The organism is Streptomyces graminofaciens (assembly GCF_030294945.1).
Lineage (GTDB): Bacteria > Actinomycetota > Actinomycetes > Streptomycetales > Streptomycetaceae > Streptomyces > Streptomyces graminofaciens.
This window is the reverse complement of the sequence record NZ_AP018448.1, coordinates 681570-738572: the sequence shown is the minus strand read 5'-3', so window position 1 is coordinate 738572 and position 57003 is coordinate 681570. Positions and strand designations below refer to the sequence as shown.

Annotated in this window: 47 protein-coding genes and 4 pseudogenes (2 of these 51 running past the window's edge); 34 read left to right on the top strand and 17 right to left on the bottom strand. The window is 71.5% G+C overall.

All coding sequences use genetic code 11. From position 1 onward, the window contains the following. The 3 genes and pseudogenes from SGFS_RS03095 to paaI all read right to left on the bottom strand — a co-directional run. Positions 1 to 181 (bottom strand): annotated as a pseudogene (locus SGFS_RS03095) (TetR/AcrR family transcriptional regulator); its annotated part reaches 433 nt to the left of the window's first position; the annotation flags it as partial. A 25-nt stretch (positions 182 to 206) separates the two neighbouring features. Next, on the bottom strand, positions 207 to 1553 hold the full coding sequence (gene paaK, locus SGFS_RS03090) for a phenylacetate--CoA ligase PaaK (RefSeq protein WP_286247403.1): 1347 nt from the start codon (positions 1551 to 1553) through the stop codon (positions 207 to 209). Then, positions 1550 to 1987 carry a hydroxyphenylacetyl-CoA thioesterase PaaI gene (gene paaI / locus SGFS_RS03085; protein WP_434028177.1) on the bottom strand — a complete coding sequence of 146 codons (438 nt, stop codon included), beginning with the start codon at positions 1985 to 1987 and terminating at the stop codon, positions 1550 to 1552. The genes paaK and paaI overlap by 4 nt, the downstream gene beginning before the upstream one ends. 131 nt (positions 1988 to 2118) lie before the next feature. On the opposite strand from paaI, the gene SGFS_RS03080 reads away from it, so the two are divergent. From SGFS_RS03080 to SGFS_RS03040, 9 genes and pseudogenes are all read left to right on the top strand, one after another. Beyond that, entirely contained in the window at positions 2119 to 2943 is an 825-nt protein-coding gene (locus SGFS_RS03080; protein WP_434026086.1) for an aldehyde dehydrogenase family protein, read from the top strand. Positions 2944 to 3163: 220 nt separating this feature from the next. Beyond that, positions 3164 to 3337 (top strand): annotated as a pseudogene (locus SGFS_RS51235) (enoyl-CoA hydratase-related protein); the annotation flags it as partial. 56 nt (positions 3338 to 3393) lie between these two features. Continuing rightward, on the top strand, positions 3394 to 3537 hold the full coding sequence (locus SGFS_RS03070) for a hypothetical protein (RefSeq protein ID WP_286247399.1): 144 nt from the start codon (positions 3394 to 3396) through the stop codon (positions 3535 to 3537). A 191-nt stretch (positions 3538 to 3728) separates the two neighbouring features. Beyond that, a complete protein-coding gene (gene paaA / locus SGFS_RS03065) occupies positions 3729 to 4715 on the top strand; it encodes a 1,2-phenylacetyl-CoA epoxidase subunit PaaA (RefSeq protein WP_286247397.1) in 987 nt (328 codons plus the stop codon). After that, positions 4712 to 5005 carry a 1,2-phenylacetyl-CoA epoxidase subunit PaaB gene (paaB, locus tag SGFS_RS03060; protein WP_062698261.1) on the top strand — a complete coding sequence of 98 codons (294 nt, stop codon included), beginning with the start codon at positions 4712 to 4714 and terminating at the stop codon, positions 5003 to 5005. The genes paaA and paaB overlap by 4 nt, the downstream gene beginning before the upstream one ends. A 10-nt stretch (positions 5006 to 5015) precedes the next feature. Further along, on the top strand, positions 5016 to 5843 hold the full coding sequence (paaC, locus tag SGFS_RS03055; protein ID WP_286247390.1) for a 1,2-phenylacetyl-CoA epoxidase subunit PaaC: 828 nt from the start codon (positions 5016 to 5018) through the stop codon (positions 5841 to 5843). Then, positions 5837 to 6358 (top strand): 1,2-phenylacetyl-CoA epoxidase subunit PaaD, encoded by a 522-nt coding sequence (gene paaD, locus SGFS_RS03050; protein ID WP_286247389.1) that lies wholly within the window; start codon positions 5837 to 5839, stop codon positions 6356 to 6358. The genes paaC and paaD overlap by 7 nt, the downstream gene beginning before the upstream one ends. Next, entirely contained in the window at positions 6358 to 7470 is a 1113-nt protein-coding gene (gene paaE, locus SGFS_RS03045) for a 1,2-phenylacetyl-CoA epoxidase subunit PaaE (RefSeq protein ID WP_286247388.1), read from the top strand. The genes paaD and paaE overlap by 1 nt, the downstream gene beginning before the upstream one ends. 8 nt (positions 7471 to 7478) lie before the next feature. Next, on the top strand, positions 7479 to 8246 hold the full coding sequence (locus tag SGFS_RS03040) for an enoyl-CoA hydratase/isomerase family protein (RefSeq protein WP_286247387.1): 768 nt from the start codon (positions 7479 to 7481) through the stop codon (positions 8244 to 8246). Positions 8247 to 8798: 552 nt separating this feature from the next. Here the strand turns inward: SGFS_RS03040 and SGFS_RS03035 are convergent. Beyond that, the gene (locus SGFS_RS03035) at positions 8799 to 9611 is read right to left on the bottom strand and encodes a cupin-like domain-containing protein (RefSeq protein WP_286247386.1); all 813 of its coding nucleotides are present in this window, start codon (positions 9609 to 9611) and stop codon (positions 8799 to 8801) included. 663 nt (positions 9612 to 10274) lie between these two features. On the opposite strand from SGFS_RS03035, the gene SGFS_RS03030 reads away from it, so the two are divergent. The 4 genes from SGFS_RS03030 (at position 10275) to SGFS_RS03015 (ending at position 14437) form a co-directional block, all read left to right on the top strand. Next, on the top strand, positions 10275 to 10979 hold the full coding sequence (locus SGFS_RS03030; protein ID WP_286247385.1) for a hypothetical protein: 705 nt from the start codon (positions 10275 to 10277) through the stop codon (positions 10977 to 10979). Then, positions 10976 to 12316, top strand: a complete 1341-nt coding sequence (locus tag SGFS_RS03025; RefSeq protein ID WP_286247384.1) for an FAD-dependent oxidoreductase — start codon at positions 10976 to 10978, stop codon at positions 12314 to 12316. Before SGFS_RS03030 ends, SGFS_RS03025 begins: the two co-directional genes overlap by 4 nt. 68 nt (positions 12317 to 12384) lie before the next feature. Then, complete coding sequence (locus SGFS_RS03020; RefSeq protein WP_286247383.1) at positions 12385 to 13587, top strand: beta-ketoacyl-[acyl-carrier-protein] synthase family protein; 1203 nt, start codon at positions 12385 to 12387, stop codon at positions 13585 to 13587. A 571-nt stretch (positions 13588 to 14158) separates the two neighbouring features. Next, the gene (locus tag SGFS_RS03015; protein WP_286247382.1) at positions 14159 to 14437 is read left to right on the top strand and encodes a hypothetical protein; all 279 of its coding nucleotides are present in this window, start codon (positions 14159 to 14161) and stop codon (positions 14435 to 14437) included. Positions 14438 to 14565: 128 nt separating this feature from the next. Here SGFS_RS03015 and SGFS_RS03010 read toward each other — a convergent pair whose 3' ends face one another. From SGFS_RS03010 to SGFS_RS03000, 3 genes are read right to left on the bottom strand one after another with little or no spacing between them, the layout of a single operon-like run. Next, a complete protein-coding gene (locus SGFS_RS03010; protein WP_286247380.1) occupies positions 14566 to 15609 on the bottom strand; it encodes an acyl-CoA dehydrogenase family protein in 1044 nt (347 codons plus the stop codon). 56 nt (positions 15610 to 15665) lie between these two features. Further along, positions 15666 to 15797 carry a hypothetical protein gene (locus SGFS_RS03005; protein ID WP_286247378.1) on the bottom strand — a complete coding sequence of 44 codons (132 nt, stop codon included), beginning with the start codon at positions 15795 to 15797 and terminating at the stop codon, positions 15666 to 15668. Further along, positions 15794 to 17278: an MFS transporter gene (locus SGFS_RS03000; RefSeq protein WP_286247377.1), complete on the bottom strand. Its 1485-nt coding sequence runs from the start codon at positions 17276 to 17278 to the stop codon at positions 15794 to 15796. The genes SGFS_RS03005 and SGFS_RS03000 overlap by 4 nt, the downstream gene beginning before the upstream one ends. 206 nt (positions 17279 to 17484) lie before the next feature. On the opposite strand from SGFS_RS03000, the gene SGFS_RS02995 reads away from it, so the two are divergent. The 3 genes from SGFS_RS02995 (at position 17485) to SGFS_RS02985 (ending at position 19986) form a co-directional block, all read left to right on the top strand. Continuing rightward, positions 17485 to 17991, top strand: a complete 507-nt coding sequence (locus SGFS_RS02995) for a MarR family winged helix-turn-helix transcriptional regulator (protein ID WP_286247376.1) — start codon at positions 17485 to 17487, stop codon at positions 17989 to 17991. A gap of 137 nt (positions 17992 to 18128) precedes the next feature. Further along, the gene (locus SGFS_RS02990; RefSeq protein WP_286247375.1) at positions 18129 to 18830 is read left to right on the top strand and encodes a response regulator transcription factor; all 702 of its coding nucleotides are present in this window, start codon (positions 18129 to 18131) and stop codon (positions 18828 to 18830) included. A gap of 268 nt (positions 18831 to 19098) precedes the next feature. After that, on the top strand, positions 19099 to 19986 hold the full coding sequence (locus SGFS_RS02985; RefSeq protein ID WP_286247374.1) for a glycoside hydrolase family 19 protein: 888 nt from the start codon (positions 19099 to 19101) through the stop codon (positions 19984 to 19986). 107 nt (positions 19987 to 20093) lie between these two features. Here SGFS_RS02985 and SGFS_RS02980 read toward each other — a convergent pair whose 3' ends face one another. Further along, entirely contained in the window at positions 20094 to 21500 is a 1407-nt protein-coding gene (locus SGFS_RS02980) for an RICIN domain-containing protein (RefSeq protein ID WP_434026075.1), read from the bottom strand. A gap of 199 nt (positions 21501 to 21699) precedes the next feature. Here SGFS_RS02980 and SGFS_RS02975 point away from each other — a divergent pair, with 199 nt between their 5' ends. The 6 genes and pseudogenes from SGFS_RS02975 (at position 21700) to SGFS_RS02950 (ending at position 26692) form a co-directional block, all read left to right on the top strand. Then, positions 21700 to 22662: a peptidoglycan-binding domain-containing protein gene (locus SGFS_RS02975; protein ID WP_286247373.1), complete on the top strand. Its 963-nt coding sequence runs from the start codon at positions 21700 to 21702 to the stop codon at positions 22660 to 22662. Positions 22663 to 22756: 94 nt separating this feature from the next. After that, a complete protein-coding gene (locus SGFS_RS02970; protein ID WP_286247372.1) occupies positions 22757 to 23131 on the top strand; it encodes a hypothetical protein in 375 nt (124 codons plus the stop codon). Next, positions 23079 to 23477, top strand: a pseudogene (locus tag SGFS_RS02965) (aldo-keto reductase family protein); the annotation flags it as partial. The gene SGFS_RS02970 and the pseudogene SGFS_RS02965, both read left to right, overlap by 53 nt. Before the next feature lie 222 nt (positions 23478 to 23699). Further along, entirely contained in the window at positions 23700 to 24956 is a 1257-nt protein-coding gene (locus tag SGFS_RS02960; protein WP_286247371.1) for a hypothetical protein, read from the top strand. A gap of 174 nt (positions 24957 to 25130) precedes the next feature. Continuing rightward, the gene (locus tag SGFS_RS02955) at positions 25131 to 25538 is read left to right on the top strand and encodes a VOC family protein (protein ID WP_286247370.1); all 408 of its coding nucleotides are present in this window, start codon (positions 25131 to 25133) and stop codon (positions 25536 to 25538) included. A 59-nt stretch (positions 25539 to 25597) separates the two neighbouring features. Beyond that, entirely contained in the window at positions 25598 to 26692 is a 1095-nt protein-coding gene (locus tag SGFS_RS02950; RefSeq protein ID WP_286247369.1) for an adenosine deaminase, read from the top strand. Here SGFS_RS02950 and SGFS_RS02945 read toward each other — a convergent pair. The 3 genes and pseudogenes from SGFS_RS02945 to SGFS_RS02935 all read right to left on the bottom strand — a co-directional run bounded on the left by SGFS_RS02945 (position 26650) and on the right by SGFS_RS02935 (position 28390). Next, positions 26650 to 27189, bottom strand: coding sequence for a mycothiol transferase (locus tag SGFS_RS02945; RefSeq protein ID WP_286247368.1), 540 nt, complete (start codon positions 27187 to 27189; stop codon positions 26650 to 26652). The two genes, SGFS_RS02950 and SGFS_RS02945, sit on opposite strands and share 43 nt — an antisense overlap. A gap of 110 nt (positions 27190 to 27299) precedes the next feature. After that, a complete protein-coding gene (locus tag SGFS_RS02940) occupies positions 27300 to 27764 on the bottom strand; it encodes a hypothetical protein (protein ID WP_286247367.1) in 465 nt (154 codons plus the stop codon). A gap of 135 nt (positions 27765 to 27899) precedes the next feature. Next, positions 27900 to 28390, bottom strand: a pseudogene (locus SGFS_RS02935) (hypothetical protein). A 259-nt stretch (positions 28391 to 28649) separates the two neighbouring features. Between SGFS_RS02935 and SGFS_RS02930 the strand changes: the two are divergent. Then, the gene (locus SGFS_RS02930) at positions 28650 to 30029 is read left to right on the top strand and encodes a helix-turn-helix domain-containing protein (RefSeq protein ID WP_286247366.1); all 1380 of its coding nucleotides are present in this window, start codon (positions 28650 to 28652) and stop codon (positions 30027 to 30029) included. Between the two features lie 111 nt (positions 30030 to 30140). Here SGFS_RS02930 and SGFS_RS02925 read toward each other — a convergent pair whose 3' ends face one another. Continuing rightward, positions 30141 to 31031, bottom strand: a complete 891-nt coding sequence (locus SGFS_RS02925; protein ID WP_286247365.1) for a LysR family transcriptional regulator — start codon at positions 31029 to 31031, stop codon at positions 30141 to 30143. Positions 31032 to 31158: 127 nt separating this feature from the next. Between SGFS_RS02925 and mgrA the strand changes: the two genes are divergently transcribed. The 5 genes from mgrA to SGFS_RS02900 all read left to right on the top strand — a co-directional run bounded on the left by mgrA (position 31159) and on the right by SGFS_RS02900 (position 36895). Further along, positions 31159 to 32157: an L-glyceraldehyde 3-phosphate reductase gene (gene mgrA / locus SGFS_RS02920; protein WP_286247364.1), complete on the top strand. Its 999-nt coding sequence runs from the start codon at positions 31159 to 31161 to the stop codon at positions 32155 to 32157. Between the two features lie 337 nt (positions 32158 to 32494). Then, on the top strand, positions 32495 to 32905 hold the full coding sequence (locus SGFS_RS02915) for a hypothetical protein (RefSeq protein ID WP_286247363.1): 411 nt from the start codon (positions 32495 to 32497) through the stop codon (positions 32903 to 32905). A gap of 57 nt (positions 32906 to 32962) precedes the next feature. Beyond that, positions 32963 to 35287: an ABC transporter ATP-binding protein/permease gene (locus SGFS_RS02910; protein ID WP_286247362.1), complete on the top strand. Its 2325-nt coding sequence runs from the start codon at positions 32963 to 32965 to the stop codon at positions 35285 to 35287. A 5-nt stretch (positions 35288 to 35292) separates the two neighbouring features. Continuing rightward, positions 35293 to 35919 carry a hypothetical protein gene (locus SGFS_RS02905; protein WP_286247361.1) on the top strand — a complete coding sequence of 209 codons (627 nt, stop codon included), beginning with the start codon at positions 35293 to 35295 and terminating at the stop codon, positions 35917 to 35919. After that, the gene (locus SGFS_RS02900) at positions 35912 to 36895 is read left to right on the top strand and encodes a serine/threonine-protein kinase (RefSeq protein ID WP_286247360.1); all 984 of its coding nucleotides are present in this window, start codon (positions 35912 to 35914) and stop codon (positions 36893 to 36895) included. Before SGFS_RS02905 ends, SGFS_RS02900 begins: the two co-directional genes overlap by 8 nt. 7 nt (positions 36896 to 36902) lie before the next feature. Here the strand turns inward: SGFS_RS02900 and SGFS_RS02895 are convergent, their stop codons facing one another. Then, positions 36903 to 37937: a helix-turn-helix domain-containing protein gene (locus SGFS_RS02895; RefSeq protein ID WP_286247359.1), complete on the bottom strand. Its 1035-nt coding sequence runs from the start codon at positions 37935 to 37937 to the stop codon at positions 36903 to 36905. 119 nt (positions 37938 to 38056) lie between these two features. On the opposite strand from SGFS_RS02895, the gene SGFS_RS02890 reads away from it, so the two are divergent. Continuing rightward, a complete protein-coding gene (locus SGFS_RS02890) occupies positions 38057 to 38953 on the top strand; it encodes an alpha/beta hydrolase (protein WP_286247358.1) in 897 nt (298 codons plus the stop codon). A gap of 73 nt (positions 38954 to 39026) precedes the next feature. Beyond that, the gene (locus SGFS_RS02885; RefSeq protein ID WP_434026067.1) at positions 39027 to 40262 is read left to right on the top strand and encodes a serine hydrolase domain-containing protein; all 1236 of its coding nucleotides are present in this window, start codon (positions 39027 to 39029) and stop codon (positions 40260 to 40262) included. On the opposite strand, the gene SGFS_RS02880 is transcribed toward SGFS_RS02885, so the two are convergent. Beyond that, a complete protein-coding gene (locus tag SGFS_RS02880) occupies positions 40256 to 40708 on the bottom strand; it encodes an RpiB/LacA/LacB family sugar-phosphate isomerase (RefSeq protein ID WP_286247356.1) in 453 nt (150 codons plus the stop codon). The two genes, SGFS_RS02885 and SGFS_RS02880, sit on opposite strands and share 7 nt — an antisense overlap. 206 nt (positions 40709 to 40914) lie before the next feature. Between SGFS_RS02880 and SGFS_RS02875 the strand changes: the two genes are divergently transcribed. Continuing rightward, on the top strand, positions 40915 to 41865 hold the full coding sequence (locus SGFS_RS02875) for a Dyp-type peroxidase (protein WP_286247355.1): 951 nt from the start codon (positions 40915 to 40917) through the stop codon (positions 41863 to 41865). A 54-nt stretch (positions 41866 to 41919) separates the two neighbouring features. Here SGFS_RS02875 and SGFS_RS02870 read toward each other — a convergent pair whose 3' ends face one another. Beyond that, a complete protein-coding gene (locus SGFS_RS02870; protein ID WP_286247354.1) occupies positions 41920 to 43482 on the bottom strand; it encodes an amidohydrolase in 1563 nt (520 codons plus the stop codon). A 207-nt stretch (positions 43483 to 43689) separates the two neighbouring features. On the opposite strand from SGFS_RS02870, the gene SGFS_RS02865 reads away from it, so the two are divergent. Genes SGFS_RS02865 through SGFS_RS02855 form a run of 3 tightly spaced genes read left to right on the top strand, consistent with a single transcriptional unit; the run spans position 43690 to position 48373 of the window. Next, positions 43690 to 45396, top strand: coding sequence for an ABC transporter ATP-binding protein (locus tag SGFS_RS02865; protein ID WP_286247353.1), 1707 nt, complete (start codon positions 43690 to 43692; stop codon positions 45394 to 45396). Next, entirely contained in the window at positions 45393 to 47309 is a 1917-nt protein-coding gene (locus SGFS_RS02860) for an ABC transporter ATP-binding protein (RefSeq protein WP_286247352.1), read from the top strand. Before SGFS_RS02865 ends, SGFS_RS02860 begins: the two co-directional genes overlap by 4 nt. Continuing rightward, a complete protein-coding gene (locus SGFS_RS02855) occupies positions 47309 to 48373 on the top strand; it encodes an iron-siderophore ABC transporter substrate-binding protein (protein ID WP_286247350.1) in 1065 nt (354 codons plus the stop codon). The genes SGFS_RS02860 and SGFS_RS02855 overlap by 1 nt, the downstream gene beginning before the upstream one ends. A 62-nt stretch (positions 48374 to 48435) precedes the next feature. Here the strand turns inward: SGFS_RS02855 and SGFS_RS02850 are convergent, their stop codons facing one another. Both SGFS_RS02850 and SGFS_RS02845 read right to left on the bottom strand, forming a co-directional pair. Beyond that, the gene (locus SGFS_RS02850; protein WP_286247348.1) at positions 48436 to 48645 is read right to left on the bottom strand and encodes an MbtH family protein; all 210 of its coding nucleotides are present in this window, start codon (positions 48643 to 48645) and stop codon (positions 48436 to 48438) included. 26 nt (positions 48646 to 48671) lie between these two features. After that, on the bottom strand, positions 48672 to 57003 hold the end of the coding sequence (locus tag SGFS_RS02845; RefSeq protein WP_286247346.1) for a non-ribosomal peptide synthetase. It continues 10544 nt past the right edge of the window; 8332 of the gene's 18876 nt are visible here — the last part of the coding sequence; its start codon lies beyond the right edge, outside the window; it ends in the stop codon at positions 48672 to 48674.

Below are 57003 nucleotides of genomic sequence, written 5' to 3'. Positions count from 1 at the left end.
CGGAGACATGGTGATGGACGCTCGACTTGCTCAGGCCGAGGCGTCCGGCCGGCTCCTCCATGCCCGTGCCGTCGTAGCCGCGCTCGTTGAAGACGGCGACAGCCACCTCCAGTACGGATTCGCGGTCGTAACCGGGCCGGTCACGACGGCCGACAGGGCTTTGTACAGACGTTCTACTCACCCGGACATTCTCACAAGATCAGCTGTCACGCCTGCCGGAGGTCCTTGACGCGACGGAGTTTGCCGACTGAGCGCTCCAGGGTCTCTGGATCGACGACCGCCACCTCGACGGTGACACCCACGCCGTCCTTGACGCCCTGGCCGATCGCCTTGGCGGCGGCCTCGCGCTGTTCAGGGCCGGTGCCGGGGCGGGCCTCGACACGCACGACCATGTGATCCATGCGGCCGCGCTCGGTGAGCTGGATCTGGAAGTGCGGGGCGACTCCAGGGGTGCGCAGCACGATCTCCTCGATCTGGCTGGGGAAGACGTTGACCCCACGGAGGATGATCATGTCGTCGCATCGGCCGGTGATCTTCTCGATACGGCGGAAGGCGGGCCGGGCGGTGCCGGGGAGCAGCCGGGTCAGATCGCGGGTGCGGTAGCGGATGATCGGCAGGGCCTCCTTGGTGAGGGAGGTGAAGACCAGCTCGCCCTGCTCGCCCTCGGTCAGGACCTCGTCGGTGAGCGGGTCGACGACTTCGGGGTAGAAGTGGTCCTCCCACACGTGCAGGCCGTCCTTGGTCTCCACGCACTCCTGGGCGACGCCGGGGCCGATCACCTCGGACAGGCCGTATATGTCGACGGCGTGGATGTCCAGGCGCTCCTCGATCTCGCGGCGCATCTCCTCGGTCCACGGCTCGGCGCCGAAGATGCCGACCTTCAGGGAGGTGGTGCGTGGGTCGATGCCCTGCTTCTCGAACTCGTCTAGCAGGGTGAGCATGTAGGAGGGGGTGACCATGATGATCTCGGGCTCGAAGTCCTGGATGATCTGCACCTGGCGGGCCGTCACGCCGCCGGAGGCCGGGATCACCGTGCATCCGGCGCGCTCGGCTCCGTAGTGCGCGCCAAGTCCGCCGGTGAACAGGCCGTAGCCGTAGGAGATGTGCACCTTGTGGCCGGCGCGGCCGCCGGCGGCACGGATCGAACGGGCGACCATGTCCGCCCACATGGAGAGGTCGTTGTCGGTGTAGCCCACTACCGTGGGGCGGCCGGTGGTGCCGCTGGAGGCGTGGACGCGCCGCACGTCCGCCATCGGCACGGCGAACATGCCGAAGGGGTAGGTCTCGCGCAGGTCGGCCTTGGTGGTGAAGGGGAACCGGTCCAGGTCCTCCGGCGACCGGCAGTCGTCGGGCCTCACCCCGGCCTCGTCGAACTTCTTCCGGTACAGCTCGACGTTGTCGTACGCGTGCCGCAGCGTCGATCGCAGACGGTCGAGCTGGAGTTCTCTCAGCTGTTCCCGCGACAGGCGCTCGCCGTCGTCCAGGAGGTCGTGGGGGAGTGGTTCCCCCAGGCGGGATGCGGCGGGCGCCATGGCCGTCGCCTCGCTGCTCATCGCGACTCCTTCGTGGTCGTGCTCGGCGTACTGTGCGCCGTCGTGTCCCCGGTCGAGTTCATGGTCGAGCCGGTGATGTTGCGGCTGCGTCCGCGGAACTCGGCGATCACCTCTTCGCCGCGCCGGACGCTCACGTCGTAGATGCCGCTGCGGCCGAAACGGGTGCGCTCGTCGGCGGTCGCCACGAGCACGTCGCCCTCGTACGCCGGTGCGACGAAGGTGATGTCGGCGCCCGCCGCGACGGTCACCGGTCCGTGGCTGTTGCAGGCGCAGGCGAAGGCGGTGTCGGCGAGCAGGAACACATGGCCGCCATGGGCGATCCCGTGTCCGTTCACCATCGCCGGGGTCACGGTCATGCGGAGCACGGCGGTTCCCCGGCCGTGCTCCAGCAGCTCGATGCCCAGCCCTCGGGAGGCCTCGTCCGCGGCGAACATCTCCTCAACAGGACTCAGCTGCGTGGTCCGTGTCACGATTTCCGCCACCTTATCTCCCGACCGAACATTCGGTTAGCGTGCGGCACGGCCTAGTAATCCAGCCGCACCGCTGCCTGTCAAGAGGTGGACGCATGCCCCAGAAGCTCCCTGACCGTCCGGACTTCCTCGCCCGCCACCGTGCTCTGCTCGAACAGGCGGTAGCCGCCACCGCCGGCCGGGACCACTGGACGCCGTACCCCGAGTCGCCCAGTAGGTCGGTGTACGGCGAGGGCGCCGCCAAGAGCGGAGAAGCCGCCTTCCGGGAGGCACTGGGAGGCCACTTCCGGGGAGGCCACTTTGCCCTCCCCGGCCATCCGGGGCACGGCGCGCTACCGGCGACCGAGGAGTCCCCGTACGGCTTCCCGCTGGGCGTGACCTACCTCCGGGTCGCCCCGGAGGAGGCGCTGGCCGCCGCGACGGCCGCCACCGGTCCGTGGCGCGACGCCGAGGCCGACACCCGTGCGGGGGTGGCCGCGGAGATCCTCGGTCGTCTCAACGCGGCGAGCTCCGAGATCGCGCACGCGCACGCCGTCGAGCACACCACCGGCCAGGCCTTTGTGATGGCCTTCCAGGCGGGCGGCCCGCACACCCAGGACCGCGGTCTGGGGGCGGTCGCCTACGCCTGGGCCGAGCAGGAGAGGCGTCCGGACGCGGCTCGCTGGAGCAAGCCGCGGGGCAAGGGCGGGCCGCTGGTGATCGACAAGAAGTTCACGCCCGTCGGGCGCGGGGTGGCGCTGCTGATCGCCTGCGACACCTTCCCCACCTGGAACGGCTATCCGGGCCTGTCCGCCTCCTGGTCACCGGCAATCCGGGTCGTCGTCAAGCCGCACCCGGGTGCCGTCTTGCCGCTCGCGATCACCGTGCGCATCGCCCGCGAAGTGCTGGCCGAGGCGGGCTTCGACGCCCGAACGTGGTGACCCTGGCCGCCGTGCGTCCCGACGGCCTGGCCGCCCTCGTGGTCGGTGAAACCGTCCGCCGCGCGGGGATCCCGGCCGAGGCCGTGGACGAGGTGGTCCTGGGGGCGGCAGGACCTCAGGAGCACGCGCGAGTCCTGGAGGCCGCACCCGCCTCCGCCTTCGCCATCGTGCGAGACGAGCACAACCCGCTGGTCGGAGGAACCGCACGCGCTGCGGCAGCCTGTGCTGGCGGCCGTCGAGGGCGCCTGCGGTCGGCGCGGGGCTGGGGCTCGCGCTCTGTGCCGACCTGCGGGTCGCGGGAGCCGGCGCCCGGTTCTCGACCGCGTTCACCGGGCTCGGCCTGGCCGCCGACAGCGGTCTGAGCGGGGCTCTGGCCCAGGCGGTCGGTGGGTCACGAGTCGCCGCCCTGATGCTCCTCGGCGACCGCTTCGACGCCGAAGCGGCGCAGCAGTGGGCCTCGTCCACAGCGTCGCGCCGGACGGCGGTGCCGCCGCGGAGGGCCTGGCCCTCGCCAAGCGACTCGCCGCCGGTCCCACCGCCGCGTACGCCGAGGTCAAGGCGCTGCTGCGGACCGACGGGGCGGCCTGCCTGTAGTGCTGGAACGCGAGGCGGCGGCCTAGGAGCGGCTGGGCGGGACCGAGGACCACCGAGCGGTCGTACGGGCCTTCCTCGACGGCCGGCAGCCGTCCTTCACCGGACACTGAACCGGCTACCGAACTTGCCAGAACACGAAGAACTCAGCATGATATCTGCCGAACGAACGGTCGGTCGGGAAGGTGGGGCACATGGCCGCGACACACGTCGACGCGTCGGCGGCGGGTTGCGCAGGGTCGGAGTTGCAGGAGCACTTCGAGGCGACGATCGCGCGGGACCAGCGGATCGAGCCGCGCGACTGGATGCCGGACGGCTACCGCAAGACGTTGATCCGGCAGATCGCGCAGCACGCGCACTCGGAGATCATCGGCATGCAGCCGGAGGGCGAGTGGATCACCAAGGCGCCTTCGCTGCGCCGCAAGGCGATCCTCTTCGCCAAGGTCCAGGACGAGGCCGGTCACGGGCTGTACCTGTACTCGGCCGCCGAGACCCTCGGCGCCGACCGCGCGGACCTCACCGAGCGGCTGATCGAGGGCCGCCAGAAGTACTCGTCGATCTTCAACTACCCGACGCCGAGCTTCGCCGACGTCGGCGTGATCGGCTGGTTCGTGGACGGCGCCGCGATCTGCAACCAGGTGCCGCTGTGCAGGTCGTCCTACGGGCCGTACGCGCGGGCGATGGTGCGGATCTGCAAGGAGGAATCCTTCCATCAGCGGCAGGGCTTCGAGCTGCTGATGACGATGATGCGCGGCACCGACGAGCAGCGGGCGATGGTCCAGGACGCGGTGGACCGCTGGTGGTGGCCGTCGCTGATGATGTTCGGCCCGCCCGACGACGCCTCGCCCAACTCGGCGCAGTCCATGGCCTGGAAGATCAAGCGGCACAGCAACGACGAACTGCGCCAGCGTTTCGTCGACATGACCGTCCCACAGGCCGAGAAGCTCGGCGTCACCCTGCCCGACCCGGACCTGCGCTGGAACGAACAGCGCGGCCACCACGACTTCGGCACCCCCGACTGGGACGAACTGAAGCGCGTGATCACCGGTGACGGGCCCCGCAACGCCGGGCGTGTCGCCCGGCGCCGGGCCGCACACGAGGAGGGCGCCTGGGTCAGGGAGGCGGCCACCGTCCACGCCGCCAAGCAGGCGGCCCGTAAGGAGAAGGGAGCGGTGGCATGACCGCCGAGAAGCAGGACTGGCCGCTGTACGAGGTGTTCGTGCGCGGCAAGCGCGGGCTCAACCATGTCCACGTGGGCTCGCTGCACGCCGCCGACGACCGGATGGCGCTCACCCACGCCCGTGACCTGTACACCCGCCGCAACGAGGGCGTCTCGATCTGGGTGGTGCGCAGCGAGCACATCGCGGCCTCCACCCGTGACGAGAAGGACCCCTTCTTCGCGCCCAGCGCCGACAAGGTGTACCGCCACCCGACCTTCTACGACATCCCCGACGATGTCCCGCACATCTGAGGAGCAGGGCATGAGTGACGACCACGTCTACCTGACCCTCGCCGAGGGACATGAGGACGACACACGCTGGGCCTACGGCACCGGCTTCGAGGACCCACTGCACGGAGTGGACGGCGCGGTGCCCAACGGCATCGACGCCGGCGAACTGGCCGCTGTCTGCGTCGCGTTGGCCGACGACGCCCTCGTCCTGGCGCAACGCCTGGCCGAGTGGACCACCCGAGCCCCGGAGCTGGAGGAGGAGGTGGCCCTGGCGAACATCGGACTCGACCTGCTCGGCCAGGCCCGCCTGCTGTACTCCCGCGCCGGCCAGGTCGACGGCACCGGATGCGACGAGGACGCCTACGCCTACTTCCGCGACGCCGACGACTTCCGCAACGTACGCCTCGCCGAACTCCCCAATGGCGACTTCGCGTTCTCCGTCGCACGCCTGCTGGTGCTCTCCGCATGGAGGCTCGCTCACTTCGAGCGGCTCGCCGCCTCCGACGACCCGGTGCTCGCCGCGATCGCCGCCAAGGGCGTCAAGGAGCTTGCGTATCACCGGCAGTACGCCGCCGAGTGGGTCGTCCGCCTCGGCGACGGCACCGCCGAGTCCCATCGCCGGATGCGGGACGCGTGGGACCAGGTCGCGCCGTACCTGGACGAGCTGTTCACCGCGTACGACGTCCGGGACGAGGTCGGGGCGGTACTGAAGCAGGTCACGGAGGCGGCCGGAGTGCCCCTGCCGGTGTACCGGCCGCTGCCCGGCGCCGGCCGCGACGGCGAGCACACCGAGCACCTCGCTCCCCTGCTGACCGAGCTGCAGAGCGTGGCCCGCGCCCACCCGGAGGCGACATGGTGACCGTACTGACGGACGTGCGCCGCGCCCGGCACATCGCCGAGCGCGTGCCGGACCCCGAACTGCCCATGCTCACCCTGGCCGACCTCGGCGTGCTGCGGGACGTCGAGGTCGGTGAGGACGGGACGGTCGTCGTCAGCCTCACCCCGACCTACTCCGGCTGCCCGGCCATGGCCGAGATGCGCGCCGAAGTGGCCGCGCGCCTCACCACCGCCGGATACGAGCACGTCCGGGTGCGCACGGTTCTCGATCCGCCCTGGACCACGGACTGGATCACGCCGAACGGTCGCCGCACACTCGCCGAGCACGGCATCGCCCCTCCCGGACCGGCGCCGCGACCCACGCCCGGCCCGGTGCCGCTGACGCTGACGCTGTACCCCACCCGCACGGCGGTGCCGTGCCCCTTGTGCGGTTCGGCCGACACGGAGGAGACCTCCCGCTTCGGTGCCACCTCCTGCAAGGCGCTGTGGCGCTGCCGCGCCTGCCGCGAACCCTTCGAGTACGTCAAGGAGATCTGATGGAGGATCTGCAGCCATCCGGCACCGCCGGCTCCACGCTCGTGCGGCGGCGCCGCCCGGCCTTCCACCACCTGCGCGTGGCCGCCGTGCAGCGGCTGTGCGAGGACGCGGTCGCCCTCGGCTTCGACATCCCCGCCGACCTGGCCGAGGAGTTCGACTTCACCCCGGGCCAGTCGCTCACCCTGCGCCGCGAGGTCGACGGGCGGGACGAGCGGCGTTCCTACTCGATCTGCTCCCCGGTGGGCGCACGGCCGCGCATCGGGGTGCGCGAAGTCTCCGGCGGCCTGTTCTCCTCCTGGCTGGTCCACGACGTACGGCCCGGCGACACCCTGGAGGTGATGCCTCCGACGGGCGCCTTCACCCCCGACCTCACCGCACCAGGGCACCACGTCCTCATCGCCGCGGGGTCCGGCATCACCCCCATGCTGTCCATCGCCGAGTCGGTCCTCGCCGCCGACGACCGCTCGCGGGTCACCCTGTTCTACGGCAACCGCCGCACCCACTCGGTCATGTTCGCCGACGAACTCGCCGACCTGAAGGATCTCCACCCGGCCCGCTTCCAGCTTGCCCACGTCCTCTCCCGCGAGCCCCGCGAGGCCGAAGTGCTCTCCGGCCGCCTGGACGCCGAGCGCCTGTCCGCGCTCATCGACGCGCTGGTCGATGTCACCACCGCGGACCACTGGTGGCTGTGCGGACCCCACGGCATGGTCCGCGACGCCCAACAGGTCCTGGCCGACCTGGGGGTACCCGAGGACTCTGTCCACCGGGAACTGTTCTTCGCGGACGACGCGCCGGTGCGGGAGGCGCGGCACGAGGATGCCGTCGCCGAGGGCCCGGTCAGCCAGGTCACCATCACCCTTGACGGCCGGTCCACCACCGCCGCGCTGCCCCGCGCGGCCACGGTGCTGGACGGCGCCCAGAAGATGCGCCCCGACCTGCCCTTCGCCTGCAAGGGCGGCGTGTGCGGCACCTGCCGCGCCCTCGTCACCGACGGCGAGGCCGACATGCGCCGCAACTTCGCCCTCGAAGCCGCCGAGGTCGACGCCGGCTATGTGCTGACCTGCCAGACCTTCCCCGTCTCCGAGACGCTGACCGTCGACTTCGACAGCTGAGGAAGCCCATGTCCGTGCATCTGGAAGTCGCCGAAGGCGTCGGCACGATCCGCCTCGACCGCCCCCCGATGAACGCCCTCGACATCGCCACCCAGGACCGGCTCCGCGAGCTGGCCGCAGAGGTGACGGACCGCGACGACATCCGGGCGGTGATCGTGTACGGCGGCGAGAAGGTGTTCGCGGCCGGCGCGGACATCAAGGAGATGGAGCTCCTCGACCACGCGGAGATGGTCAGGCGCTCGCGCCCGCTCCAGGAAGCGTTCACCGGCATCGCCCGCATCCCGAAGCCGGTGGTCGCCGCCGTCACCGGTTACGCGCTCGGCGGCGGATGCGAGCTGGCCCTGTGCGCCGACTACCGGATCGCCGCGGACGACGCCAGGCTCGGCCAGCCCGAGATCCTGCTCGGTCTGATCCCCGGCGCGGGCGGCACCCAGCGCCTGTCCCGGCTCGTGGGCCCCTCCAAGGCCAAGGACCTCGTCTTCACCGGCCGGATGGTCAAGGCTGACGAGGCCCTTCGGATCGGCCTGGTCGACCTCGTGGTTCCCGCCGCCGAGGTGTACGAGAGGGCACACGCCTGGGCCGCACAGCTGGCCAAGGGCCCCGCGCTCGCCCTGCGGGCCGCCAAGGAGTCGATCGACCAGGGCCGGGAGACCGACATCGACACCGGTCTCACCATCGAACGGAACTGGTTCGCGGGCCTGTTCGCGACCGAGGACCGCGAGCGGGGGATGCGCAGCTTCGCCGAGGAGGGTCCTGGCAGGGCGACGTTTCTGTGAGGGCTCCCGGACGGCGTTGGGCCGGGGCTCCGTCGAGAAGGTCCGCGGCGTTGCCTCCAGCCACAACGAGCCAGGGCGATCGGGACGGATCCGCCATCCGGCCCGGAAGCATGCCGGCAGGAACCCCGCCGCCGTGTTCTTCGTCGTGTGCGACGCGGGATTCCGTGGGCTTGGTGTACCAGTCCTGGACCCGCTGCCCGAGGTCGGCCGGGCGTCTGCGCAACCGGCCACCACCGTCGCCGATCTGGGCCAGGACGCCTGCCCCGGAGAGATCGGCGAGACCGGGGAAGCCGGTGATCACCTCGCATTCGGGGTGCGTCGAACTCGTGGCCCACCGTCGACCGGCCGCCACAGCCAGGAATGCGCCTGGGCACCGAGACCCTCAGCAATCCCCGCGTTCCGAAGGAGGAAACGGGCGTAAGCGACCGGACGCCTCTGGAGCCGGGGGAGTGGTCGCGGAGGCTGCGCTGAGACGGCGGTCGACCTGTCGGGCATGGCGGAACACTCCGGTTGCCTACTGAGCGGCCGAAAGACTTCTCGCCCCGCCTCGCCTCACCGAGCCGGATGACAGGTGCAGCCCTCGGAGCCGAGCAACCGGGCGCGATGCAGCATTTCGCGCAGCTGAACCTGGGCCCAGACACGCGCGACATGGGCCCGGGAGCCGTAGAAACCGCTGAGGAGGATGCCCGCGCTGAGATTCACCACCTCGTGCCACCAGCGGGCAGGCACGTGGAGCACGTCGCCCGGTTCCAGGTCCACGACGAAGAGATGCCCGTCGGCCACCGCCCGCCCGCCGACGGCCAGTTCCTCGATGCCCACGCGGGACAGCCGCGCCCAGGCGTCGTACTTGGCGGACAGTGCTCCGGCTCGTTCGACGGTGCCGGGCCGGGCCAGGAGGAAGCGTTTGGTGCCGGTGATCTGGACGGCGCAGTTGTCCAGTAGATCCTGGTGGAGTCCGGTGCGGGCCCCGGCGGGCCCGATCCACGCGCTCCGGGAGGCGACGCCGCCACCGGACAGGAAGGGCAGCTCTCCCAGCTCGGTACGCAACTCGGGGAACGCCTTGAGCAGGTCGAACTCCTTGAGGTAGAGGGGTTCGCCGTTCGCCGCAGGGGGTTCGGACAACTGGTGCAGGTACGTTCCCAGGTCCGAGTGGATGAACTCCGTGCGGGTGGTCTCCCGGTTGCCCCGAACGAGCCGTACCGGCAGGGCCGGGCCGAGGGTGGCGATGCGGGGGAAGGCCCAGGAGCCGACGGCCGGCCAGTCGGCGGCGAGTCCACGGAAGACGGCGGGGGTCCGGCGGCGCAGATGTGCGGCCGGGTCGCCTTCCGCGGGCGGCAGCGGTTGGAAGTTCACGTGGTACGTCATCGGGCTCGCCGTTCTCCGCTCGTGCATCCGGTGAGGTAGGAGGCCAGTTCCTCGCGGGCGCGTTCGCTGTCCGGGCCCCCGGCGGGGCGTTCGAGGACGTGATCTGGGTGATCTGGGCGGACTTGCGGGTGAAGCCGTCCATGCCGTGGCCGGGCATTCGGAAGGAGGTCACGGCTGAGGCCATCGGATTGACGACCAGTGAGGTGCGTACGTCCGGCAGTGTGGATCGCTCCAGGCCGCCAGGCCGCCAGGTCGCCAGGCCGCTCCGGCGGGCGGGCCCTCGTGGCCGCGGCCCCGGCTCCCACGTACTGGTGCGGGAACCACTCCTTGGCGCCCGCCGGATGGCGGTTCAGGGCTTTCTCCACGACGGGTTCCGGTCCATGAGCACTCGTATGTCGGACGTGGGTCCAGCGGTCATGCGAATTCCCGGGGCGGTGAGGGTGTGGAACGCTCGGACCATACCCGAAATTCACGGCCCTGTGAAAGAAGGTAACGGTCGTCACATTCAGCTCGCAGTCTCGGTGAATGAAGGTTTTCCAAGGTGAATCCGGCATGAACAACTGGTGCACGGAATCCAATGACATGCCTTTACCCCTTCCCCGAACGATCGGTCGGCGGTGATGATTCCGTCAACCGAAGAGACAAGCCGTCGGAGAATGTGCCATGCCCTTTGAAACTCGCTTCCTGGAGCCGAAAGACGTCGAGGCTCTGCTGGCGCTGGAACGGACGAAGTGGGATCGCCATCAGGCAGCCACAGGTGCCGATCTGGAGGCTCGCATACGGATGTATCCGCAGCTCAGCATTGGTGTGTTCGATTCGTCCAGCGGCGTGGCACTGGCCTCGCTCTTCATGAAGCCGATCAGCGGAGACCGGGTGTGCTCGGCGGCCGACTGGGCCGACTGTGCACGCGTGGAGGAGCTGTCCGAAGACACCGTTCATTCATTGTTCGGAATCAGTTTGACCAGTGTGGACGCCGACTCGGTGACAGCAATTTTCGAGTTCTTCTGGCCCTATGCACTGAATCAGGGATGGCGGGACATATATCTCGGCTCGCCCATGCCGGGATTCCGGGCGTGGAAGCAAGCGAATCCGAGCTCCACGGCCGAGGTGTACATGCGCGAAAGGCGGCATGGCCTGCCCCGGGATCCACAGCTTCGCTACTACTACAACAAGGGTTTCAAAGAGATCGTCGCCTGCAAGCCCGGTTATTTTCCGCACCCTGCGTCACTCGACTACGGCGCGGTGATTCGCGGACGCGTCCCCCTGTCCGGCGGTGCGCTCCTGTGGCGTCATGTGCCTCTTCCGTGGCTGCAGCGGCTGCGCCACCTCCTCTTCCGTCTCGTGCGCACGTCACGGGCCTCGTCATGAACACGGGCCGCACCGTCGTCATCGGGGCCGGGATGGCCGGGCTGCTGACGGCCGGCGCGCTCGCGAAGGCCGGGCGGACCGTGATCGTTCTCGAACAGGATCTCGGGGAAAGCGGCGAGGCACCCGCCCCACGCCCCGGCGTGCCCCAGGGACGCCAGCCGCATGTGCTGCTGCACCGCGGGCTGTGCGCCATCGAGGAGTTGCTGCCCGGCCTGCGGGCGCAGCTGGTCGCGGCCGGCGGCGTGCCGCTGGACACGGGCGACCTGGCATGGCTCGGCGAGCGGGGTTGGGCCCCGTTCGGTACACCCGCCTTCGAACTGGTCTCGGCGACCCGGCCCTTGGTGGAACACGTGGTCAGGGAGCGGGTCACCGCTCTTCCCGGCGTGAGTCTGCTGACCGGCGCCCGCGTGCGCGGCCTGGCCCGCTCGCCCTCCGGGAGCGGCTGGCTGGTCGAGCGCGCCGACGGTCCGGCTGTGAGCACGGACCTCGTGGTGGACGCATCCGGACGCAGCTCCCGACTCCCTCGCTGGCTGGCTCTCCTGGGCTGCGGCGAGGTGTCCACCTCGGCGGTCGACGCGCGGTTCGGCTATGCCGGGCGCGTCTACCACGCGCCCCCCGATGTGCTCGGCCGGGCAGCGGGCATAGTCGTACTGCCCACGCGTGAGCTGCCTGCGGGCGGTGTGGCCCTGCCGGTGGAAGGGGGTCGCTGGCTGGTGGCGGCGGTGGGTGCCGGCGAGCACAGGCCGCCCCGGGATCCGGAGGAGTTCGCCGGGTTCCTGAGCCGGCTGCGTGATCCCGCGCTCGCGGACTTCACCGCCAGAGCCCGTCCCCTGACCGAACCCGCCGTGCACCGGCGCACCGGCAACATGCGCCATCACTACGAGCGCCTGCCGCACTGGCCCGCCGGGTTGCTGGTGACGGGCGACAGCCTGTGCGCGTTCAACCCGGTTTACGGGCAGGGCATCACCGTGGCCGCCCAACAGGCGCTGCTGCTGCGGGATGCGCTGGCCGAGGGGACCGGGCCCGGCTGGGAGCGTCGCCTGCTGCGGCGGTTCGCCCGCGCCGCGGATCTCCCCTGGGAGATCGCCACGGGCGAGGACCTGGGCCATCGCGAACGCGACCGCCGCCCCCGTGGGCTGGCGGGGCTGTTCGGCCGCTGGTCCGGAGAGGTGGACCGGCTCGCTGCCCACGGCGACGTCCGGGCCCAGCGGGCGCTGGACCGTGTGTACCACCTGATGGCCGCGCCGAGTTGTCTGTTCGATCCCCGTGTGGTCGCCGCGGTGGTGCGCGGCCGCCTGATGGGCCTGCCGGCGCCCACACCACGTCCACCGCTCTGAGCGGTACTGCATCACCCCGACCCGCCCCGGCGACCCGATCCACCGCACACCCCAAGGAGAACCGTCGGATGAACATCGCCGTGACCGGGCTCGGTGCCACCACGCCCTTGGGCGGGGACGTACCGAGCACCTGGGCCGCCCTTCTGGCCGGTGAGTCGGGGGTCGCCCGGATCGAGGAGGAGTGGGCCGAGCAACTGCCGGTGCGGATCGCGGCCCGGCTGCGGGTCGAGCCGACCGCCGTACTCGATCGGGTTCAGGCGCGCAGGCTGGACCGGTGCGAGCAGGTCGCGCTGGTCGCGGCCCGGGAGGCCTGGGCGCACGCGGGCCGGCCCGAGGTCGATCCCTGCCGACTGGCGGTGGTGATCGGCACCGGCACCGGTGGTGTGCTGACCCTGCTCGGTCAGGACGACGTCCTGGAGCGCTCCGGAGCCCGGCGGGTCTCCCCACGGGCCGTGACCATGCTGATGGCCAACGGCCCGGCAGCCGCCGTCAGCCTGGAGCTGGGGGCGAGGGGCGGTGCCCACACACCGGTGAGTGCCTGTGCGTCCGGTGCGGAGGCGGTCGCCCAGGCCATGGACCTGATCCGGCTCGGCCGCGCCGACATCGTGGTGGCGGGCGGCGCCGAGGCCTGTCTGCATCCCCTGCCGCTCGCCGGATTCGCGCAGGCGACGGCGCACTCCACCCGCAACGACGCTCCCCAGCTGGCGTCCCGGCCCTTCGACCGGGACCGGGACGGCTTCGTGATCGGCGAGGGTTCCGCCGTGCTGGTCCTGGAGCGGGCCGAGTTCGCCGCCGCCCGCGGGGCCCGGGTGCACGCCCGGCTGACCGGGTCCGGCATCACCTCCGACGCCCACCACCTGACGGCGGGACATCCCGACGGCCAGAGCCGTGCCATACGCCTCGCGCTCGCCGACGCCGGACTCGCAGCCGGGGACGTCGGCCTCGTCCTGGCCCACGCCACCTCCACACCCCACGGCGATCTCACCGAGGCACGCGCGATCGCCAGGGCGGTCGGCACCCATCCCGCCGTCACTGCGACCAAGTCCATGACCGGGCATCTGTTCGGCGCGGCCGGGGCACTCGGCGCGCTGGCGGCCGTCCTCGCGCTGCGCGACCGTGCCGTCCCACCGACCGTCAACCTCGACGCGCAGGATCCCGAAGTCGAGCTGGACATCGTGGCCGGGTACGCCCGCCGTGGCCCGGTCGGCGCCGTCCTCGTGAACGCGTTCGGCTTCGGCGGCCACAACGCCTGCCTGACGCTGACCCCTTGAGGGCTCGCCGCAGAACACACACATGACCCCTCCCGCTCACACCGGTCGTACTCCCAGGAACTTGGCAGTGTGCGCAAGGCTCGGTTTCCGTTGGGACGTCGATCGGCCCATGTGTCCGTTCCGTTATCCGAAAACATGAGGAGGCTTCCTCCCGCGTGGGAGTGAGCCAGGCGGGAATCGCCGACGGACGGGGCCGGGGGTGCCTGTCGAGTCGGCACGGGGCGGGGTGCCGGCGTTGCCGCTGGTCCGTTTCTCCGTGCTGCTCGTCGAACCCGGCGTGCGCAGCTGCGCTGCCATGGCGTCCAGTTGCGATTCGTCGAGCCGCAAGCGGCCCTGAAGGGCGGGCGAGGCCCGACGGGCACGGCCGCCCGGAGGTCCTCCTCGTTCGCGGCCGTGAGTGAGTGAGTGAGCGTGCGCCGGGCCTCCAGCCGCTCTGCCGTGCTGCGCAGCGCGGCGCCGAGATCGGAGTCCGACGCGCGTACCAGAGCGGGGAGCGCTGCCGGGTCCGGGGCTTGCCCAGGAGTTCCTGGGCAAGCCCTCGTTGTCGGTGGCGGCTGGGAGGCTGGACGGCATGGACAGCGACGATGAGCAGCTGCTGCGCGGCCGGGTCTACGGCCACGACGCGGACGACCCCCACCCCGGCCCACGGCCCGGCCGTACCTACGCCGAACTGGTCGGCGGCCCGCTGGACGGCCTGTTGTTCGACATCACCGGCTGGACGCAGGACGGGATCGACACGGGCGTCTCCCTCCAGACCGAGCTCGGACAGTTCGGCCCCGGCGGGCGGGCGCTGTACGATCCGCGCCCGGGCGACCCGGCCCGCTGGGACTGGTCCGGCGACAGCCCCTGAACACCTGCACTCGGTCGGGCGAAGACACCGCACCGGCGGAACTCCCCTGGAGTACCAAGACCTAAGGCCCTTCTGAAGGATCTCAGTGGGGAAGGAGCGGCGCCAGGGCCGCCGCCCCCCGACCGGCGTCAGTACGCGGCCGACAGCGACCTGAGGTGTGCCCGGCGCACCTCGGGCGTCTGGCCCTGCACCAGCAGGAACATCGCCTCGCGCGCGAGCCGCTGCGCCCGGTTCTCCACGTCCAGGGACCGCCCGCCCCCGGCCACGATCGCGGCCGTCGTGGCCGAGCGCATCAGGTCGAACGCCTTCGTCTTCATCGCCAGGCGCTCCTCCATGTGCTCGTGCGGCGCCGGATGATCGGCCAGCGCGTACGCCTGCCGCCGCACCTTGTCCAGGCGGTGGCGCAGCGCCTTCGTCGTCGGATCTCCTTGGTCCAGCAGCGAGAGCGCCGACTCGGCGACCCCGAACACCGCCGGTGAGGCGTTCGTGGGCTTGGGCCGGTCGCCCGCGGCCCAACTCTCGTACGGCGTGTGCAGCGCCACGGCGTCGTCGGGCACCCACAACCCGTCGAGGTGCAGCGACACGGTCCGGGCGGCCGTGAGTGCCGCGAGCCGCATCGGTACCGACGCCTTCAGCCCGGACTGCTGCCTGGCCTCGGCGAAGGCGAACAGCACCTCGTCCGCGTCCGTCACCCCGGCCAGCAGCATCACGTCGTTGAGCCCCCATCCCGTGTACCAGGGAACCGTCCCGTGGAAGCTCCAGCCGCCCCGCTTCGGCACGGCCCGCACGGGCACTTCCGGGTATCTGCGCAGATGCGCGTACGCCACCCCGGACAACAGCTCGCCCGTGGCCAGCTTCGCCAACAGCCGCTCGCGGGCGGGGAGTTCGCTCTTGGCGAGGGTCAGCACGGGTGTGTGGTGCTGGGTCTGCACGAACCACGTGGCACAGCACGCGCCGGCCAGGATCTCGGCGGTCTCCCGCGCCACCGCCCCGGGCGCGCCGGAGCCGCCGTACGCCACCGGGGCGCTCACCCCGAGCAGCCCCGACCGCTTGATCGCCTCGATGCTCTCGGCGGGCACTCCCTCCTGGTCGACGCGCTCGGCCTGGGGCGCGAGCACCTCGGCCGCGAGACGGCGCGCCTGGACGACGAGGGGGTGCGGTGACGTGGTCATGGGGAGATTCTCCCCGCACCGGGACCGGAAGATCACATCTCCCACGACCGAAAAGATCACATCATCTCCGCGTCGTCCACCCCGTCCTGCCCGAGAACGGCGCAGGGCGCGGACGACGGCCGTACCGTCCCCCGCGCCCCGGTGGCGCCCCGGTCGCGCCTCGGCCGTGCCTCGGGCGTCGCCGTCATGACTTGGTGCCGGCCTCCAGGCGCTCGGTCTGGTCCTCGCCCGAGGCCGCCGCCGCAGCGGTGGCGGACCGGCGGCGCGGGATGAAGGAGGCGAGCGTGAAGGCGAGCAGCGCTGCACCGGCGCCGATGGCCATCACGACCTTGAAGCCGTTCTCCGAGGGGAGGGCGTACCCGCCGAGGTCCACGGTCATCTGGGCCAGGACGACACCGGCGATCGCGCTGGCCACCGACGTACCGATGGACCGCATCAGCGTGTTGAGACTGTTCGCGGCACCCGTCTCGGACGGCGGCACGGCACCCATGATGAGGGCGGGCATCGCCCCGTAGGTGAAGCCGATACCGGCACCGATCACACAGGACACCAGGACGAGGTGCCAGACCTGGGACATCAGGACGATGTTGAGCCCGTAGCCGGTGGCCACGATCAGCGCGCCGATCATCAGCGTGATCTTCGGGCCCTTGGCCTTGGTGACGGCGGCGGAGACCGGGGCCAGTGCCATCATCACCAGACCGGACGGGGCCATGACCAGACCGGCGGTGAGCAGCGACTTGCCGAGGCCGTAACCGGTCTGCTCGGGCAGCTGGAGCAGTTGCGGCAGGACCAGGGACATCGCGAACATCGAGATGCCGAGCGCGATGGAGGCCAGGTTGGTGAACAGCACATGGGGCCGGGCCGTGGTGCGCAGGTCGACCAGCGGCTCGTCGGCGCGCAGCTCGTACCAGGCCCAGGCAGGCAGGACGACGATCCCGGCGGCGAACAGACCGAGGGTCGTGCCGCTCGTCCAGCCCCAGTCGGCGCCCTTGGAGATCGCGAGCAGCAGCGACACCAGACCGGCCGCGATGCCCGCACCGCCGACGAGGTCGAAGCGGCCGCCGGTGCGGACCTCGGACTCGGGCACCAGCGTGAGGACGAGTGCGAAGGCGACGGCGCCCATCGAGGCGGAGGCCCAGAACAGCGTGTGCCAGTCGAAGTTGTCGGCGATCAGCGCGGCGGCGGGCAGACCGAGGGCGGCGCCCACCCCCAGGGAGGCGCTCATCAGGGCGGTCGATCCGGCGAGCCGTTCGGCGGGCAGCTCGTCCCGCATGATGCTGATGCCCAGCGGGACGACCGCGGCCGACAGACCCTGCAGAGCCCGGCCGACGATCATCGGGACCAGTGCGTCGCTGAGCGCGCACACGATGGAGCCCGTCACCAGCATGACGATGCTGACCAGCAGCATCCGCCGCTTGCCGAACATGTCACCCAGGCGGCCGACGACCGGCGTCGCCACGGCGGCGGCGAGCAGCGTGGCGGTCACCGCCCATGCGGTGTCGGAGGCGGGCGCGTCGAGCAGCCGAGGCAGCTCCGGGACGATCGGGATGATCAGGGTCTGCATCAGCGAGACCACGATCCCGGCGAAGGCGAGCACCGCCACCACGGCGTTCGACCTCGGCGGGGCGGGAACTCCCGCTTCGGCGGGGCGGGCTGGGGCGTCGGACATGCAAAAGCCTCCGTGGCACATACCGGTGGGGATGCTTGACTCAGGCAACCGTACGCCATATTGATTGACTCAGGCAAATTAATAGATCGGCAACCGGCGGGGCATGGATCGGCGGCGATATCGGCGGCGCTGGCGGGATCGGTGACGGGCCGAGTTCGCGCCTTGGATATTGCTTAACTTAGGCAAGTTGCTGCTACGGTGGTCGCATGCCCGCACAGCCCCCTGCGGCGGTGGCCGCCGTACCCCCGAACGTGATCCAGATCGAGCGGCTGCTGACCCGCATCTCGTATCTGACCGGCCGAAGCCGCCAGCATGAGCGACTGATGGCCGAGACCGGACTGTCGGTGGACCGCGCCTCCGTGGCGATCCTGCGGCACATCGCCGAGAGCGAGCCGATACGCCCCGGAGTCCTGGCGGTCCGGCTCTCCGTGGAGGCCTCCCACGTCACACGGCAGCTGCGGCAGTTGGAGAACGCCGGCTATGTGATCCGCATCCCGGATCCGGACGACCGCCGTGCGCAGCGCATCCAGATCACCGAGGCCGGTCTGGCCGCCTTCGGCCGCATCAGGGAAGTCGGCCGACGCGGCATCGAGACGGCTCTCGACGACTGGTCGCGCGAAGACCTGCGGCGACTTGCCGATCTCTTCAATCGGCTGGTCGACGACTTCGTCGCCCACGGCGAGTCGGCCATCGACACCCGCCCCGCAGGCTGACGGGGGAGGGCCGCGTCCTTCCACGCTGTCGACCGAGGTCGACGCCCCTCGGTGCCGTCCCCTCGATCCCTCCCTCCGCCGTCGTGAGCACGACGCGCAGGCCCGACCCGATTGGCCTCGTCATGCGCAGAAGGCTCATGGAGAAGTTGGCGTCGCCGCCTGGCGGCGGGCGGTCCGTCCTGGTCGTCGCCGACGATCCCGACATCACCGAACTCCTCGCCGGCATCATGGAGTTGGCGGGCTGCCGGGTCGAGACGGCCGTCAGTGGCACCGCGGGCATGATGCGGCTGACACGTCGGCGGTTCGACCTGGTGGTCTGTGACGCCACGCCGCCCGACCTGGAGTGCTTCGTGCGGAGCCGCCGTGTCGCGCCGCCGGACCATCCGCCGGTGCTCTACCTGACGACGTGCGAGACCCTCATCGACCTCGTCCCCTTCCTTGAGCCCGGAGTCGAGGACTACGTCGTGAAGCCCGTCAGGATCGCCGAGGTTCTCGACCGGGCCCGGGCTCTGCTGCGCACCCGGAGCCCCGAGCGCCTCGACGGAACGCCCTGCTACGGCGACCTCGTCCTGGACGGCGCCGCGTACCAGGCCCGGCGCGGCTCCAGGCCACTCGGTCTCACCCCCGCCGAGTACCGGCTCCTGAGCCAGCTGCTGGAGAACGCGGAACGGGTGCTGTCGAAGGAACAGATCAGCCGACATGTCTGGGGCGACTTCCGGGCGCACGGCGCGATCGAGAAACTCGTCGCCCGCCTCAGGCGCAAGGTCGACCAAGAGGGTCCCACGCTGATCCACACCCGCCGCGGCTTCGGCTACTGGCTCGGCAGCCCCGAGAGCTGACGCACGGCGACCGGCCGGCGGCCGAGGCGCGGGTTCGGCCGCGCCTCCCCGGTGTCCGCCGCCCGAACGCCCCCCGGTGCCCTGCCGGTTGACTGGTCTACACCCTTGACTGGTACAGACCAACGCGGTTGAGTGTGCTCGACACCCCCCACCACGGCCGCCCCCACGCCGTGACCGGCTCCGCCGGCGCGTGCGCGCGGGGTCGGGTTCCGTCACGCCCTTCCTGCCCCGCCCGGGTGCGGCCGTGCTCCACGAAGGAGTTGATCCCGTGTCGAGGCGCCGTATCTCCGCCGTGCTGACCGCGCTGGTCATCGGCGGTTCCACCCCTGTGCTGCTGCCCGCCCAGAGCGCGTCCGCCGCACCCTGTTCGAGCTACGCGAGCTGGGTGGCGGGCAGGTCCTACGTCACCGGCGACATCGTGCGCTACACCGACGGCAAGGCGTACATCGCCGAGCACGACAATCCGGGGTACGACCCCACGATCAGCACCTGGTACTGGGAGCCGTACGCCTGCGACGGCGGCCCCACCAACCCTTCCGGGTTCGTCGTGAGCGAGGCGCAGTTCAACCAGATGTTCCCGAGCCGCAACTCGTTCTACACGTACAGCGGGCTGCGGGCGGCCATGAGCGCCTTCCCGGCCTTCGCGACCACCGGCAGTGACACCGTGAAGAAGCAGGAGGCGGCCGCCTTCCTCGCCAACGTCAACCACGAGACCGGCGGACTCGTCCACGTCGTCGAGCAGAACACCGCCAACTACCCCACCTACTGCGACTGGAGCAGGCCGTACGGCTGCCCGGCCGGACAGGCGGCCTACTACGGGCGCGGCCCGATCCAGCTCAGCTGGAACTTCAACTACAAGGCGGCCGGCGACGCGCTCGGCCTGAACCTGCTGGGCAATCCCTGGCTGGTGCAGAACGACGCGGCCGTCGCCTGGAAGACCGCCCTGTGGTACTGGAACACCCAGACCGGCCCCGGGACCATGACCGGCCACAACGCCATGGTCAACAGCGCGGGTTTCGGGCACACCATCCGCAGCATCAACGGCTCGCTGGAGTGCGACGGCAAGAATCCCGCGCAGGTGCAGAGCCGGGTGGACGCCTATCGGCGGTTCGCGCAGATCCTCGGGATCGCCACGGGCGCCAACCTGTATTGCTGACGCCGATGACCTGAAGCATGTGCTGTCATGCACCTGACTTGAGGTCGAAGGTCAGGGGCCCGGCGCACGGCCGGGCCCCTTGCCCTGTCGGCGGCGCGTCGCTGTCGCTACTGGCCGGGTGTGAGGACGTACGTGTTGAGGTTCCCCACGGTCGTGAGCGGCGAGGGGGAGCCCAGGTCGTAGCGGTCCACGGCGAGGTAGTTGGGCTTCTTGCGGGCGGCCGGTGTGCAGAAGTTCTGTGCGCGGTTGACGAGCTTGCCGTTGTCCGTCTCGGCCGTCCCGCCGACCGTGTAGTCGCGGAAGTGGTTCATCACGAACAGCGGACGGAAGGCGGCCGAGTCCGTGGTCAGCGGCCTGCTCGTGCCCCAGCGGCTGTAGCAGGACCAGTCGGAGCCGCCGAGCCCGCCGCCCATGGACCAGTAGTTCTCCACGGTCCACTCACGCTGGTACATCACACCGAAGGTGTCACGGGTGACGTAACCGGCCGATACGTCGCTCGCGCGCGTACGGTCACTGAAGATCAGCAGTTGCCTGCCCCGGGCGGCGAGGTCCGCCATCGTCGGCCAGCCCTTCGTTGCCACGCCCTCCTGGTCGGGCCGGTACAGCACGTCGGACAGACCGCTGACGGAGGCCAGGGACGACCTCAGTACGTCGGAGGCGACGTAGTCCTCCAGGAAGACCGTGGCGAACTCGCCCGGATGCGCCTTGAGGAAGTCGACCATGCGCTGGAGGTCGGTGGCGAGCGGAACCGGCCCGCTGACCCCGTCACAGCTGTTGTGGCACAGCACGGCCTTCCCCGACACGGCGTAGGTGTCGAGCATGAACCCCCTTACGCCGTCCGTGAGTTGCTGGCCGACGCCCCGTGACTGGTTGGGGAAGAGGCTGACGGGGAACGAGGCGAAGTTGCCGTCGACGCCGTTGGCGAAGGCGTTGTGCGAGGTGAGGAAGGTGACCTGGTCGAGGGTGCGGGTGTCGGTGGACGGCATGGCCGTGGTGGCGTAGGTGACCGGGGTGAGATACCAGCGGGCGAGGCTGCCACTGCCCCCGATCTGCACGGCCGAGGAGTCGGAGGACACGCCCGTCAGGTACTGCGAGGTTCCCGGGACGGCGATGGTGTAGGTGCTGTCCGTGGCGGCGGTGATCGTCCACGTGGTGCCGTCCGCGCCGCAGGACGCCGTCACCGCCGAGGTTCCGCTGCGCCCGAGACAGGTCCCGGACTTGTCGGTGTTCCGCAACTCGTGGCCGCCGTTGACGGCGACCGGCGTCCACTGCTGGTGGTCCTCGTTGCCCTTGGGGTTGTGCGCGGCGACCGTACCGCCGCTGTCGGCCGCGTTGAGGCCGGTGGCGAAGTTCTGCAGATACACCGCGTACGTGGGGACCGCCGCGGTGGCAGGGCCCGAGAACACGACGGGCATGCCCAGGGCGAGCGCGGCGACCGCGCAGAGGGCACGGGGACGGGTCAGGCTCACGGGATTTCCTTCCACTGCCACACACGGAGCTGTTGTCAGAGGCATGACACACCAACCTCGGGCCGCGCGCCAGTCCCGTCACGCGATGACATGGCGAGCCCGAACTCGCCCTGCGCGAGGGGAGTTTGAGATGGCCGCTTTTCGACGTTCCGCGAACATCCTGGTTCGAGATTCAAGCAAATCTTGGCGATTCTGTGCAGGAGATCTGCTTAAACTTTGAAGCCCGCTCGGAGAGAGACCACGCGTGACTGAACCGACAGGCCCTGTCTGCCCGCAATGCGGTACGCCCCGGGCGACGGACGGCACCCCGGCCTGTTCCTGCGGCCGGGACGCGTCGGACGCCCATCTCGAATCCCGCATGGTGCAGGCCGCGGCCGCCGAGGACTTCGACCCGGTACGCATACGACCCTTCGTGAAGGTCGGCGACGAGGCCGAGCGCACGGACGAGGCGGCCGACCCGGCCGACCCGCACGCGGACGAACCGGCCGAGGGCGCACAGGACTCCGAAGTCGCGGAGCGGACAAGCCCGTTGGGGGACGGCGGTGCGCCTGCGCCCCCCGTCGGGCGGCACGACACAGCGCCCTCCCTCCTCGACGAGCACCCTCCCGCCGGCAGCGCCCAGGAAGATCAGCGGCGGCGCCGCCGTATGGCGTTGGCCGCGGGAGCCGCCGCGGTTGTCCTGGTGGCGGGAGGACTGATCGTCGCGCTCTTCTCGTACCAGGCACCCTCGCGGGACGGCGCCCTGCCCGACGATGTGCGTGGGGCGCTCCCCGAGCGGACTTCCGACGATGACGCGTCCTCGGCGGCCCCGTCCGGTACGGCTTCCTCGGCGCAGCCGTCCGGGACTCCCGCCACCTCACCGGGCGCGACCCCGAGCGAGAGCCGGGCCACCCCGACCGGCACCGACAGCCCGACCAGGACCCCGTCCAACAGCGGCGCCACCGGCACGGCGGTCCCCGGGCCGACCCAGTCGGGCCCGCAGGACCCCGTCCTCGGCTTCGGCGACAAGGGGCCAGAGGTCACCGAACTCCAGCTCCGCCTGCGAGAGACCGGCTTCTACAACGGTGACATCGACGGCGACTACGACCGTGAGGTCGAGAGCGCGGTCCGCCTCTACCAGGTCACTCGGGTCGTCCTGGCGGACGAGTCGGGTGTCTACGGCAAGGTGACGCGGGCCTCGCTCGAATCCGAGACCTCAGAGCCCTGAGGCGTTGGTGCCCGGCCCGCGATGAGTATCTCGGGCAGGGCGACTGAGTATGTCGTCCGGTGTCCCGTCGGCCGGATCCTGCTGGACTGGTGTCATGACCACGAACACCCCGCAACCCCGTCCTCTCCGCAACGTCACCGCCAAGGCCACCGCCACCGGTTCGGCTCTCGCGGTCGCCCTGCTCCCGCTGGTGGTCGGGGCGTTGGTGGCGCGGACCGTCGGAGGTGACCCGATGGCACCGGTCAACGCGCTGATCGCGGGTGGCGGGGAGCGGGCGAAGCTGTCCCGGAGCCAGTTGCGCAGCTGCGGCGACCGGGCGCTCGCGACGGCGCGGGGTGCGTGGAGCCAGCCGGTCAGGTGGGCGAGCAGAAGCCGGGCGGGCCTGTCCCGCGCCCGGCACATGCGAGACTGCGTCGGTGGACTCGGAGACGCTCACCGCGACCGCGGCCGACACTTGGACCCTCGGTGACCTGCCCGTCGACCGCCTCGGCTTCGGCGCGATGCGGCTCACGGGAAGCGCCGCCGTCCGCCTCGGCACACCGGGCGACCGCGAGCGATCCATCGCCGTCCCGCGCCGCGCGGTCGAGCCGGGGGTCCACCACATCGACCACATCGACACCGCCGCCTTCTGTTTCTCCTCCCTGCGCCCCGCCGACGAACTGATCGACAGCGCGCTCGGCGGCCCGTACTCGAACGACCTCGTCATCGTCACCAGGGCCGGACCGCACCGCGCGTACTCGGGGGAGTGGGGCACGGTCGCCCGCACCGACCAACTGCGCCGTCAAGTCGAGCAGAACCCGCGGCAGTTGGGCCGCGCATCTCCGCCGTCGAACCCCGGCACCTCGCCGAGAACATCGCCGCCGAGGCTGTCCGGCTGACCGAGGACGAGGTGGACCGCTGGACGCGGTGCACCGGGTCCAGCGTCCCGGGTCCCGACGCACACCCGGGCATACCGTCGTGGGCAAAGCATCATCAACAGGTTCATATAGGCTGCCTGTTCTGCCCCTGTCGTTCGTCACCACCCGGGAGAGTCATCCGTGAGCGTAGCCACCGCCCACTCCGAACCGGTCGTTCCGTCCGCCGACGAGACCCCCGCCGACGAGACCCACGTCACCGCGTCGACGGCGACCGTGCCCGCGCAGGACGACGGGTACTGGGTCGAGCCGGGCACGTCCGGCGACGATACGGTCCAGCGGACCGGGACGGCCGAGGCGGCCACGGAGACGCCCGACGGCGAGCGGCCCGCGGCCGACGGTGACGAGGCCGCGGACGGTACCGCCCCGGACCTCGCCCCCATGGGCGCCGTCGACGAGCAGGTCGAGCGCGACGCCCGGGAGTTCGGCGTGTACGCGCGCACCGGCGGCTGGGCGTTCGCGCTGAAGGTGGCGCGCAGTGTGCGGCCCGGCGGGGAGGCGGCCGGAGAGACGCCGAAGGTGTCCGCGAAGGAGTTCGCGCTGCTGGCCGGGTGCTCGCCGGAGCGCGTCATGCGGTACTACAAGGCGTGGGACAAGGCGGCCGACGACGGCATGGTCCCGCAGTTCGAGGCGCTGGCCCCGGGCGAGGAGGTCGAGCTGCCGGACGCGGACGTGTGGCTGTCGTACTACTCCTCCCGAAACAGCGCGACCTCCGACCGTGGCACCGCCATCGCGGCGGCCGCCGAGGCCGAGGGCATCCGCCCGACCAAGGCCCTGGAGGTCGCCGAGAACCCCACCGCACTGCGTGCCGCGATCCTCGCCGACCCCTCCACCGCACAGGCGGCCCGCAGCGCGCTCCTCGACCGGCTCAAGGAGGACACCTCCCTCCAGACGGAACTGGCCCGTGACATCGCCCGCACCGACGAGCTGAAGAAGGCCGTCGCGTCCGAGACGCAGGCGGCCAGCCGTATCGGATACGTCCGCCAGATCGTCGAGAACGGGCAGGTCAAGACCCCGGCCGGGCAGGTGATCGACGCCCCCGCCGAACTGCGCGCCGAGGCCGAGCGCCACCTGTCCCTCATCGACGAGCTGGACGACTACGAGGACACCGGCGAGTGGGCCACCGAGGCGTACGACACGGTGAAGGAACTCGTCGTCCAGACCGTGGAGGCCGACCCCGAACTGCGGGTCCAGGAACGCCGTACGAAGTTCTACAGCAGCCTCCAGAAGGCGACGAAGGTCTTCGAGGAACTGACCCTCGACGACGCCGTCGACCTCGACGCCATCTACGAGGACGACATGCTCCAGCGACTGGAGGAACTCCAGCAGGCACTCAGCACCTGCATCGCCACCCTGCGGAAGGCGTCCCCGGAGGCCTGAGCCGAACACCGCAGAGCAGTGACGTCGAGGCCCCCTGCCCCGCAGGGGGCCTCCGTCGTGCCCGGCCGAGGAAATGCCAGTTGCCGTTCCATGAGTGTTACGTATAACCTCCCGGGAACCCCGAGCGAACCTCGGACTTTCCCCGCACGACCGCGCACCGCCCGAGAGGCCTTGATGAGACGCATAGCCCTGGTCACCCTCGTGGTCGCCGACTACGACGAGGCGATCCGCTTCTACACCGAGGCGCTCGGCTTCCGGCTCGTCGAGGACACCCCGCGGCCCGACGGCAGCCGGTGGGTCGTGGTCGAGCCGGGGAGCGAGGGACAGGGCGGCGGACTGCTGCTCGCGAGGGCCAAGGACGAGGCGCAGCGCGACCGGGTCGGCGACCAGACCGGCGGGCGCGTGGGCTTCTTCCTGCACACCGACGACTTCGCCCGCGACCACGCCCGGATGCGGGCCGCGGGCGTCAGGTTCCTGGAGGAGCCGCGCCACGAGCCGTACGGCTCGGTCGCCGTCTTCGAGGACCTGTACGGAAACCGCTGGGACCTCCTCCAGCCCGCAGCCGGCCCGGCCGCCGACTGAGGCACCCGGCCACCCCGCCCCACCCCGCCCACCGCACCACCTGCCGAGGAACGACACGCATGACCGAGCCCCGTATCGACGCCGACACCATCCGCCGCCTGCCCAAGGCCGTCCTGCACGACCACCTCGACGGCGGTCTGCGCCCCGCGACCCTCGTCGAACTCGCGGCGGAGGTCGGCCACACTCTCCCCGAGACCGACCCGGAGGGCCTCGCCGCCTGGTTCTACGAGGCCGCGAACTCCGGCGACCTGGTGCGCTACATAGCCACCTTCGAGCACACCCTCGCCGTGCTGCAGACCCGCGAGGGCCTGCTGCGCGCCGCCGAGGAGTACGTCCTCGACCTGGCCGCGGACGGTGTCGTCTACGGCGAGGTCCGCTACGCCCCCGAGTTGAACGTCAACGGCGGACTGACCCTCGCTGAGGTCGTGGAGACCGTGCAGGAGGGCCTGGCCGCCGGTATGGCCAAGGCGGCGGCCCAGGGCACCCCGGTCCGGGTCGGCACGCTGCTGTGCGGGATGCGCATGTTCGACCGTGTCCGCGAGGCCGCCGACCTCGCGGTGGCGTTCCGGGACGCCGGCGTCGTCGGCTTCGACATCGCGGGTGCCGAGGACGGCTTCCCGCCCGCCGACCACCTCGACGCCTTCGAGCACCTGCGCCGCGAGAACGTCCCCTTCACCATCCACGCCGGCGAGGCCCACGGCCTGCCCAGCATCCACCAGGCCCTCCAGGTCTGCGGCGCCCAGCGCATCGGCCACGGCGTCCGTATCACCGAGGACATCGTCGACGGCAAGCTCGGCCGTGTCGCCTCCTGGGTGCGTGACCGTCGTATCGCCCTGGAGATGTGCCCCACCTCCAACCTCCAGACCGGCGCGGCCACCTCCATCGCCGAGCACCCGATCACGGCCCTGAAGGAACTCGGCTTCCGCGTCACCCTCAACACCGACAACCGTCTGGTCTCCGGCACGACGATGACGCGCGAGATGACCCTGCTGGTCGAGGAGGCCGGCTGGACCGCCGACGACCTGCGCACGGTCACGGTCAACGCCCTCAAGAGCGCCTTCATCCCGTTCGACGAGCGCAACGCCCTCATCCAGGACGTGGTCCTGCCGGGCTACGCGTCGGAGTCCTCGTCGTCCTCGTCGTCCTCGCGCTGAAGCAGGCCCCGTACGTACGCCGCCTGGCCGGCATGCTGAAGATCGTCGGCCAGGACACTGACCAGACGTACGCCGAGGGTGACGGCCGGGGTCCACCGCTCGTCCACGACCCGGTCCAGGTCGGCGGCGCTCAGCCCGTGCACGAACCGCAGCGTCCGTTCGTGCACGGCGTCGTAGTACCCGACCAGCAGGTCGCCCGAGTCCACCCGGACCCGGGCGACCTGGCGTGCGCTGTGCCCGTACCCGGTGTCCCGCCGGGGCAGCCCCAGCCCGAAACGCTCCTCCCAGCCGTCCGCCGGCCACACCTGGTCGAGCCCGGCGACCTCGGCGACATGGTCGTCCTGGATCCGGGTGAGGTGCCACACCAGCCAGGAGACGGAGTTGCTGTCGGGGGAGGGGCGGTTGTTGAGGTCCTCCGGGGACAACCCGTCCACGGCGGCATGGACCTCCTCCTTGATCCGGCCGAACGCGTCGATGAGAACGTCCTTCACATCCATACGTCCACCATCGAGCACCGGGCCCGAGCTCGCACCGCGCGGGACCTGCCCCCTGCCCCGCGCGGCAGACGGGAATTTGACGACAGACCCCAGCCGTCCCACGAGGCCCGTCAGCTGCCTGCGGCGCCCTTGGTTCCGATGTGGAAGATCTTGTAGTCGCGCGTCATGTCGACGACCAGCTTGGTGGTCACGCCGCCGCCCCAGGTCAGGGTGATACCGGCCTCGGTGTGGTTCGCAGTCCCGTTGTCGGTGACCTTCCACTTGAGGGGGACGTTCTGGGCGCGCAGGACGCCGTCCGCGTGGTTCTTCTTCTCCCAGGTCTTGAGCTTCTTCTGCAGGCCGGGGGTCAGGTAGTAGGCGCGGAGTTCGTCGGCGAGGGCGCCCCCGTTGTCCGGGTCGCTCTGGGCGTCGATGTAGGCGCCGTAGAAGTCGGCGATACGGGTGATCGCGTCGGACGGCTTGCCGGTGACGCTGCGCGGGGCGCCCGCGGACGCCGTGGCCGTCACCCCGAGTCCGAGCGCCAGGGCGAGGCACGAGGCGAGGACGGTACGGCGAGTGGTGCGCTTGCTGGTCATGTGTTTCCCCGATTTCCGGTTGTGCGGTGGTGGTGACTGTGGTCTGTGGTCTGTGGTCGTGGCCGTGCAGGTGCCTGGCCGCCCGCCCGCTCCCCTCCGCGGGCGGGCGGCCCCGGCTTTTCGGTGGTCGTGCGGTCAGTGGAGCTTGTTGACAGCGGCGGTGGTCGTCTTCTTGAAGGCCTTGACCGGCGCGTCCTCGACGTCGCCCATCTGCCCCCAGTCCACGACGGTGACCATCCGGCCGTCCCGGCCCACAGACAGGAGCCGGATGTCCATGGCCCCCCAGGACGCTCGGTGTGCACACCATGGACGTGGGCGCCCTCCTCGACGGGCAGCGTCCCGTAGTCCCGGTACTCGGCCTCGATGTCCGGGTCGGAGGACTCGTTCACACAGTCCCGGAAGTCCTTGTTTCAGTACTGGAACTCCTCGGGAACGCCGTCCTCGATCTTGCCCGCGCTCCAGGAGGACGAGGGGTGCGGCGGCAGCTGGGAAGCGGACAGGAACTTCGGTGCGCTGTTCGCCTTCGCGGCGGCCGCCGGTGCGGCGCCCCCGGCGAGTGCGGAGCCGGCGGTGAGACCCGCGACGACGAGTGTGGTGAGCGCGCCTGCGCGGGTGCGCTTGGGCATGGGTGTCCCCCGTGGACGAGTACGTGGACGAGTACGTGGATGAAGCAAACGGATGAGCGTGTGGTGTCGCTTCGGCTCCGACCCCGGATGGTCCGTCCGGCCCTGGTCGGGGCGACACCAAGAGCATCGGCGGTCAGCGGCGGCGCGCGCAACAACCGGCGGCGGACCCGCGACCATGGAACCATCCCAGCCCGTCTGACGTGCAGATACATGGAGTGCCTGGGATGCCGTCCTGGGACGTGGAGGACACGGGAGAACAGTGTCGGCACCACCGGACGACGTCCAGGAATTCGCGGCGCTGCTCACGCGCCTGAAGGAACGCACGGACCGCAGCTACGGCCAACTGGCCCGCCGCCTCAACATGAACACCTCCACGCTGCACCGCTACTGCGCAGGTGACGCGGTCCCCGTCGAATTCGCCCCCGCCGAACGCTTCGCCGCACTGTGCCGGGCGACACCGGAGGAGCGGCTGGAGCTGCACCGGCTGTGGATCCGGGCGGTGGCGGCGCGACAGCGGGCTCGTGCGGCGGGAGCGGGTGGCGGTTCCTCCGCACCGGAGAAGTCGACCTCACCCGACCAAGCGGAACACCAGGATCCGTCGGAACAGCAGGATCCGTCGGAACACCAGGTTCCGGCGCAGCAGCAGGAGCCGCCGGAACAGCGGGACCAGGCACCCACGGGACCGAGCCAGGACCCGGACCCGGACTCGGACCCAGCCGCAGCCCCTCCGCGCCGCCCCTGGTACCGCCGCCGACGGGCCCTCGTCGCCGCCGCCGTGACCTCCGTGCTGGCCGCCACCCTGGGCAGCCTCTCCGCCCTGCCGCCCGACCGCCCCACGGGGCGCGGCACCGCGCTCAGCCCGACACCGTCCCGTACGACGGCGGCGGCCAACGGCCCGACGACCGCCTCTCCGAGCCCCACGCCCTCCGCGGACCCCGCCAAGAAGTCCTCGGCCACGCCCACCGAAACCGACGACAACTCATCGCGGGGCGGCGATGCGAAGCCGCCCGCAGCCGATGTCCCCCTCATCTGGACCGCCAACTCCCAGATCTGGGAGATCGGCTGCAGCCACGACTACGTCATCGCCAAGCCGCCCCAGAAGGTACCGCCGCCCCCGGCATCGCAGGACGCAGGGGCCTGGGCGGCGACGCAGAACGCGGTGCACGGGCGCAACACCCTGGTGGAGATCTCGGTGCAGGGGAAGACGTCCGCGGCCGTCGTCCTGGAGTCGCTCCGCGTACGGGTCGTCGGACGCACGGCGGCCCCCGCCCAGGGCAACGTCTACGCCATGGACCGGGGCTGTGGCGGGGAGATGACCCCGCGCTACTTCGGCGTGGACCTCGACAAGGACCGGCCCATCGCCCACCCGGTGCCCGGCAGCGACATGGGCACGCCGATCCCGGCCATGCGCCTGCCGTACCGCGTGTCCGCCGAGGACCCGGAGGTGCTCCTGGTCACCGCGGAGACCGCGAACTGCGACTGCCGCTGGTACCTCGAACTGGAGTGGTCCTCGCAGGGCCGTACCGGCACGGTCCGCATCGACGACCGCGGCCGCCCGTTCCGCACGACCGGCATCAAGGGGCTGCCGCACTACATGTACGCCGCATGGAAGCACGAGTGGACGCCCCTCACCGACTGACGCGTGCGGCGCGCCCGTCTTCGACGCCGAGGTCGACGGCGGGCCCTTGTCGTGAGGTGCGAGCGCGGTGCCTGCTGTCGGCGATGCCGTCGCCGTCGTCCGAGCCGGGGATCAGTCGACCCGTGTGTCCAGCAGTGCCATCAGCGCCCGTGCCGCCGGGCTGGTGGCCTGCGGGGGCGGCAGCAGGGCGACCGTCTCGTACACGGCCTCGCCGGTGCCCTCGACCGTGAGGGCGGTCAGCGACGCCCGCTTGTGCCGGAAGTGGCGCGGTACGACGGCGACGCCGAGGTTCTCCTCCACCAACTCCAGGAGGCTGTGCACGTCGTTGACCTCCAGAGCGACCGACCGGCGGACGCCCGCGGCGGCGAAGACGGCGTCGGTCGTGCGGCGCGGGCCCCAGTCCGGGTGGAAGTCGACGAAGACCTCGCCGCCCAGATCATGCGGTGTCACGGCGGCTCGTCCGGACGCGGCGAGGCGGTGGCCGGGGTGGCACAGGACCGTCATGGGCTCGCTGGTCAGCGGTACCACCCGCAGCAGGTCGGTGTCCTCCTGGGCCGTGCGCACGGCGAAGGCCAGGTCGAGGCGCCCGCTCGCGACCTCCTCCGCCAGCGCGCCCGATCCCGCCTGGCGCAGACAGATCTCCACATCCGGGTGCCGCCGCCGGAACGTGGCGAGCAGCCCCGCCACATGCACCCCGGCGATGCACTGCTCCGAGCCGACCGCGAGCATGCCCCGCATTACGCCCTGCACCGCGGCCACCGCCTCATGGGCCGTCCGCACCTGGGCCAGGATCCGCTCCGCCTCGGTGAGCAGCGCCCGCCCGGCCGGGGTGAGCGTCACCCGGCGGGTCGTCCGCACGAACAACGGCGTCTGCAGCTCCCGCTCCAGCGCCCTGATCGAGGCGGACAGCCCCGACTGGGACACCAGCAGCCGTTCGGCGGCCCGGGTGAAATGCTGGTCCTCGGCGACGGCGACGAAGTGCTGGAGATGGCGGAGTTCCACGATTGAGAAGCCTAACCGCTGAATTCCATCGGATTCTTCTGTTGGACCAATGCCCCCAGGTCGCGAAAGAGTGGACACCGGTTCTCAGGGAACCCGGACCCGCCGTGCCAACCCCTCTGGAGTCGCGTTGTACACCGCACACCCCGACCGTTACGCGGACATGCCCTACCGGCGCACCGGACGCAGTGGCCTGAAGCTGCCCGCGCTCTCGCTCGGCCTCTGGCACAACTTCGGCCCCGACCGGTCGGTCGAGACCCAGCGCGCCATCCTGCGCCGCGCCTTCGACCTCGGTGTCACCCACTTCGACCTGGCCAACAACTACGGGCCGCCGCCCGGTGCCGCCGAGTCAGCCTTCGGCGAGGCCCTCAAGACCGACTTCGCCGCCTACCGCGACGAGCTGATCATCTCCACCAAGGCCGGCTATCTCATGTGGCCCGGCCCGTACGGCGAGTGGGGCTCGCGCAAGTACCTGCTGTCCTCCCTCGACCAGAGCCTCGCGCGGATGGGCCTGGACTACGTCGACATCTTCTACTCGCACCGCCCAGACCCGGACACTCCGCTGGAGGAGACGATGGGCGCCCTGCACTCGGCGGTGCAGCAGGGCAAGGCGCTCTACGTCGGCGTCTCCAACTACTCGGCCGAGCAGACCCGCGAGGCCGCCCGCATCCTCGGCGAGCTGGGCACCCCGCTCCTCATCCACCAGCCGCGCTACTCGATGCTCGACCGCCGCCCCGAGAGCGGAGGCCTGCTCGACGCCCTGGACGAGCTCCAGGTCGGCTCGATCGTGTTCTCCCCGCTGGAGCAGGGCCTACTGACCTCCCGCTACCTCGACGGCATCCCGGAAGGCTCGCGCGCGGCGAGCGACAGCCCGTTCCTGAACTCCGACGCCGTCACCGAGGACCTGGTCGGCAGGCTGCGCGCCCTGGACGAGGTCGCCAAGTCCCGCGGCCAGACCCTCGCCCAGCTCGCCCTGGCCTGGACGCTGCGCGGCGGCCGGGTCACCTCCGCCCTCGTCGGCGCGAGCAGCGCCCAGCAGATCGAGGACAGCGTCAACACCATCCGCAACCTCGACTTCGAGGCGGGCGAGCTGGCCCGGATCGACGCGATCATCGAGGGCAAGGGCTGAGTTTCGGTACCCGGGTCGGTCCCCGAATGCGGGGACCGACCCGTTGAAATCAGGGGACCGACCCGTTGAACGCCGGGCCGAGTGCGTACGTATCTCTCAGGGACTCGCCCCCCAATGCGCGGAGAAGACCCCGGTCAGAGAACCCACCGCATCGTTTCAGCCAATCACGCCCTCGCATATGCCAGGAGACTGGCCGAATTGGCATGGTGACAGAGTGTCAGGAGTGGCGATACTCGAGTCACAGGGCGATTTAGTCATGAACCAAATCTGACACTCCATGCGTTCATGACCTCACCCTGCGTGCTCGGCGGCCGGTGGTGCGATCGGGGGAGCGAACGTGCACGACGAATTTCTGTGCCATGTCACCGCGTACGGCGTGTGCGGTGGCCGACGTGTGGGCGTACCGCTCGGCACCTATCGCGCCCCCACCCTGGCCCTCGCTCTGTGGTGGATGCGCGACCGTGCCTTATGGATCGCCGAACGCCTCGACCCGCACCCCGACAACCCGAACTTCCCGCCGAACGCGGTCGTCCCCGTCGCCCACACCGTCCCGGACGTACCGAGCGTGCTGCGCTCCTGGTCCGCCGACAGCATCCAACAGGAGCTGGTCGCCGAGGAGTTGGCCGCGGGGAACCTCGTCCGCGTCGCCACCCGGGACGACACCACGGAGTACGAACTGCTCGCGGAGTCCGTCGACGCGCTGCGCATGCAGCGGATCGCCCAGAGGATCGCCGCCCCTGCCGCCTGACCGCCAGGCCCTTCCGTGGATCTGCGCCTATATGGACAGATCGGTAGAATTCTGAGCATGGCAGAGCGCTCCCTCGCGCCGACCGCGCCCGAACTCGTGCTGGAAACCGACTCGGGCTCCACCGTGATGGCCCCGAGCCAGGAGTACCACGTCGGCCGCGATCCGCTCAGCGACATAGTCCTCGACGACGACCGGGTCTCCTGGCACCACGCCGTCCTCAGAGCCCACGCCGACCACTGGACGCTGGAGGACGAGAACAGCACCAACGGCACGTTCGCCGACGGCCACCGCGTCCACGAGTGGGACGTCGGGCCGGGCAGCGTCATCCGCTTCGGCAGCCTCGACGACGGCCCCCGGGCCGTGCTCACCGGGCTCGCGCCCGAACGCCCCTCCGGCGTCTTCCACCCCGCCTCCACCGGCACCTTCCGACAGCCGACCAGCGTGCGCCCGCTGCCCCGGCGGACCGTCCGCATCGGCCGCGCCACCGACAACGACCTGGTCATCGACGACCTCGGCGTCTCGCGTCGGCACGCCGAGCTGCGGGCCCGCCCGGACGGCACGTACGAGATCGTCGACCTCGGCAGCCACAACGGCACCTTCCTCAACGGCCGACCCGTCGACGAGGCGCGGATCACCTCCGGTGACATCGTCGGCATCGGCCACTCCGCGTTCTGCCTGGTCGGCGACGAGCTCCAGGAGTACGTCGACACCGGTGAGGTCTCCCTCGACGTCCAGGACCTCACCGTCGCCGTCGACCGCGGCCGGAAGACGCTGCTCGACAAGGTGGCGTTTCCGGTCGGCGAAAAATGCCTCCTCGCCGTCGTCGGCCCCAGCGGCGCCGGGAAATCGACTCTGCTGAACGCCCTCACCGGGCAGCGGCCCGCGGACAGCGGCACGGTCCTCTACGACGGCCGCGACCTCTACCACGACTACGCCGAGCTGCGCCAGCGCATCGGCCTGGTCCCGCAGGACGACATCCTGCACGCCCAGCTGACCGTCCGCAGAGCCCTCGTGTACGCCGCCGAACTGCGCTTCCCGCAGGACACCGCGAAGTCCGAGCGACAGGCGCGGGTCGACGAGGTGATCCGCGAGCTGGGCCTGGAACAGCGGGCCGACCAGCCCATCCACAGCCTCTCCGGCGGCCAGCGCAAGCGCGTCAGCGTCGCCCTGGAACTCCTCACGAAACCGTCCCTGCTCTTCCTCGACGAGCCGACCTCAGGCCTCGACCCCGGCATGGACCGCTCGGTGATGCACATGCTGCGCGGCCTCGCCGACGACGGCCGTACGGTCATCGTCGTCACCCACAGCGTCCTCAGCCTCGACGTCTGCGACCGCCTCCTCGTCCTCGCACCCGGCGGCAAGGTCGCCTACTACGGGCCACCCGACGACGCCCTCGCGTTCTTCGGCTTCGAACAATGGCCGGAAGCCTTCGAAGCGTTCGAACGAGACAGGGAACGGGACTGGGCGGGGGAGTACCGGGACTCGCCGTTCCACCAGCACTACGTCGTCGCGTCCATGGGGCTGCCGTACCTGCCCGAGGGCGCCCGGATCGCCGTGGGGCCGCCGGCCAAGGCCCAGAGCTGGGGATCCCAGCTCGGCACCCTGATCCGCCGCTACGCGGCCGCGCTCGGCGCCGACCGCACCTTCCTCGCCATCATGATCGCGCTGCCGTTCGTGATGGGCGCGATGGCGAGGGCCCTCGCCGGCAGCCGCCTGGACCGCGAGACGGCCATGAACGCGCTGCTCATCCTGTGCGTCGGCGGCGTCCTGACCGGCGCGGCCAACGCCGTCCGTGAACTCGTCAAGGAACGGGTCATCTACCAGCGCGAACGCGCCGTCGGCCTGTCCAGATCCGCGTATCTGATGTCCAAGGTCGTCGTCCTCGGCACCATCACCGTCCTCCAGGCCGTCGTCCTCACCCTGGTCGCCCTGCTCGGCGTCGACCTCGGCGCCCCCGGCGGCGAAGGCGTGCTCATGCCGCCGCTCGTCGAGATCACGGTCGCCGTGGCGCTGCTCGCCTTCACCGCGATGATGCTCGGCCTCCTCGTCTCCGCCCTCGTCCGCAAGGAAGAGGTGACCATGCCGCTGCTGGTGCTCCTCGCGATCGTCCAAGTGGTGTTCTGCGGAGCGCTGCTGGATGTGCAGGGCACGGTCGTCCTGGAGCAGCTGGCCTGGCTGGTGCCCTCGCGCTGGGCCTTCGCCGCGATGGCGTCCACGATCGACCTCACCCGGATCGTCCCCGACAAGACGGACCCGCTGTTCGAACACTCGGCGGACGTCTGGCTGCTGAGCATGGGGATGCTTCTCGTGCTCTCGCTCGTCTGCGGATACGTCGTCGCCCGCCTCCTGCGCCGCCACGAACCCGCGGTGATGCGGAAGTAGCCGCGATGACGACCCCCGGATTCCACCCCACGCATGTCGTCCCGCCGGACGGCCTGCCCGCCTGGGAGGCCCCCGACCCGTCCCGCCCCACCGTGCCCCTCGACGCGCTGCTCCCCGTCCAGCTCCTCGAACACCGCGGCGACTGGGGCCACGTCCTGTGCGCCAACGGCTGGTCCGCGTGGGTCGACGGCCGCCTCCTGGTCGCCGTACCCCAGGGCCCGCCCGCCGCGGGCGCGGCACCCGCCCGCACGGCCGACCCACGCCCCCTGCTCACCCGCGTGGAGGAGGCCCTCGCGCGCTACCGGGCCGCGGCGGAGGACCTGGCGGGCGGACGCCTCGACGGGGAGTCCTTCCACGACCTCACCAGGGGGCTGCGGATCGGGGTCGTCGTCGACGGGGAGTCGCTGTGGCTGTACGACACGGCACATGAGCGGTGGGTGTACTGCGACGGGGCGCGGCTCAGCACGTACGCCGTGTCGCGGCAGCCGGGCGAGGGTTCCGCGCCCGGGGCGGAAAAGGCGGCTGCCGTGGATCCGGAGCCGACCAGGGTCGTGGGGGAACCGGTCCATGGAACCGCCGGTCGCGATCACGAACCGACCCGTCTGGTCCCGCCGGTGACACCCGATGGGTGAGACGCAACCGTACTCGGGACGCCCGTCCGAACTCGTGGGGCGGCAGATCGCGGGCTATCGCATCGAACGCGAGATCGGCCGCGGTGGCATGGCCGTGGTGTACCAGGCGAAGGATTTGCGCCTGGAGCGGACCGTCGCGCTGAAGCTGCTGGCCCCGGAGCTGGCCCGCAACGACACCTTCCGGCGCCGCTTCACCCATGAGTCGAGGGTGGCCGCGGCGATCGACCACCCGCACATCGTGCCGGTCTTCGAGGCGGGCGAGACGGACGGCGTCCTCTACATCGCCATGCGGTACGTCGCCGGGAGCGATCTGCGTCATCTTCTGGACCGGGAGGGCCCGTTGTCCCTGGCGGTCGCGACCCGGATCGCCGTGCAGGTCGCCTCCGCGCTGGACGCCGCGCACGACCACGGGCTGGTGCACCGGGACGTCAAACCCGGCAACATCCTGGTCGCCCAGGGCACGGACAGCGACCACCCCGAGCACGTCTACCTCACCGACTTCGGCCTGACGAAGAAGTCCCTGTCCCTGACCGGATTCACGAGCGTGGGCCAGTTCGTGGGCACTTTGGACTATGTGGCGCCGGAACAGATCTCGGGCAAGCCCGTCGACGGGCGCTGCGACGTCTACAGCCTCGCCTGTGTCGTCCATGAGACGCTCGCCGGACGGCCGCCCTTCCAGCGGGACGACGACATGGCCCTGCTGTGGGCCCACCAGTACGACCAACCGCCCTCGCTGACGGAACGTCGGCCCGACCTGCCGGCCGCCGTGGGCGAGGTCCTGTCGAAGGCGCTGGCCAAGACGCCGGACGACCGCTACGACTCCTGCCTGGACTTCGTGGGCGCCCTGCGCATAGCCGGCACGACGGGCACCTTGGCGGCGGGCCATGTGCGACCCCGGCCGAGCCCCTCGGCCTCGACATCACCGGACGTACCGGAACCGCCGGACTGGGCCGGGCCGGTCTTCACCCGCCCCTGAGTCGTGCTCAGTCGTCGAGCAGCCGCCATGTGGTGAGGGCGAGCCTCGCCCGTGTCAGGCCGGTGGGGTCGGTGAGTTCGATGTCCAGGGTCTTGCCGAGCTGTTCGAGTCGGCGGGCGACGCTGCTGTGGTGGAGGTGGAGGAGGTCGGCGGCCCGGCGCAGGGAGCGGGTGGCGCAGTAGGCGTCCAGGGTCTCCAGGTCTTCCGGGCTGTCGGCGATGCGGGCCAGGGCCGCCACGTCGGCGTTGTCGCGTGCGGAGTCCTGGGGTATCTCGGCCAGGAGCGCCAGCGCGCCCAGGTCGGCGTGGCGGACGACGGGTTCGCGCGGGGTGGTGAAGCGGAGGGCGGTGCGGGCCTGCCGCCAGGAGCGGTCGGGGCTGTCGGCGGCGCCGATGCCCGCGCGGACGCCCGCCGGTAGCCGGGACAGGTCGATGGTGGTGGCCAGGACGACGCCGACGTCGGCGAGCGGTGCCGCCTTCACCGGGCGGGTCGGGCAGAGCAGGCCGCCGATCCGGTCGAGCGGCAGTGGCGAGCGTACGGCGGCGACGTGGACCGGCAGGTGTGCGGTGAACCCCAGGAGCCGTAACGCCCGTGCTCGGGCCGCCTCGTCGCTGTCGGAGCTGATCGCCAGTTCGACGAGGGCGGGGTCGGCCATGGTGGTGCGGGCCGGGCCGTACCGCTCGACGGCTACCCCGGCGGCGATGGCGAACCGGTCGAGGAGCACTTCGTCCAGCGGACTCGGCGGGCCGGGCCGCTCCAGCCACACCGCGCCGATCTCCTCCTCGTCGAGCGTGATCGGTGCCGTGCTGGACGCCGGTGACGGTGGGGCGGACGCCTCCCTGCCGTCGGACGCGACGCGGACCGCCCGCCCGGTGCCGTGGAGCCGGAACCCGGCCACGCACTCGGCCAGGCCAGCCGAGGCCCGGGCGAGCGCCGGGAGATCCACGCGCCGGCGCATCAGCGCGTCGTAGAACGCGACGACACGGATCGCGCCTCCGGCTTGCGAGTCCAGTTGCGACAGTCGTTCGGCGAGGGCCTCCATGTCAGGAGGATAGGGCCCGCACGGCGGGCAGGAGAGGCGCCGATCGGCGCGCGATCCGGGCGGGATGCGCGACGGACGGCGGGTGACCACCTCGGCCGACGGCCGTGAGGATGGCCGTCATGCATCCCGAACTCGAAGCGTTCGTCCCGCTGCTTCCCAAGGAAGACCTGAGCGACCCGGTCGCCGCGCGCAAGACCTACGCCGAGCTGGCCGCGGCGAGGCCTGCACCGCACGGCGGGGACATGGAGATCGAGGACCGTACGGTGCCCGCCGATCCGGACGTGCCGGTGCGGATCTACCGTCCGTGCCAGGCCCAGGGGGCCATCGTCTGGCTGCACGGCGGCGGACGGGTCATGGGGGACCTGGACACCGAACACGCGTGGGCCGGTTGGATCGCGGACGACTCCAAGGCCGTGGTGATCTCGGTGGGCTACCGACTGGCCCCCGAGGACCGGTTCCCCGCCGCCCTGGACGACGCCTACGCCGTACTGACCTGGACGGCCGAACACGCGGCCGAACTCGGCATCGACCCGGCACGGATCGCGGTCGGCGGCCACAGCGCCGGCGGGGGACTCGCGGCCTCGCTGGCACTGCGGGCCCGCGACGAGCAGGGGCCGCCGATCCACTTCCAGCTGCTCAACGAGGCTTCCCTCGACGACCGCCAGGACACATGGTCGCAACGGAACTTCACCGACACGCCCTGGAACAACCGCGACATCGTCGCCGCGTCGTGGCGGCACTACCTGGGCTCCGCGCCCGCCACCCCGTACGCCGCCCCCGCACGGGCCGCCGACCTGTCCGGCCTGCCGGCCGCCTACATCGCCACCGCGGAGTTCGACCCGAACCGCGACGAGGACCTCGCCTACGCGGTGCGCCTGCTGCAGGCCGGTGTGTCCGTCGAGCTGCACCAGTGGCCCGGCACGTTCCACGGATCGCTGGCGATCCAGTCCGCCGAGGTGTCACAGCGACAGATCGCCGAACTCACGGCCGCGCTGCGCCGCGCCCTGGCCGAGTGAGTCGACCACGGCGAACGGCACGGGGAGAGCCCCCGTCGCCTTCATCCATATCCCTCATGGAAGGGCAGACGTCATGAAGATCCGACTGGTGCTGTGCGCGAGCGTCACCGCGCTGAGTGTGGGTGCGGGCACGGTGGCGGCAGCCCCCGCGTCCGACGGGACGAGGGACAGTACGAGCACGTCCACCGGCCTCGATCCCTCGCGGCTGAAGTCCGCCCTGGACGGGCTCCACCGCGCGGGGATGCCGGGCGTGTTCGCCGAGGTGCGCGATACCGGCCGCACCTGGCGCGGCGCCTCCGGGGTCGCCGACGTCAGTACCGGCCGCCCCGTCAGGCCAGACATGCGGCAGCGCGTCGGCAGCATCACCAAGACCTTCACCGCCGCCGCGATCCTGCAACAGGTCGAGCGGGGCCGGGTCCGGCTCGACGCACCGATCGGCGACCATCTGCCGCACCTGGTGCCGGGGGAGCGCGGCAGGAAGATCACCGTGCGGATGCTGCTCGACCACACCAGCGGCATCCCCGACTACCTCCCCTACGCCTTCCCGTCCCTCCAGGGACTCCCCGCCGGGCCGGGCGTCTCGGCCAAGAGCATCGACGACAACCGGTTCAGGCAGTTCCGCCCGGCCGAACTGATCGAGATGGGCCTCGCGGCGACTCCCGCAGGCGAGCCCGGAGCCACTCCGGGGGTGTACTCCAACACCAACTACCTGCTCCTCGGCCAACTTCTGGAGCGGGTGACCGGTACCACGGCCGAGGAGTACATCACCCGGAACGTCATCGAGCGGGCCGGGCTCCGGCACACCGGGTTTCCGGACGGGGCACGCATCGAGGGACCGCACTCGCGGATGTACGAGGCCCTGTACGGCCTGATCGACCCGCCGCGCGACTACAGCGTCTACAACATGTCCTGGGTGATGACCGGGGCCGGTCTGGTGTCGACCATGGAGGACCTCAACCGCTTCTACGCCAAGCTGCTCGACGGCGGGATCGTCGACCGGTCGTCGCTGGCGCAGATGCAGCGCACGGGCCCGGTCGTCGCCCTGGACGGAACGACGATCGACTACGGCCTGGGCCTGCACAGGCTCGACATCCCGGGGTGCGGCACCTTCTGGGGCCACGACGGCACGGTCTGGGGAGCCGGAACGACGTCCTTCACCCGGGCCGACGGCAAGCGCCAGATGTCCGTCGCGATCAACCTCATGAGGTGGAACAAGCCGGACTCCTCGGGGCAGCCGCAGCCTCACCCCATCGACGCGGCGCTGTCGACGCTGTCCCGGCGAGCCATGTGCGGTGACGGCACCTACTGAGGCGGCCGGGCGTCGAGCCGCTCGACACGGGCCACGTTCTCCCGGTCCTCGGCGTCCTCGCTCGCCTCGGCCGCGAACCAGGCGTCGAGGATCTCCTTGAGCAGCGGCTCCGAGGTCAGCCGCAGACTCAGGGCCAGCACATTGGCGTCGTTCCAGCGCCGCGCGCCGTCCGCCGTGTACGCGTCCGCGCACAGGGCCGCCCGTACGCCCGGCACCTTGTTCGCGGCGATCGACGCCCCCGTGCCGGTCCAGCAGCACACGACCGCCTGGTCCGACGTCCCGGCCGCGACCTCGCGCGCCGCGGCCTCCGAGCACACGGCCCACTGGGGGTCGGCGCCGGGACGCAGCGCCCCGTGCGGCAGCACCTCGTGACCGCGCTCGCGCAACTCCTCGACAAGGAGGCGGGCCACGGGTTCGGCCATGTCCGAGGAAACGGAGATCCGCATGCTCCGGAGCCTACTGCGGAGCCGGATCTCGCGGGTATCTTCCCCGCCTCGACCGGGCATGGTGTTGAGGGCGGAGCCCGGCCGCGTGTGTGGTGCCCGACAACGGAGTCGTGTGCGCCGGGGGGCTGCGGGGGCCGTCCATGTCGTGCTCTGAGCAAGTGGTTCACACGCGTGCGGTGCACGCGTGCTGTACGAAGGGGGAGCCCATGGTGCTGCCGGTCCCGTCGGACGACGTACTGCCGCAGCCGATGCTGAGCCCGTTGACACCCGCCGCGCTGTTCCTCGTCGTCACCGTCGCCCCGGGCGGCGAGCAGGCGGCCCGCGGTGTGCTGTCGGGGCTCGCGGGGCTTGAGCGGGCCGTGGGGTTCTCCAGCCCCGACGGCGCGCTGGGCTGCGTCGCGGGGGTGGGCGCCGAGGCCTGGGACCGGCTCTTCGGCACGCCGCGCCCGACCGGGCTGCACCCCTTCCGGGAGCTCGACGGACCACGGCACCGGGCCGTGTCCACCCCCGGTGACCTGCTCTTCCACATCCGGGCGGCCCGGGTGGACCTGTGCTTCGCGCTCGCCGCGGAGATCATGCGGCAACTGCGCGGCGCGGCCGGAGTGGAGGACGAGGTCCAGGCCTTCGCGTACTTCGACTCCCGCAACCTCCTCGGCTTCGTCGACGGCACCGAGAACCCGGTCGGGCGGGTGGCCGCCGACGCCGTGCTGGTCGGCGACGAGGACCCGGACTTCCGGGGCGGCACGTACGCCGTCGTGCAGAAGTACCTGCACGACGTGGACTCCTGGGAGGCCCTGGCCGTCGAGGCCCAGGAGAAGGTGATCGGCCGCACCAAACTCACCAACCTCGAACTGGACGTGCCCGGTTCCCACGTCGACGTGAACACGCTCATCGGACCCGACGGGAACGAGCAGCGCATACTGCGCGCCGCCATGCCCTTCGGCAGGCCGGGGCACGGTGAGTTCGGCACGTACTTCATCGCCTACGCCCGTGACCCCGAGGTGCCCGAGGCGATGCTGCGCAAGATGTTCCTCGGCGAGCCGCCGACCGGCCACGACCCGATCCTGGACTACTCACGGGCCGTCACGGGCACCCTGTTCTTCGTCCCGTCGGCCGACTTCCTGCGGTCCATACCGAACCGCCCCGCACCGGACTGAGCCACCAGGTCCGTCCCGCCGCGAAGAGCCTTCGGCGGGACGGACCTCGGACTCTCAGAACTCGTCGTCGCCCTCCAGGAACGTACGGACCACTTCGATCTCCCCGATCCGTGACACGTCCACCCGGCGCGGATCGTCCCCGAGAACCACGAGGTCGGCGCGCTTGCCGGGACTGACGCTGCCCGCGTCGGTGTCCCAGTGGCAGGCGCGGGCGGCCTCGACGGTGTAGGCGTGCAGGCCCTGTTCCACGGTGAGTTCCTCGCCGGGGCCGATGATCCGGCCGGACTCCGAGGCCCGCTCCACCATGAACTGGATCGCCCGCAGCGGCGCCCCGTTCGCGACCGGGCGGTCCGAGCTGCCCACGACCCGGACGCCGTGGTCGAGGAATGCCCGGCCCCGGTACAGCCAGCCCGCCCGGTCCTCGCCCATCACCGTGGCGTAGTCGTCGCCGTAGTGGCGCAGGAAGCTCGGCTGGATGACGACCGTGATGCCGAGGGCGGCCAGCCGGGGCAGTTGGTCCGGGCGGACCAGGCCCGCGTGCTCGACCCGGTGGCGGGCCTCCGGGCGCGGGCTCAGCTTCTGCGCCTTCTCGAACGCGTCCAGGGCGACATCGAGCGCCCGGTCCCCGATCGCGTGCACCGCGAGCTGCCAGCCCGCCAGATGCCCCGCGACGATGGTGTCCTGAAGCACCTCCGCCTCGTCCATGAGCTGACCGGAGCCGTCGGTGCCGAGATACGGGCTGGTCAGGGCCGCCGTACGAGCCATCATGCCGCCGTCCGTGAAGACCTTGAGGGAGCCCAGGGAGAGCGCGCCGTCGCCGAAGCCCGTGCGCAGGCCGAGGTCGATGGCCCGGCTCGTGGTGTCCTCGGCGGTCGCCTCGACCGGGTGGAGCGCGTCGGACGCCACCATGAGCTGGACGCGCAGCGGCAGTCGGCCGGACTCGTGGGCCAGTTGGAAGGCGGCGACCTCGATGGGGCTGTGCCGGAAGAGCCGGCCGCCGACCCCGGCCTCGGCGACGCCCGTGACGCCCTCGGAGCGGCACTCCCGCGCGGCCCGCTCGACCGCCGCCGCGAGTGCGCTGACGGAGTGCGGCGGCCGGGTCTTCAGCGCGGCTCCCATCGCGCCCTCCGCGAGGAAGCCGTCGGGGCTTATCACTTCGGCGGGAAGTCCCTTCAGGACCGCCGAGTTGACCAGGCAGGCGTGGCCCGAGATATGGCCCAGGTACACCTTGCGGCCGTCGCTGACCGTGTCCAGGTCGACGGCGGTGAGGGGGCGGTCGAGGGTGCGCTGGTCGTAGCCGCCGAAGTCGATCCAGCCGCCCATGGGTGCCTTCGCCACCGCCTCGGCCACCACGCGGAGCACGTCGTCGGCCCGCCGGCTCGGCGCGACGCCGGGCGCCTCGGCCTTCAACCCGGCCCACGCCAGGTGCACATGGGCGTCGATGAAGCCCGGCAGCACCGTGGCCCCTCCGAGGTCGAGGGTCCGCCGCGCGGACAGCCCCGCCACCTCCTCGTCCAGACCGACGACGCGTCCTTGCCAGATGCCGACCTCATGGGCCGTCGGGCGGGCCGGATCCATCGTGACGACATTGACGTTGGTGATCCTGGTGCTGAGCACGAAGGAGGTCCTTCCGGTCGTTAGGGGGAGACAGCGGCTGCGGGACGGCTGATCAGTGGTCCTGCGGTGTTCTCAAGGGGCGTGACCCGGCGGTCGGTTGGTGCGCATCCACCTCACTCCAGGACTGGTCGAAGAAGACGAATGTAGTTAGCCTTACCTAAGTTCTTGTACGGTTGTTGTGCGGGGCGAGACCGGTCCGGAGGATGCGTGAGAAAAGCGGACCCGCCGGGACGGTACGTCCTGTGGCGCGCGGTCGGCGGACAGCGTCGTGACGTGGCGCTGGGCGCGCTGCTGGGAATGGGCCACCAGACGGGCGAGGCCCTCGTACCGGTGCTCATCGGCCTGGCCGTCGAACGCGGAGTCGTGGACGGTGACATCCCGGGCCTCCTCCTCTGGCTCGGCATCCTCGCCGCCGTCTACATCGGCCTCTCCTTCAGCTTCCGGTTCAGCGCCCGCGCGGGCGAACGCGCCTCCGTCACCGCCGCCCACCACCTCAGAACCGCGCTCGTCGGCCGGGTCCTCGCCCCCGAGGGCGGCGCCGACGAGGGCCGGTTGCCGGGCGAGTTGACGAACATCGCCACCGAGGACGCCAAGCGGGTCGGCGCCGTCGCCATGGCCGTCATCGTGGCCTTCGCCGCGGCGGCCGGCCTGGTCGTCAGCGCGGTCGCGCTGCTGCGGGTCTCCCTCGCCCTCGGCCTGCTCGTCCTGCTGGGCACCCCGCTGCTGCTGTGGCTGGGGCATCTGCTGAGCAAGCCCCTGGAGCGGCGCAGCGAAACGGAACAGGAACGCGCGGCCCGGGCCTCGGGCGTCGCCGCCGACCTCGTCGCCGGACTCCGCGTCCTCAAGGGCATCGGCGCCGAGACGGCCGCCGTCGCCCGCTACCGGCGCGTCAGCCAGGACTCCCTGTCCGCCACCCTGCGCGCGGCCCGCGCCGAAGCCTGGCAGAACGGCGTCGTCACCATCCTCACCGGCGTCTTCCTAGCCCTGGTCGCCCTCGTCGGCGGACACCTCGCCGCACAGGGCGACATCGGCCTCGGCGAACTCGTCTCCTCCGTCGGCCTCGCCCTCTTCCTCATCGGCCCCCTCACCGAATTCGCCTGGGTCAACACCGAGTTGGCCCAGGGTCGCGCCTCCGCCGCCCGGATCGCCGAGATCCTGGACGCGCCCGCCGCCGTACCCCCGGGCCCGGCACCCGCCGACACCACCACCCCACGCGCAGTCGAGGGACGGCTGCGCCTGCGCACCCTGTCCTACGGCACCCTGCGCGGCGTCGACGTCGACATCGCCCCCGGCGAGACCGTCGGCCTCGCCACCACGGACCCCGCCGACGCCACGGCCCTCCTCCGCTGCCTCGGCCGCCGCGCCGAACCGGACGCCGGGACCGTGGAACTGGACGGAACGGAGCTGACCGCACTCGGGCTCAGTGAGGTGCGCGCGGCGATCCTCGTCGCCGAGCACGACGCCGACCTGTTCGAGGGGACGGTCCTGGAGAACGTGACGGCGGCGGTCGGCGCCCTGACTCTCGTGCCCGCCGCGCTGACCGCCTCCGGCACCGACGAGGTCGTTCGCGCGCTCCCCGGCGGCCTCGACACACCGGTCACCGCCCGTGGACGTTCCCTCTCCGGAGGCCAACGGCAGCGTGTCGCCCTGGCCCGGGCCCTGGCCGCCGACCCGCCGGTCCTGGTCCTCCACGAGCCGGCCACGGCCGTCGACGCCGTCACGGAGGCCCGTGTCGCCGACGGGATCAGGGACCTCCGGAGCGGCCGCACCACCCTCCTGGTCACCAACAGCCCCGCCCTCCTCGCCGTCACCAACCGGGTCGTCTTCTTGGAAGACGGCCACGTCACGGCGACCGGTCAGCACGAGGAACTCGTCCACGAGTGCGCGGCCTACCGTACGGCGGTGCTCGCATGACCGACACGCGCGCGCAGGCAGGCACGGAACACGTAGGCACGGAATCGCGCCCAGCCCCCGACCTCCTCCCCGTCGCCACCCCGGCCCGCACCCGCGCCGCAGTCGCCGAACTACTGCGCCCACAAAGGAAGTCGGCGCTGGGCGCGTTCGCCGTCATGGTCGGCTCGACGGCCGTCGGCCTGCTGCTGCAGCCGCTGCTGGGCCGGATCGTGGACATGGCCGCCGACCGGGCGTCCGACGACGCCGTCACCACCACCGCGGCGCTGCTCGTGGCCGTCGCCGTGGCGCAGGGCGTCAGCGCCGGCTTCGGACTGTCCCTGATCGCCCGGCTGGGCGAGACGACGCTGGCCCGGCTGCGCGAACGGTTCGTCGAGCGCGCGCTCGCCCTGCCGCTGGACCGCGTCGAGAAGGCCGGCGCCGGCGATCTGACCGCCCGCGTCACCGCCGACGTGTCCCTCATCGCCGACGCCGTACGCAACGCCCTGCCCGCCCTCGGCCGTTCGCTGCTCACGATCGTCCTCACCCTCGGGGCCATGGCGCTGCTCGACTGGCGGTTCCTGCTGGCGGCCCTGCTCGCCGTGCCCGTACAGGCGGCCACGGCACGCTGGTACGTCGCCCGGGCCATCCCCCTCTACGCCGAACAGCGCGTGGCGGCGGGCGCCCAGCAGCAACAGCTCCTCGACACCGTCGGCGGCGGTTCGACCGTACGGGCGTTCCGGCTGGAGCGGGAGCACACCGAGCGGGTCACCGAGCGCTCCTGGTCGGTGGTGGCGCTGACCATGCGCGGGGTGCGGCTCGTCCTCGGCTTCTACAGCCGACTGCACATCGCCGAGTACATCGGCCTCGCCGCCGTCCTGGGCACCGGATACTGGCTGGTCCGTGAAGGGTCGGCGAGCATCGGTACGGCGACCGCCGCCGCCCTGTACTTCCACAGCCTGTTCGGCCCCGTCAACGCGGCCCTCGCCCTCCTCGACGACGCCCAGTCGGCCACGGCGGGCCTCGCCCGCCTCGTCGGCGTCACCGACATCCCGGCGCCCCCGGTCCCCGACGTACGACACACCGTGCGGGCGGGCGGCGTCGAGGTCACCCTGCGCGGACTCGGTCACGCCTACCAGCCCGGCCACCCCGTCCTGCAGGACATCGACCTGACGATCCGCCACGGCGAGCGCGTGGCCCTCGTGGGCGCCAGCGGGGCCGGGAAGACGACGCTGGCCAGGCTCGTCGCCGGCATCCAGCCGCCCACCACCGGCACGGTCCTGATCGGCGGCGTACCGCCCACCGAACTCGGCTCCGCCGGCGACCGCACGATCGCGCTGATCACCCAGGAGACCCATGTCTTCGCCGGCCCCCTCGCCGACGACCTGCGGCTGGCCAGGCCCGACGCCACCGACGACGAACTGCGGGCCGCGCTCGACCGAGTGGACGCACTCGCCTGGGCGGAGGCCCTGCCCGACGGTCTCGCCACGGTCGTCGGCGACGGTGGCCACCGGCTGAGCGGCGAGCGGACCCAGGCCCTCGCGCTCGCCCGGCTGATCCTCGCCGACCCGCCCCTGGTGATCCTCGACGAGGCCACCGCCGAGGCGGGCAGCTCCGGCGCCCGCGCCCTGGAGAAGGCGGTCGCGCGTGCGGTGGACGGCCGTACCGCGCTGATCGTCGCCCACCGCCTCGGCCAGGCGGCGGCCGCCGACCGGGTCGTCGTCATGGACGCGGGCCGGATCGTCGAGACCGGCACCCACGACGAACTCCGCGCCGCCCGGGGCCCGTACGCGGCCCTGTGGACGGCATGGTCGGACACCCGGGCCACCACCACGGATGCCACCGCCACACCCTCCACCGGCGCCCCCGGCCCTCGTCCGACCTCGTTGACCCCCACACGTACCGCTTCACAGGAACCCGAACCGAAGGACCGCTGATGTTCCGCTCACATAGAGCGCCACGGCTCGCCGCCTCGCTCGCCTCCGCCGCCCTGCTCCTCGCCACCGCCACGGCCTGCGGTGGCGGCGACGACGACACAGCAGCCGACCCGTCGGACGACAGCGCGAAGGCGGGAGCCGCCTTCCCGGTCAGCGTCGCGCACAAGTACGGCAGTACGACGATCAAGTCCGAGCCCAAGCGGATCGTCACCGTCGGCCTCACCGACCAGGACTCCGTCCTCGCCCTCGGCACCGTCCCCGTCGGCACCACCGAATGGCTCGGCGGCTACAAGGGCGCCGTCGGCCCCTGGGCCGCCGACAAGCTCGGCGGCGCCGAGGCCCCGACCGTCCTCAAGGACACCGGCACCGGCCCGCAGGTCGAGAAGATCGCCGCACTCAAGCCCGACCTGATCCTCGCGGTGTACAGCGGACTCACCAAGGAGCAGTACGAGTCGCTGTCGAAGTTCGCGCCCGTGGTCGCGCAGCCGAAGAAGTACAACGACTACGGCGTGCCGTGGCAGGAGCAGACGGAGACGATCGGCAAGGCGCTCGGCAAGTCCGAGGAGGCCGCGAAGGTCGTCGAGGAGACCGAGGAGGAGATCGCGGCGGCCGTCGAGGAGCACCCCGAGTTCAAGGGGAAGAGCGCCGTCATGGCCACCCCGTACGAGGGCATGTTCGTCTTCGGCAGCCAGGACCCGCGCTCGCACCTCCTCACCGACCTCGGCTTCTCGCTCCCCGCCGACCTCGACAAGGTGATCGGCGACCAGTTCGGCGCCAACATCAGCAAGGAGCGCGTCGACCTCCTAGACCAGGACGCCCTCGTGTGGCAGGTCGGCGATGTCGTCAAGGACGCCGCCAAGCTGCACAAGGACGCCTCCTACAAGGACCTCGGTGTGGTGAAGGAGGGCCGCGAGGTCTACGTCAACGAGACCGGCGACTACGGCAACGCCCTGTCCATGGGCACGGTCCTGAGCCTGCGCTACGTCGTCGAGCGGCTCGTGCCGCAGCTGTCGGCCGCCGTCGACGGCAAGACGGACACGAAGGTGGAGCAGCCCGCGTCGTGAGTCGGGTGCGCGGCGAAAGGGAGGGGCCGGTCATGTCCGCATGAACGGCCCCTCCCGCCTTTTCAGCCGTCCATCGCCTCCGCCAGGCTCCGCGGCCGCATGTCGGTCCAGTTCGTCTCGACGTGCTCCAGGCAGGACTGCCGCGAGGCGGGCCCGTGGACCATCCGCCAGCCGGCCGGCACCTCCACGAAGTCCGGCCAGAGGCTGTGCTGGTTCTCGTCGTTGACGAGCACCAGGTAGACGCCCTCGGGGTCCTCGAACGGGTTGCTCATACGGTTCATCATCCCTTTCTCGTGTCTCACTCCGCCGTGTTCCGCTCCGCCCACCTGACGAGCCCTTCCAGAGCCTTGAACCAGGTCTCGGCGAGGTCCTGGACCGTCTCGCGCGGCAGCAGTCCTTCGAGATAGGACCAGTGGGCGGCTAGCACGGGCCCGTCCGCCCGGTCCTCGGTCACCACGTTGATCTCCAGCGCGTGACCCTCGCGCGTCGCGGCCTCCGGCCCGATGTCGGCCACATCCTCCTCCGGCGCGTACGACCAGTCCGTCTCCTCCGGGATGCCGAAGCGGCCCAGGTAGTTGAACTCGACGCGGGCCGGTTCATGGGCCGCCAGCGCCTCGCGTGTACGGGGGTTGAGATGCCGCAGCATCCCGTATCCCACGCCGTTCGCGGGCAGCGACGCCAGATGCTCGCGCACCCGCCGCACGGCCTCCTCGGCCGCCGCCCCGCCCGCGAAGGCCTCCGCGGGGTCCGCAGGCCCGGGGTCGAGCCGGACGGGGAAGACACTGGTGAACCAGCCGACCGTACGGGACAGATCGACCCCGTCCCCGCCCAGCTCCTCCTCGCGGCCGTGCCCTTCGAGGTCGACCAGCATCGAGGTGTCCGAGCCGCCGCCGCGCCGCCGCCAGTCGGCGAAGGCCAGCCCGAGCCCGGCCAGCAGCACGTCGTTCACCGCGGCGCCGAACGCGGCGGGCACCGCCGACAGCAGCGGCCCGGTGCGCTCGGCGGGCAGCCGCAGAACCACCTCGCGCCGGGTCGCTGTGGTGTCGCGGTCGGGGTCCGGCTCCCGCACGAGCGGGAAGGACTCCGTGCCGCCGCCGCTCAAGATGCCCTTCCAGAGCGGGAGTTCGCTCTCCCGCGCCGGGTCCTGAGCCAGCTCGGACAGCAGTCGGGACCAGCTCGCGAACGACGTCTCGACCGGGTCGAGCCGCACCGGCCGCCCGGCGGAGACGTCCCGCCAGGCCGCCGCCAGGTCCGGCAGCAGCACCCGCCACGACACACCGTCCACGACCAGATGGTGGGCCGTCAGCAGCAGCCGCCCGGGCGCGTCGCCCGCGTCGAACCACACGGCCCTGACCATGGCCCCCGCGTCCGGATCGAGAAGCGCCCTGGCCACGTGCGCCCGCTCCCGTACGGCCTCGGAGAGTGCCTCGGCGTCGAGCCCGGCCACGTCCACCCGCTGGATCCATCCGGCGGCGTGGACCGCCCCGACCGCAGGTACGTGCAGCGACCAGTCCTCGCCGGCCTCGCGGGACGGCCGTACGAGGGTCGCCCGCAGCAGGTCGTGCCGGTCGGCGAGCGCCTGGAGCACGCAGGTCAGGCCGGGCAGGTCCAGTTCGGCGGGGGTGCGGACGAGCGCCGACTGGTGGTACGAGGCGAACGGGCCGCCCAGTTCGCGCAGCCAGTGCATGACCGGAGTCAGCGGCACACTGCCGGTGCCGTCGTCCTCCGGGCGCCGCGCGGCCGTGTCGACCGACTCGGCGACCGTGCCCAGCGCGGCCACCGTACGGTGCCGGAAGACGAGCCGGGGCGTGATCCGGACGCCCGCCGCCCTGGCCCGGCCCACCAACTGCATCGCCACGATGCTGTCGCCGCCGAGGGCGAAGAAGTCGTCGTCCACACCGACCTGTTCGAGTCCCAGCACCTCGGCGAAGACCGCGCAGAGGGTCCTTTCGGCGGGGGTGGCGGGCGACCGCCCGGAGGACAGCGCGGAGAAGTCGGGCGCGGGCAGCGCGGCCCGGTCCAGCTTGCCGTTCGCCAGTTCCGGGAACCGGTCGAGGAGCACGACGGCCGCCGGGACCATGTGATCGGGCAGCCGGCCGGAGACATGGGCGCGCAGGGCCGCCGGGTCCAAGGCGGCGGCCGACGACGGGACCACGTACGCCACGAGCAGCTTGCGCGATCCGTCCTGGCGTACCGTCACCACGGCCTGGCCGACCGACGGATGGGTGCTGAGCGTCGACTCGATCTCCGCCGGTTCGATGCGGAAGCCGCGGATCTTGACCTGGTCGTCGGCCCGGCCCAGGTAGTCGAGCCGTCCGTCGGCCGTCCAGCGGGCCAGGTCGCCGGTGCGGTACAGCCGCGAGCCGGGCTCCCCGAACGGGTCGGCCACGAACCGCTCCGCCGTCAGCCCGGGGGCACCCAGATAGCCGCGGGCGAGACCGCCGCCCGACAGGTACAGCTCACCTGTGACGCCGCGCGGTACGGGCTGGAGGAGTCCGTCGAGGACGTACGCCCGGGTGCCTGCCACCGGCCGTCCCACGAGCGGGCGTTCGCTGTCGCGGACCCGCGCCACCAGGGCGTCGACGGTCGACTCGGTCGGCCCGTACAGGTTGAACGCCTCGGTCCCGCGCAGCCCGGCCAGCCGCCGCCACAGGGCGACCGGCACGGCCTCGCCGCCGACGCCGACCACCGAGAGGGGGCAGTCGTCGCCGTCGAGCAGACCGTTCTCGGCCATCTGCGCGAAGAACGACGGGGTGACCTCCAGGAAGTCGAAGCGGTGCTCGACGACGGCCGCGGCGAGCAGTTCGGGGTCGCGTCGCACCTCCTCCGAGACGATGTGCACACAGTGCCCGTCCAGCAGCCACAGCTGCGGCTGCCAGGACGCGTCGAAGAAGAACGACCAGGCGTGCCCCGCCCGCAGGTGCCGCCGCCCGGCCAGCTCGATCGCCGGTGCGTAGAGCGTCTCGCGGTGGCTGTGGAAGAGGTTGCCGAGCGTCTCGTGGGTGATGACGACGCCCTTGGGGCGGCCGGTTGAGCCGGAGGTGTAGATGACGTACGCCGGGTTGCGGGGTGTCAGCGGCGCGGACCGGTCGGCGTCGGTGAGGTCGGTCGCCGGTTCGGCGGTGATCCGGTCGACGGTGACCGGCTCGTCGAGCACCAGCGGTACGGAGTGCGGGGGCAGGGTCCCGCGCAGCTCCTTCGTCGTGAGCGTCAGCACCGGGCGGGCGTCGTCCAGAACGTCCGCCGTGCGTTCCGCCGGAGCGTCGGGGGCCAGCGGCAGATACGCCGCCCCCGCCTTGTGCACGGCCAGCACGGCCACCAGGAACCGTGCCGTGCGGGGGAGGGAGAGGGCCACGAACTGTTCTGGCCCGGCTCCGAGTCGGACGAGCAGTCGGGCCAGTCGGTTGGCCTCCTCGTTCAGCTCGGCGAAGGTCAGCTCGATGCCGTCGGAGGCCACGGCGGGCAGCCCGGGATGCTCGCGCACCCGCTCCTCGAAGAGCGCGGGCACGGTCGTGGGCGCCGCGAGTGCCGGGCGGCCGTGCCAGCCGTCGAGCAGCCGTTGCCGCTCGTCCCCGTCGAGGATGTCGATCCGCCCGAGCCGCAGGTCCGGGTCGGCCACCACGGCCCGCAGCACGCGCCGCAGCCGGTCCGCGAAGGACTGGGCGGTGGCGTGGTCGAACAGATCGGCGCTGTACTCCAGCACACCGTCGACACCGTCACCGTCCGCCCGCTCCACGAAGTCGAAGGACAGGTCGAACTTGGCGGTCGGGTTCACCACCTCGTCCCGACGGCCGCGCAGCCCCGGCAGACCGGCCTCGTCGCCGCCGGCCGCCAGATACACCACCATCACCTGGAACAGCGGATGCCGGGCCAGCGACCGGACCGGGTTGAGCACCTCCACCAGCCGCTCGAACGGCACGTCCTGATGGTCGAAGGCGGCCAGATCGGCCTCCCGCACCCGGGCCAGCAACTCACGGAACGTCGGCTCGCCGGAGGTGTCGGTGCGCAGCACCAGAGTGTTGAGGAAGAACCCGACCAGGTCCTCCAGAGCCGCGTCGGTCCGCCCGGAGATCGGGGAGCCGATCGGGATGTCGTGGCCCGCGCCGAGCCGGGTGAGCAGGGTCGCCACGGCGGCCTGCATCACCATGAACACACTGACGCCGTTCTCGCGCGCCAACTGACCTAGATCTGCGGTTAGTTGGGCATCCAGCGACAGATCGGCGGCGCCTCCGCGATAGGTCGACTCCAGCGGACGCGGCCGGTCCACGGGCAGCGCCAGCTCCTCCGGCAGCCCGGCCAACGCCTTCCGCCAGTAACCGACCTGACGGGCCGCCAGGCTCTCCGGATCTTTCTCATCGCCGAGCACCTCCCGCTGCCACAGCGTGTAGTCCGCGTACTGGACCGGCAACGGCTCCCACGCGGGCGCCCGCCCCGCCGTACGGGCCGCGTACGCGAGCGCCAGGTCCCGGTGCAGCGGACCCTCCGACCACTCGTCACCGGCGATGTGATGGAGCAGAAGCAACAGCGTCCACTCCTCCTCACCCGTGCGGAACACATGCACCCGCAACGGGAGCTCACGCTCCAGCGCGAACCCGTACGCCCCCGCCTCCGCGAGCAGCCCGGGCAGCCGTTCGGCGTCCGTGTCGGCCACCTCGAACGGCACGCTCACCTCGTCCGGAACCAGCACCCGCTGGAAGGCCCGCCCCTTCTCGTCGGGGAACACCGTGCGCAGCGTCTCGTGCCGTACGACCACGTCGTGCACGGCGGCCCGCAGCGCCTCGACGTCGAGGGCACCGGTCAGCCGCCAGGCCGACGGGATGTTGTACGTCGCGCTGGGGCCCTCCACCTGGTACAGCACCCACAGGCGCTGCTGGGCGGACGACAGCGGCAGCCGCTCGGGACGCGGCCGGACCGTGAGCGCGGGCCGGGCCCGGGCACCTGCCGTGGCGCCCTCCGTCAGCCGGGCCGCGAGCCCGGCCACCGTCGGCGCGTCGAACACCGCACGCAGCGACATCTCGGCCCCGAACGCCGCCCGTACCCCGGCGACCAGCCGCATCGCCAGCAGCGAGTGGCCGCCCAGGACGAAGAAGTCGTCGTCGACACCGACCCGCTCCACACCCAGGATCTCGGCGAACAGACCGCAGAGGATCTCCTCGCGCGGATCCCGCGCCCGGCCGCCGACACCGCTGTCCGCCCCGAAGTCGGGCACGGGCAGTGACCGGCGGTCCAGCTTGCCGTTCGCCGTGAGCGGCAGCGCGTCCAGGACGACGAAGGCCGCGGGGACCATGTGCTCGGGCAGGACGGCGGCGGTGTGGGCCCGCAGTACAGAAGGGTCGGCACTCTCGGATCCGGCGGCCGGGACGACGTACGTCACCAGCCGCTGCTCGTGCGGGACGACGACGGCGTGTCCGACGGCCGGGTGCCGTGCGAGGGCGGCCTCGATCTCACCCGGCTCGATGCGCACACCACGGATCTTGACCTGGTGATCGGTGCGGCCGAGGTAGTCGAGGGTGCCGTCGGCCGTCCAGCGGGCCAGGTCTCCCGTGCGGTACATGCGCGAGCCGGGCGGGCCGTACGGGTCCGCGACGAACCGCTCGGCACTGAGCCCGGGCCGGTCGAGATAGCCCCGGGCCAGCTGCACGCCCGCGAGATACAGCTCGCCCGCGACCCCCGGCGGCACCGGCCGCAGCGCCGCGTCCAGGACGTACGTACGCGTGTTCCACACGGGACGGCCGATCGCGACCCGTTCGGCGCCCGGCGGCACCTCGATCGCGGTGACGTCGACCGAGGCCTCGGTCGGCCCGTACAGGTTGTGCAGCCGAGCCGCCGGCAGCACCTCGTGGAACCGCTCCGCGACCGCGCCCGGCAGCGCTTCACCGCTGCACATGACCTGGCGGAGGCCTGTGCACCGCTCGGCGGCCGGCTCCTCCAGGAACACCTGGAGCATGGACGGCACGAAGTGGGCGGTGGTCACACCCTGTTCACGGATCACGGCGGCCAGATAGGCCGGGTCCTTGTGGCCCTCAGGGCGGGCCACCACCAGCGCGGCCCCGGTGATCAGCGGCCAGAAGAACTCCCACACCGACACGTCGAACCCGGACGGGGTCTTCTGCAGCACCCGGTCCCCGGCCGTCAGACCGTACGCGTCCTGCATCCACAGCAGCCGGTTGACGATGCCCTCGTGCGGGACGACCACGCCCTTGGGGCGGCCTGTCGAACCGGACGTGTAGATCACATAGGCGGGACTCAACGGGTCGTAGGAGGTGGGTGGTTCGCCTGTCGTCGGCCCTTCGGGAAGCGCGTCCTCGATGACGCACACGGGCCCGGCCTCCTCCAGCATCAGCGCGAGCCGCTCCCGGGGCTGGTCGGAGTCCAGCGGCAGATAGGCGCCGCCCGCGCGATGCACGGCGAGCAGGGCTACGACGAGGTCCGCCGAGCGAGGCAGCGCGACGGCCACTGTGCGCTCCGGGCCGACGCCGAGAGCGGCCAGGACCCGGGCCGTCCGCTCGACCCGCGTGTCCAACTCGGCGTATGTCAGGTGCTGTTCACCGTCGACGAGGGCGAGCGCGTCCGGGGTGCGGGCCACCTGGGCGCGGAACAACTCCGGCAGCGTCGAGGCCGGCACACCGCGCGCGGTGTCGTTCCAGCGGACGAGGACCGACTCCCGCTCATCCTCCTCCAGGACTTCCAACTCCCGGACCAGCAGGTCGGGTTCGTCGGCCACCTGCTCCAACAGCCGGACCAGACGACCCGCCAGCCGCTGGGCCGTCGACTCGTCGCACAGGTCGAGCGCGTACTCCAGGAGCAGGGTGAGACGGTCACGGCCCACCTCGTCCACGAAGGTGAAGTGGAGGTCGAACTTGGCCATGCCGGTGTCCATGTCGAACCACTCGGTCGGCATGCCGAGCACGTCCGGGTCGCCGTCGGGGCGGTAGTGGTAGCCGAGCATGACCTGGAACAGCGGGTTGCGCCCCGCGACCCGAGGTGGATTGACGGCCTCCACGACCTGGTCGAAGGGCAGGTCCTGGTGCTCGAAGGCCTCCAGCGACGACTCTCGTACCCGGGCCAGCAGTTGGCGGAAGGTCGGATCTCCGGAGACGTCGGTGCGCAGGACGAGCGTGTTGACGAAGAAGCCCACCAGGTCGCCCAGCGCGTCGTCCGTGCGGCCGGCGATGGGGGCGCCGAGCGGGATGTCGTCACCGGCGCCGACCCGGTGCAGCAGCGCCGCCGTGGCGGCCTGGAACAGCATGAACATGCTGGTGCCCGTGGCCCCGGACAGCTCACGCAGAGCACGCCCGGTGTCCGTGTCCAGCTCCAGCCGGACCTTGCCGCCACGCCCGGTGGGCTCGGTCGGCCGGGGCCGGTCGAGGGGCAGCGCCAGCTCCTCCGGGAGGTCGCTCAGGGCCTCGGTCCAGTGGGCCAGCTGGGCCTCGCCGACCTGGCCGAGCAGGGTGTCCTGCCAGAGGGTGTAGTCGGCGTACTGGACCGGCAGCGGTGCCGCCCACGCGGGTGCCCGACCCACACGACGGGCCGCGTACGCGGTGCCGAGGTCGGCGAGGAAGGGACGGTCGGACCACTCGTCGGTGGTGATGTGATGCAGCACTAGTGCGACCACGTGATCGTCCGTGCTCAGCCTCAACACCTCTCCCCGGACAGGGAGTTCGGTGCTCAGGTCGAAGGGGCGGCGCTGGGCCGCCTCGATGTGTGCGGCCAGCTCGCCGTCGGCGACATCGGACACCACGAACTCCGGCTCGGCCTCACCCGGCGCCACGATCCACTGGTACGGCTCGCCGTCCGCCTCCAAGAACCGTGTCCGCAAGGCCTCATGGCGATCGGTCATATCCCTGAGCGCGGCGCGAAGGGCGTCGACGTCCAGCTCGCCCCGCAACCGGAAGACCAGCGGGAAGTTGTACGCGACCCCGCCACCGGTGATCCGTTCCACCAGCCACAGCCGCCGCTGGGCCGCCGAGAGGGGGATACGGGCGGGCCGTTCGGTCACCGGGGCCAGGGCCGGGCGGGCCGGGCGTCCGGCCTCCGCACGCAGCGCCAGCGCCTCCGGCGTCGGTGCCTCGAACAGATCACGGATGGCCAGCTCCGCGCCCAGCTCGGTGCGGGCCCGGCTGATCAACCGGGTCGCGAGCAGCGAATGGCCGCCCAGATCGAAGAAGCTGTCCTCCGCGCCGGTGCGGGGGAGCCCCAGCACCTCGGCGAAGAGGCGGCACAGCACCTCCTCGACCGGCGTCCCCGGCCCGCGCCCCTTCGACAGGGCCACCGCGGGCTCGGCGTCCGGCAGCGCCCGCACATCGAGCTTGCCGTTGTCGTTCATCGGCAGCCGCGGCAGGACCACGAACGCGGCCGGAACCATATAGCCCGGCAGCCGCCGCCCCAGGTCCTCGCGCAGCCTCCGCACAAGGGCACCGTTGCCGCGCGTGGCGGTCGGCGTGTTGGCGTACGGGGCGGTGCCGCGCTCCGGGCGGGGGAGGTGGAGCCCGGCCGTGCGGCGGGGCGTGGTTCCCCGTACGAACACGGCGTCGAAGTAGCCCGGCTCCTCGGAGCACGTGGTCAGGACGCGGTAGCCGTGGGACTCGCCGATCGCGCGCAGGTCCTCCGGCTCCACCACCGGGGCGACC

Excerpts from the sequence above, each read along its gene's own strand:
- paaK (WP_286247403.1), bottom strand. The coding sequence starts at position 1,553 with ATGAGCAGCGAGGCGACGGCCATGGCGCCCGCCGCATCCCGCCTGGGG.
- paaI (WP_434028177.1), bottom strand. The coding sequence starts at position 1,987 with ATGTTCGCCGCGGACGAGGCCTCCCGAGGGCTGGGCATCGAGCTGCTG.
- SGFS_RS03080 (WP_434026086.1), top strand. The coding sequence starts at position 2,119 with ATGCCCCAGAAGCTCCCTGACCGTCCGGACTTCCTCGCCCGCCACCGT.
- paaA (WP_286247397.1), top strand. The coding sequence starts at position 3,729 with ATGGCCGCGACACACGTCGACGCGTCGGCGGCGGGTTGCGCAGGGTCG.
- paaB (WP_062698261.1), top strand. The coding sequence starts at position 4,712 with ATGACCGCCGAGAAGCAGGACTGGCCGCTGTACGAGGTGTTCGTGCGC.
- paaC (WP_286247390.1), top strand. The coding sequence starts at position 5,016 with ATGAGTGACGACCACGTCTACCTGACCCTCGCCGAGGGACATGAGGAC.
- paaD (WP_286247389.1), top strand. The coding sequence starts at position 5,837 with ATGGTGACCGTACTGACGGACGTGCGCCGCGCCCGGCACATCGCCGAG.
- paaE (WP_286247388.1), top strand. The coding sequence starts at position 6,358 with ATGGAGGATCTGCAGCCATCCGGCACCGCCGGCTCCACGCTCGTGCGG.
- SGFS_RS03040 (WP_286247387.1), top strand. The coding sequence starts at position 7,479 with ATGTCCGTGCATCTGGAAGTCGCCGAAGGCGTCGGCACGATCCGCCTC.
- SGFS_RS03035 (WP_286247386.1), bottom strand. The coding sequence starts at position 9,611 with ATGACGTACCACGTGAACTTCCAACCGCTGCCGCCCGCGGAAGGCGAC.
- SGFS_RS03030 (WP_286247385.1), top strand. The coding sequence starts at position 10,275 with ATGCCCTTTGAAACTCGCTTCCTGGAGCCGAAAGACGTCGAGGCTCTG.
- SGFS_RS03025 (WP_286247384.1), top strand. The coding sequence starts at position 10,976 with ATGAACACGGGCCGCACCGTCGTCATCGGGGCCGGGATGGCCGGGCTG.
- SGFS_RS03020 (WP_286247383.1), top strand. The coding sequence starts at position 12,385 with ATGAACATCGCCGTGACCGGGCTCGGTGCCACCACGCCCTTGGGCGGG.
- SGFS_RS03015 (WP_286247382.1), top strand. The coding sequence starts at position 14,159 with ATGGACAGCGACGATGAGCAGCTGCTGCGCGGCCGGGTCTACGGCCAC.
- SGFS_RS03010 (WP_286247380.1), bottom strand. The coding sequence starts at position 15,609 with ATGACCACGTCACCGCACCCCCTCGTCGTCCAGGCGCGCCGTCTCGCG.
- SGFS_RS03005 (WP_286247378.1), bottom strand. The coding sequence starts at position 15,797 with ATGACGGCGACGCCCGAGGCACGGCCGAGGCGCGACCGGGGCGCCACC.
- SGFS_RS03000 (WP_286247377.1), bottom strand. The coding sequence starts at position 17,278 with ATGTCCGACGCCCCAGCCCGCCCCGCCGAAGCGGGAGTTCCCGCCCCG.
- SGFS_RS02995 (WP_286247376.1), top strand. The coding sequence starts at position 17,485 with ATGCCCGCACAGCCCCCTGCGGCGGTGGCCGCCGTACCCCCGAACGTG.
- SGFS_RS02990 (WP_286247375.1), top strand. The coding sequence starts at position 18,129 with ATGGAGAAGTTGGCGTCGCCGCCTGGCGGCGGGCGGTCCGTCCTGGTC.
- SGFS_RS02980 (WP_434026075.1), bottom strand. The coding sequence starts at position 21,500 with ATGCCTCTGACAACAGCTCCGTGTGTGGCAGTGGAAGGAAATCCCGTG.
- SGFS_RS02970 (WP_286247372.1), top strand. The coding sequence starts at position 22,757 with ATGACCACGAACACCCCGCAACCCCGTCCTCTCCGCAACGTCACCGCC.
- SGFS_RS02955 (WP_286247370.1), top strand. The coding sequence starts at position 25,131 with ATGAGACGCATAGCCCTGGTCACCCTCGTGGTCGCCGACTACGACGAG.
- SGFS_RS02950 (WP_286247369.1), top strand. The coding sequence starts at position 25,598 with ATGACCGAGCCCCGTATCGACGCCGACACCATCCGCCGCCTGCCCAAG.
- SGFS_RS02945 (WP_286247368.1), bottom strand. The coding sequence starts at position 27,189 with ATGGATGTGAAGGACGTTCTCATCGACGCGTTCGGCCGGATCAAGGAG.
- SGFS_RS02940 (WP_286247367.1), bottom strand. The coding sequence starts at position 27,764 with ATGACCAGCAAGCGCACCACTCGCCGTACCGTCCTCGCCTCGTGCCTC.
- SGFS_RS02910 (WP_286247362.1), top strand. The coding sequence starts at position 32,963 with ATGGCAGAGCGCTCCCTCGCGCCGACCGCGCCCGAACTCGTGCTGGAA.
- SGFS_RS02905 (WP_286247361.1), top strand. The coding sequence starts at position 35,293 with ATGACGACCCCCGGATTCCACCCCACGCATGTCGTCCCGCCGGACGGC.
- SGFS_RS02900 (WP_286247360.1), top strand. The coding sequence starts at position 35,912 with ATGGGTGAGACGCAACCGTACTCGGGACGCCCGTCCGAACTCGTGGGG.
- SGFS_RS02895 (WP_286247359.1), bottom strand. The coding sequence starts at position 37,937 with ATGGAGGCCCTCGCCGAACGACTGTCGCAACTGGACTCGCAAGCCGGA.
- SGFS_RS02890 (WP_286247358.1), top strand. The coding sequence starts at position 38,057 with ATGCATCCCGAACTCGAAGCGTTCGTCCCGCTGCTTCCCAAGGAAGAC.
- SGFS_RS02885 (WP_434026067.1), top strand. The coding sequence starts at position 39,027 with ATGAAGATCCGACTGGTGCTGTGCGCGAGCGTCACCGCGCTGAGTGTG.
- SGFS_RS02880 (WP_286247356.1), bottom strand. The coding sequence starts at position 40,708 with ATGCGGATCTCCGTTTCCTCGGACATGGCCGAACCCGTGGCCCGCCTC.
- SGFS_RS02875 (WP_286247355.1), top strand. The coding sequence starts at position 40,915 with ATGGTGCTGCCGGTCCCGTCGGACGACGTACTGCCGCAGCCGATGCTG.
- SGFS_RS02860 (WP_286247352.1), top strand. The coding sequence starts at position 45,393 with ATGACCGACACGCGCGCGCAGGCAGGCACGGAACACGTAGGCACGGAA.
- SGFS_RS02855 (WP_286247350.1), top strand. The coding sequence starts at position 47,309 with ATGTTCCGCTCACATAGAGCGCCACGGCTCGCCGCCTCGCTCGCCTCC.
- SGFS_RS02850 (WP_286247348.1), bottom strand. The coding sequence starts at position 48,645 with ATGAGCAACCCGTTCGAGGACCCCGAGGGCGTCTACCTGGTGCTCGTC.